Annotated in this window: 43 protein-coding genes, 1 tRNA gene and 1 other RNA gene (1 of these 45 running past the window's edge); 13 read left to right on the forward strand and 32 right to left on the reverse strand. The window is 67.8% G+C overall.

The genetic code is table 11. The annotated features are described in order from the left end of the window. The 7 genes from ABIE24_RS12800 to ABIE24_RS12830 all read right to left on the reverse strand — a co-directional run. Positions 1 to 969 carry the 5' portion of a 4-hydroxythreonine-4-phosphate dehydrogenase PdxA gene (locus ABIE24_RS12800; protein ID WP_354500248.1) on the reverse strand. The gene continues 39 nt to the left of window position 1, outside the view, so only the first 969 of its 1008 coding nucleotides appear in the window; it begins with the start codon at positions 967 to 969; the stop codon falls past the left edge of the window. Next, positions 966 to 1433 carry a ribose-5-phosphate isomerase gene (locus ABIE24_RS12805; protein ID WP_354500250.1) on the reverse strand — a complete coding sequence of 156 codons (468 nt, stop codon included), beginning with the start codon at positions 1431 to 1433 and terminating at the stop codon, positions 966 to 968. The genes ABIE24_RS12800 and ABIE24_RS12805 overlap by 4 nt, the downstream gene beginning before the upstream one ends. After that, complete coding sequence (locus ABIE24_RS12810; RefSeq protein WP_354500252.1) at positions 1430 to 3181, reverse strand: dihydroxyacetone kinase family protein; 1752 nt, start codon at positions 3179 to 3181, stop codon at positions 1430 to 1432. The genes ABIE24_RS12805 and ABIE24_RS12810 overlap by 4 nt, the downstream gene beginning before the upstream one ends. After that, complete coding sequence (locus ABIE24_RS12815; protein WP_354500254.1) at positions 3178 to 4137, reverse strand: sugar phosphate isomerase/epimerase family protein; 960 nt, start codon at positions 4135 to 4137, stop codon at positions 3178 to 3180. The genes ABIE24_RS12810 and ABIE24_RS12815 overlap by 4 nt, the downstream gene beginning before the upstream one ends. Before the next feature lie 211 nt (positions 4138 to 4348). Then, a complete protein-coding gene (locus ABIE24_RS12820; RefSeq protein ID WP_354500256.1) occupies positions 4349 to 5038 on the reverse strand; it encodes a GntR family transcriptional regulator in 690 nt (229 codons plus the stop codon). Between the two features lie 55 nt (positions 5039 to 5093). Further along, on the reverse strand, positions 5094 to 5651 hold the full coding sequence (locus ABIE24_RS12825) for a histidine phosphatase family protein (RefSeq protein WP_354500257.1): 558 nt from the start codon (positions 5649 to 5651) through the stop codon (positions 5094 to 5096). Between the two features lie 247 nt (positions 5652 to 5898). Continuing rightward, the gene (locus ABIE24_RS12830) at positions 5899 to 7260 is read right to left on the reverse strand and encodes a cation:dicarboxylate symporter family transporter (protein WP_354500258.1); all 1362 of its coding nucleotides are present in this window, start codon (positions 7258 to 7260) and stop codon (positions 5899 to 5901) included. Between the two features lie 123 nt (positions 7261 to 7383). Here ABIE24_RS12830 and ABIE24_RS12835 point away from each other — a divergent pair, with 123 nt between their 5' ends. From ABIE24_RS12835 to ABIE24_RS12845, 3 genes are all read left to right on the forward strand, one after another. Then, on the forward strand, positions 7384 to 8997 hold the full coding sequence (locus tag ABIE24_RS12835; RefSeq protein ID WP_354500260.1) for a sensor histidine kinase: 1614 nt from the start codon (positions 7384 to 7386) through the stop codon (positions 8995 to 8997). Continuing rightward, positions 8994 to 9704 carry a response regulator gene (locus ABIE24_RS12840; RefSeq protein WP_354500262.1) on the forward strand — a complete coding sequence of 237 codons (711 nt, stop codon included), beginning with the start codon at positions 8994 to 8996 and terminating at the stop codon, positions 9702 to 9704. Before ABIE24_RS12835 ends, ABIE24_RS12840 begins: the two co-directional genes overlap by 4 nt. Before the next feature lie 106 nt (positions 9705 to 9810). Then, positions 9811 to 10278, forward strand: a complete 468-nt coding sequence (locus tag ABIE24_RS12845; RefSeq protein ID WP_354500263.1) for a VOC family protein — start codon at positions 9811 to 9813, stop codon at positions 10276 to 10278. A gap of 15 nt (positions 10279 to 10293) precedes the next feature. On the opposite strand, the gene ABIE24_RS12850 is transcribed toward ABIE24_RS12845, so the two are convergent. The 6 genes from ABIE24_RS12850 to ABIE24_RS12875 form a co-directional block, all read right to left on the reverse strand. Next, on the reverse strand, positions 10294 to 11205 hold the full coding sequence (locus ABIE24_RS12850; protein WP_354500264.1) for an alpha/beta fold hydrolase: 912 nt from the start codon (positions 11203 to 11205) through the stop codon (positions 10294 to 10296). A 124-nt stretch (positions 11206 to 11329) separates the two neighbouring features. Beyond that, positions 11330 to 12346 carry a diacylglycerol/lipid kinase family protein gene (locus tag ABIE24_RS12855; RefSeq protein ID WP_354500265.1) on the reverse strand — a complete coding sequence of 339 codons (1017 nt, stop codon included), beginning with the start codon at positions 12344 to 12346 and terminating at the stop codon, positions 11330 to 11332. Positions 12347 to 12472: 126 nt separating this feature from the next. Next, the gene (locus tag ABIE24_RS12860) at positions 12473 to 12763 is read right to left on the reverse strand and encodes a hypothetical protein (RefSeq protein ID WP_354500267.1); all 291 of its coding nucleotides are present in this window, start codon (positions 12761 to 12763) and stop codon (positions 12473 to 12475) included. Between the two features lie 236 nt (positions 12764 to 12999). Continuing rightward, entirely contained in the window at positions 13000 to 13614 is a 615-nt protein-coding gene (locus ABIE24_RS12865; protein ID WP_354500269.1) for a thymidine kinase, read from the reverse strand. A gap of 19 nt (positions 13615 to 13633) precedes the next feature. Further along, a complete protein-coding gene (locus ABIE24_RS12870) occupies positions 13634 to 14899 on the reverse strand; it encodes a glycosyltransferase family 4 protein (protein WP_354500270.1) in 1266 nt (421 codons plus the stop codon). Between the two features lie 211 nt (positions 14900 to 15110). Next, positions 15111 to 16589 (reverse strand): malate:quinone oxidoreductase, encoded by a 1479-nt coding sequence (locus ABIE24_RS12875; protein WP_354500272.1) that lies wholly within the window; start codon positions 16587 to 16589, stop codon positions 15111 to 15113. Positions 16590 to 16833: 244 nt separating this feature from the next. On the opposite strand from ABIE24_RS12875, the gene ABIE24_RS12880 reads away from it, so the two are divergent. Further along, positions 16834 to 17685: an endonuclease domain-containing protein gene (locus ABIE24_RS12880; protein WP_354500274.1), complete on the forward strand. Its 852-nt coding sequence runs from the start codon at positions 16834 to 16836 to the stop codon at positions 17683 to 17685. 110 nt (positions 17686 to 17795) lie between these two features. Here ABIE24_RS12880 and ABIE24_RS12885 read toward each other — a convergent pair whose 3' ends face one another. Further along, positions 17796 to 18212: a hypothetical protein gene (locus tag ABIE24_RS12885; protein ID WP_354500275.1), complete on the reverse strand. Its 417-nt coding sequence runs from the start codon at positions 18210 to 18212 to the stop codon at positions 17796 to 17798. A 71-nt stretch (positions 18213 to 18283) separates the two neighbouring features. Between ABIE24_RS12885 and ABIE24_RS12890 the strand changes: the two genes are divergently transcribed. Next, entirely contained in the window at positions 18284 to 18895 is a 612-nt protein-coding gene (locus ABIE24_RS12890; RefSeq protein WP_354500277.1) for a MerR family transcriptional regulator, read from the forward strand. Positions 18896 to 18908: 13 nt separating this feature from the next. On the opposite strand, the gene ABIE24_RS12895 is transcribed toward ABIE24_RS12890, so the two are convergent. The 6 genes from ABIE24_RS12895 to ABIE24_RS12920 all read right to left on the reverse strand — a co-directional run bounded on the left by ABIE24_RS12895 (position 18909) and on the right by ABIE24_RS12920 (position 28164). Further along, positions 18909 to 20096, reverse strand: a complete 1188-nt coding sequence (locus tag ABIE24_RS12895; RefSeq protein ID WP_354500279.1) for a GGDEF domain-containing protein — start codon at positions 20094 to 20096, stop codon at positions 18909 to 18911. Between the two features lie 2 nt (positions 20097 to 20098). Further along, a complete protein-coding gene (locus tag ABIE24_RS12900; RefSeq protein ID WP_354500281.1) occupies positions 20099 to 21739 on the reverse strand; it encodes a sensor histidine kinase in 1641 nt (546 codons plus the stop codon). Positions 21740 to 21809: 70 nt separating this feature from the next. Beyond that, positions 21810 to 22868, reverse strand: a complete 1059-nt coding sequence (locus ABIE24_RS12905) for an aspartate-semialdehyde dehydrogenase (protein WP_354500283.1) — start codon at positions 22866 to 22868, stop codon at positions 21810 to 21812. A gap of 120 nt (positions 22869 to 22988) precedes the next feature. Next, positions 22989 to 24257, reverse strand: coding sequence for an aspartate kinase (locus ABIE24_RS12910; protein ID WP_354500285.1), 1269 nt, complete (start codon positions 24255 to 24257; stop codon positions 22989 to 22991). Between the two features lie 631 nt (positions 24258 to 24888). After that, the gene (recR, locus tag ABIE24_RS12915) at positions 24889 to 25488 is read right to left on the reverse strand and encodes a recombination mediator RecR (RefSeq protein WP_354500287.1); all 600 of its coding nucleotides are present in this window, start codon (positions 25486 to 25488) and stop codon (positions 24889 to 24891) included. 6 nt (positions 25489 to 25494) lie between these two features. Continuing rightward, a complete protein-coding gene (locus tag ABIE24_RS12920) occupies positions 25495 to 28164 on the reverse strand; it encodes a DNA polymerase III subunit gamma and tau (RefSeq protein ID WP_354500321.1) in 2670 nt (889 codons plus the stop codon). Positions 28165 to 28740: 576 nt separating this feature from the next. On the opposite strand from ABIE24_RS12920, the gene ABIE24_RS12925 reads away from it, so the two are divergent. Continuing rightward, entirely contained in the window at positions 28741 to 29709 is a 969-nt protein-coding gene (locus tag ABIE24_RS12925; RefSeq protein ID WP_354500288.1) for a putative endonuclease domain-containing protein, read from the forward strand. A 110-nt stretch (positions 29710 to 29819) separates the two neighbouring features. Here the strand turns inward: ABIE24_RS12925 and ABIE24_RS12930 are convergent, their stop codons facing one another. Further along, the gene (locus ABIE24_RS12930) at positions 29820 to 30254 is read right to left on the reverse strand and encodes a methyltransferase family protein (RefSeq protein WP_354500290.1); all 435 of its coding nucleotides are present in this window, start codon (positions 30252 to 30254) and stop codon (positions 29820 to 29822) included. A 284-nt stretch (positions 30255 to 30538) separates the two neighbouring features. Between ABIE24_RS12930 and ABIE24_RS12935 the strand changes: the two genes are divergently transcribed. Genes ABIE24_RS12935 through ABIE24_RS12945 form a run of 3 tightly spaced genes read left to right on the forward strand, consistent with a single transcriptional unit; the run spans position 30539 to position 33327 of the window. Further along, complete coding sequence (locus ABIE24_RS12935; RefSeq protein ID WP_354500292.1) at positions 30539 to 30907, forward strand: response regulator transcription factor; 369 nt, start codon at positions 30539 to 30541, stop codon at positions 30905 to 30907. Between the two features lies 1 nt (position 30908). Further along, positions 30909 to 31871 carry a HEAT repeat domain-containing protein gene (locus ABIE24_RS12940; protein ID WP_354500293.1) on the forward strand — a complete coding sequence of 321 codons (963 nt, stop codon included), beginning with the start codon at positions 30909 to 30911 and terminating at the stop codon, positions 31869 to 31871. Position 31872: 1 nt separating this feature from the next. Beyond that, on the forward strand, positions 31873 to 33327 hold the full coding sequence (locus ABIE24_RS12945) for a glycosyltransferase family 2 protein (protein ID WP_354500295.1): 1455 nt from the start codon (positions 31873 to 31875) through the stop codon (positions 33325 to 33327). Here ABIE24_RS12945 and ABIE24_RS12950 read toward each other — a convergent pair. From ABIE24_RS12950 to ffs, 5 genes are all read right to left on the reverse strand, one after another. Beyond that, complete coding sequence (locus ABIE24_RS12950) at positions 33302 to 34921, reverse strand: sensor histidine kinase (protein ID WP_354500297.1); 1620 nt, start codon at positions 34919 to 34921, stop codon at positions 33302 to 33304. The genes ABIE24_RS12945 and ABIE24_RS12950 overlap by 26 nt on opposite strands. Continuing rightward, positions 34918 to 36138 (reverse strand): acetate/propionate family kinase, encoded by a 1221-nt coding sequence (locus ABIE24_RS12955; protein WP_354500299.1) that lies wholly within the window; start codon positions 36136 to 36138, stop codon positions 34918 to 34920. The genes ABIE24_RS12950 and ABIE24_RS12955 overlap by 4 nt, the downstream gene beginning before the upstream one ends. Next, positions 36135 to 38249 (reverse strand): phosphate acetyltransferase, encoded by a 2115-nt coding sequence (pta, locus tag ABIE24_RS12960; RefSeq protein WP_354500301.1) that lies wholly within the window; start codon positions 38247 to 38249, stop codon positions 36135 to 36137. The genes ABIE24_RS12955 and pta overlap by 4 nt, the downstream gene beginning before the upstream one ends. 66 nt (positions 38250 to 38315) lie before the next feature. Next, positions 38316 to 40712 (reverse strand): phosphoketolase family protein, encoded by a 2397-nt coding sequence (locus tag ABIE24_RS12965; protein WP_354500303.1) that lies wholly within the window; start codon positions 40710 to 40712, stop codon positions 38316 to 38318. 223 nt (positions 40713 to 40935) lie between these two features. Next, an RNA gene (ffs, locus tag ABIE24_RS12970) (signal recognition particle sRNA small type) lies at positions 40936 to 41032 on the reverse strand. Positions 41033 to 41153: 121 nt separating this feature from the next. Here ffs and ABIE24_RS12975 point away from each other — a divergent pair. Then, positions 41154 to 41241, forward strand: a tRNA-Ser gene (locus ABIE24_RS12975). Between the two features lie 615 nt (positions 41242 to 41856). Next, positions 41857 to 42405 (forward strand): hypothetical protein, encoded by a 549-nt coding sequence (locus ABIE24_RS12980; protein ID WP_354500305.1) that lies wholly within the window; start codon positions 41857 to 41859, stop codon positions 42403 to 42405. On the opposite strand, the gene ABIE24_RS12985 is transcribed toward ABIE24_RS12980, so the two are convergent. After that, positions 42402 to 42986, reverse strand: coding sequence for a GNAT family N-acetyltransferase (locus ABIE24_RS12985; protein ID WP_354500323.1), 585 nt, complete (start codon positions 42984 to 42986; stop codon positions 42402 to 42404). The two genes, ABIE24_RS12980 and ABIE24_RS12985, sit on opposite strands and share 4 nt — an antisense overlap. Positions 42987 to 43055: 69 nt before the next feature. On the opposite strand from ABIE24_RS12985, the gene ABIE24_RS12990 reads away from it, so the two are divergent. After that, a complete protein-coding gene (locus ABIE24_RS12990) occupies positions 43056 to 43871 on the forward strand; it encodes an aminoglycoside phosphotransferase family protein (protein ID WP_354500307.1) in 816 nt (271 codons plus the stop codon). Positions 43872 to 43966: 95 nt separating this feature from the next. Here ABIE24_RS12990 and ABIE24_RS12995 read toward each other — a convergent pair whose 3' ends face one another. The 5 genes from ABIE24_RS12995 to ABIE24_RS13015 all read right to left on the reverse strand — a co-directional run bounded on the left by ABIE24_RS12995 (position 43967) and on the right by ABIE24_RS13015 (position 50494). Continuing rightward, positions 43967 to 46111, reverse strand: a complete 2145-nt coding sequence (locus tag ABIE24_RS12995) for a helicase HerA-like domain-containing protein (protein ID WP_354500309.1) — start codon at positions 46109 to 46111, stop codon at positions 43967 to 43969. Positions 46112 to 46292: 181 nt separating this feature from the next. Continuing rightward, positions 46293 to 47552, reverse strand: coding sequence for an FAD-binding protein (locus tag ABIE24_RS13000; protein ID WP_354500311.1), 1260 nt, complete (start codon positions 47550 to 47552; stop codon positions 46293 to 46295). Positions 47553 to 47733: 181 nt separating this feature from the next. Continuing rightward, positions 47734 to 48846, reverse strand: a complete 1113-nt coding sequence (menC, locus tag ABIE24_RS13005) for an o-succinylbenzoate synthase (protein WP_354500313.1) — start codon at positions 48844 to 48846, stop codon at positions 47734 to 47736. 164 nt (positions 48847 to 49010) lie between these two features. Further along, the gene (locus ABIE24_RS13010; RefSeq protein ID WP_354500315.1) at positions 49011 to 49784 is read right to left on the reverse strand and encodes a hypothetical protein; all 774 of its coding nucleotides are present in this window, start codon (positions 49782 to 49784) and stop codon (positions 49011 to 49013) included. Then, positions 49781 to 50494: a phosphatase PAP2 family protein gene (locus tag ABIE24_RS13015; protein WP_354500317.1), complete on the reverse strand. Its 714-nt coding sequence runs from the start codon at positions 50492 to 50494 to the stop codon at positions 49781 to 49783. The genes ABIE24_RS13010 and ABIE24_RS13015 overlap by 4 nt, the downstream gene beginning before the upstream one ends. Before the next feature lie 237 nt (positions 50495 to 50731). Between ABIE24_RS13015 and ABIE24_RS13020 the strand changes: the two genes are divergently transcribed. After that, positions 50732 to 51538, forward strand: coding sequence for a DUF2382 domain-containing protein (locus ABIE24_RS13020; RefSeq protein ID WP_354500319.1), 807 nt, complete (start codon positions 50732 to 50734; stop codon positions 51536 to 51538). Positions 51539 to 51664: the final 126 nt, after the last annotated feature.

Below are 51664 nucleotides of genomic sequence, written 5' to 3' on the forward strand. Positions count from 1 at the left end.
GAGGTCGAATGCGTGCTCGGTGGCGCCGGTGTTGGCGATGCCCTTGCCGACGATGTCGAAGGCGGTGCCGTGTGCCGGGGTGGCGATCGCGACGGGGAGGCCGCCCTGGATGGTGACGCCGGCGTCGAAGCCGATGAGCTTCATGGCGATCTGGCCCTGGTCGTGGTACATCGTGACGATGCCGTCGAACTCGTGGCGCTTCGCAGCGAAGATCGTGTCGGACGGGAACGGACCCTGCGCGTCGATGCCGAGTTCGGTGGCGCGGACGACGCCCGGGCCGATCTCGTCGATCTCTTCACGGCCGAAGTTGCCGTTCTCTCCGCCGTGCGGGTTGAGGGCGCAGACGCCGATGCGCGGCGTCGGGTTGCCGCCGGCCTTGAGGGTCTCGTCGAGCAGCTGGATCGCCGCGGTGACGGCGGGGGCCTTGATGAAGCCGGCGACCTCGGACAGCGGGATGTGCGAGGTGACGCGCGCGGTGGTGAGGCCTTCGAGCACGTTGAGCTCGCTGGTGACACCGTCGTGGCCAAGCGCCTGGGCGAACCAGCGCAGCTCGTCTTCGTGGTTCATGCCGGCCATCTTGAGGCTCGTCTTGTTCAGCGGGGTGAAGACGATGGCGTCGATCTTGCCGTCGTTCGCGAGGTCGAGGGCACGGGTGAGCTGGTGCATCGCACGGGCGCCGGCCTCGGCGCTGACCTGCTGGGCGGGGATCGCCTCGGCCGGGGCGGAGCTGTCGTCGAGCAGCACGGCGAAGCCGGGGGTCGGCTCGGCGCTCAGCGGCACCTCGACACCGGCGGTGCGGGCGGCGTCGGCGAGTTCTGCGGCGTCGGCGAGCACGTAGACCTCGGCGTCGGCCAGGGTCGACGGGCGGGCGAGGAGCTTGGCGGCGAGTTCGGGTCCGACACCGGCCGGGTCACCCATGACGAGGGCGATGCGGGGGCGGCGGGCTTCGGTCGTGATGCTGTCGTTCATCGGTTGGTTCCTTCGTAGCTGCAGATGGCATCCACTTTTTCAGCGGAAGAGGAGGTGGGGTCGAACGTGTAGCCGAGCCATTCCCGCACAAGGCGGCGGGCGAGCTCGAGGCCGATAACGCGCTGGCCCATCGTAAGCACCTGAGCGTTATTACTGAGAATCGCGCGCTCGACGGAGTAGCTGTCGTGGGCGGTGACCGCACGGATGCCGTCGACCTTGTTCGCGGCGATCGCGACGCCCAGTCCGGTGCCGCAGAAGAGCAGTGCGCGGTCGGCGTCGCCGGCAGCGACCACGCGGGCGGCCTCGACGGCGATGTGCGGGTAGGCGGTGTGCCCGTCGGCGGTGACGCCGACGTCGGTGACGGATGCGACGCGGGGATCCTTCTCAAGATCCGCCTTCAGCGCTTCCTTGTAGTCGTACCCGGCGTCATCGCTGCCGAGAACGATGCGGAGTTGCTCGCTCATTTGTCTTCTTTCTCTGTGGTCGTTGATGCGCCGGTTGCCAGCTGGGCGCCGATCGAGGTGACGATGCGGGCCAGGGAGATGGCACCGGCATCCGGGTGCCCGAGGCTCTTCTCGGCCAGCGGGCGGGCCCGGCCGAGTCGCGGACGGAGGTCGGCTGTTCCGTTCGCCGCTGCGGTCGAGGCGGATGCCGCGTCGGCCCAGGCGGTGCTGAGGTCGGTCCCGGCGCTGACGGCGGTTTCGAGCGTCTCGACGAACGGGACGAACGAGTCGACGAGGGTCTTGTCTCCGACCTGCGCCTTGCCGAGCTTCTGCACAGCGTCGAGCGCTGCGCGGACGGCGCGGGCGACGGCCGGGGCGTCGAGCGCGGGTTCGGCGGCGAGCTGGGTGCCGGCGCCGGTCAGCGCGATGCCCCAGAGCGCCCCGGAGGTGCCGCCGCCGTGCTCGGACCAGCCCTCGCCGGCCTCGGCCAGCAGCCGGATGACGCCGCCGCTGTCGGCGACGACCTGCTCGCCGGCGGCCAGGGCGCCGGTGACACCGCGGGCCATGCCGATGCCGTGGTCGCCGTCGCCGGCGATGGCGTCGATGAGGCCGAACTCTTCTTCACCGTCGAGCACCGTCTGGTGCACGACCCGGAGGAGGTCGAGCGCGGTCTGGGCCGCTGCCTGCTGCTCGGCGCTGGCGGCGTCGGAAACGGTGCGAACGGCATCCGCCACGGTCTCGATCGCGGTGTCGCGCTCGGCCGTGATGGCGCCCTTGCGGTAGGCGGGGCTGTCGGCGGGCGCGTTCCAGAGTTCTTCGAGCTCGTCGTCGACCCAGAACAGGGTGAGCGAGATGCCCGACATGTCGAGGCTCGTGACGAGTTCGCCACACTCGGGGGCGACGATCTCGACGCCGGCCTGCGTGAGCTCGTCGGTGACGGCGGCGAAGACGGTGAAGAGCTCGTCGTACTTGACGGTGCCGAGACCGTTGAGGATCACGACGGCGCGGCTGCCTGCTGCGGCGACTCCGTCGGGGAGCTCGGTGAGGAGGCGGCCGACGAGCAGTGTGGCGAGGTCGACAGCGGTGGGGATGGGCGCTTCGTCGATGCCCGGTTCGCCGTGGATTCCGAGGCCGATGGCCATGACGCCCTCGGGCACGGTGAAGAGCGGTTCGGTCGCGCCGGGGATGACGCATCCGCTGAACGCGACGCCGAACGAACGGGTGCGGGCGTTGGCGTGGCGGGCGAGGCGTTCGACCTCGTCGAGGCTCTTGCCTGCCTCGGCTGCGGCCCCGGCGACCTTGAAGACCGTGAGGTCGCCGGCGATGCCGCGGCGCTTCTCGATCTCGTCGGCGGACGCGCTGGCGATGTCGTCGGTCACGGCGACCGACCGCACGTCGAATCCTTCGCTGCGGAGGCGCTGCTCGGCGAGGCCGAACTGGAGCACGTCACCGGCGTAGTTGCCGAAGCTGAGCAGCACGCCTGCTCCGCGTTCGACCGCTTTGGAGACGCGGTAGACCTGGCCGGATGCCGGTGAGGCGAAGATGTTGCCGCAGACGGCGCCGGCGGCGAGGCCGGGGCCGACCAGTCCGGAGAACGCGGGGTAGTGGCCGGAGCCACCGCCGACGACGACGGCGACGCGGCCGTCGGGGATGACCGTGGAACGGACCACTCCCCCGTCGACACGGCGGACGTAGCGTTCGTTCGCGGCGACGAAACCGGTGATGGCGGCATCCGCGAAGGTGGTGGCATCTGTGATCAGCTGGGTCATGAGAGGGCTCCCATCGGTGTTGCTTCGGTGGGGGTGGGCGTCTGCTGGGCCGCGGGGAGCAGCGTGCGCAGGTACTGCATGTTCATGGCGCTGACGCCAAGCCCGTCTCCGCCGTAGTGCTCACAGGTGAAGACGCCCTGGAAGCCGAGCGCGAGGGCGTCGCGGATGGCATCCCGGTAGTTGATGAAACCGAGTGCCAGCGGCGCGGGGATCGACGTGACGGAGCCGGTGGTGGGGTCTTCGTCGCGGTAGTAGTTCTTGACCTGCCAGTAGTTCGTGTATGGCAAGGTCTTCGCGAGGATCTCGCGCCAGTCCTCGATCGGACGGTGCAGGCGCACGAGGTTTCCGATGTCGGGGTCGAGGCCGACGTTGGGCAGGTCGATGTCTTCGATGAGGCGCACGGCGCTGTCGGCGGTGCCGAGGTAGGTGTCTTCGTAGAGTTCGAGAGAGACGATCATGCTGTTTTCGGCGGCGTGGCGGCCGATCTCGCGGAAGCGCTCGACCGCCAGGTTCCAGGTGTCTTTGTCGTCGACCGGGTCGGCGGGGCTCGGGGCGTTCCAGAACCAGAGCTGCTTCTTCTGCGCTTCGGTGAACGGGCGGTGCAGGCCGAGTGACATGACCTCCACGCCGACGGATGCCGCGGCGTCGATCGTGCGGTGCGTGTACGCGAGGTTCTCGACGCTCGACTCGGGGTCGATGATGCTGCGGCGGGTGATCGAGAGCGCCGGCACGCGGAGGCCCGACTCGAGGACCATGAGCTCGAAGGCGCGGAGGCGATCCTTGTCGAGGTCTCCAATGCGGAGCCAGTTGTCGGTCAGGTCGACGTGCTCGAAGCCGACGGATGCGACTTCCTCGAACGTCTTGAGCCAGACTTCGGGCTCAGCGTCCTGCACGCTCGGATCAGCAAACTGGTGAAGAGCGGCCGCGATGGGCCAGGTCTCTCGGGAGTGGGGCATTCAACACCTCGTCGTGTGGCGCCGGGGATACCGTCGCTGTCATCATCTTTCCTATAGGATTCACGATCCGAGTGAGATTGTCAAGTCAGCGGAGGTCTGCGCCTGTTGCGAGATGGCCATTGCGCACCCAAAAAGCGCCCTTGCTGCGATTTTGGGTGCGTAAGTGAAATCTCGCCGGTGTCGGCGCACGAACCCGGCGGCGTCAGCCCTGCTAGCGGAGCTGGGTCTTGTCCGCGATCGCGCGCTGCTTGACGCCCTCGATGTGCGCGGCCATCTGCTGGCGCGCGCCGGCGGCATCCCCCGCGGTGAAGGCATCCAGGATGGTGGCGTGCTCCGCGATCGCGTGGTCGGCGTCGCTCACGCCCAGCCCGCCGAAGAGGCGGAAGCGCTGCACGTGCCCTCCGAGTGCTGTGTAGGCGGAGAGCAGGAAGCGGTTCTCGGCACCCTCGGCGATGAGGCGGTGGAAGCGTTCGTCTGCTTCCCAGTACGGCTTGATGGTGCCGGTGCCGGGATCGCGCGGGGAGTTCCGGAGGTCGTCGATCGACTGCGCGAGCTCGGTGATGAGTGACTCTGAATGTGCGGCACAGGCCCGGAACGCGTTTTCGGGTTCGAGCAGGGCGCGCGCATCCATGAGCTCGCGCACCTCCTCGATCGAGAACAGGGGTGCAACGCGATAGCCCTTCAGGGCCGCGCGGACGACGAGACCCGTGGACTCCAGCCGCGCGAGCGCCTCGCGGATGGGGGTCTGCGAGATCTCCATGCTCCGGGCGAGGGCGTCGATGTTGAGGGGTTCGTCGGCTTCGAGCCGACCGTCGACGAGCGCAACCATGAGTTCGTCGTAAACGTGGTCGGCGAGCACCTGGCGCGACGCCACGGCACGGATAGAAGATCCTATAGCCATGCACATACCTTAGTTCCCCCGACCGCCGGCGGCGAGCGGCTGGCCGTGGGGTGGCTCAGCCGGCGACCGAAACCGGAGCGGGCAGGATCTGCCAGCCGCCGGCATCCGCTGGGGACAGCTGCACCATGGTGGCGTTGGCGAGTCCGGGAATGTTCTCTCCGGTGAGCGCGAACACGGCCGCCCGGATGAACGCTCCGTGCGAGACGAGGATGAGGTTGCCCGGGTGCTGGGCGTTGAGTTCTTCGACGACGGCGGCGCCGCGGCTGCGGACGTCTTCGACGGGTTCGGCATCGGGGAATTCGCGGTCGGCCCACTTCTCGGCGATGTCTTCGGCGGTGGCGCCGTCGGCCTGTCCGAAGCTGCGCTCGATCAGGGCGTCGACCGTGCCGGCGAAGGGGATGCCCGCGCCTTCACTGATTGCCAGGGCCGTCGCCGTGGCCCGGGACAGTGGCGAACTGAATACGAGCGACCAGTCGTCCGGGGAGAACTGGGCGGCGAGCGCCCGCGCCTGCTCCACACCGGTCTCGTTCAGCGGAATGTCGGCACGGCCCTGCAGGCGTCGACGAAGATTCCACTCAGTCTCACCGTGGCGCACGAGGGCGATTGTCGTCATGCTCCCACCGTAGCCGAGGTACCCCTGAAGGATGCCTGTACTCGCCCGGTCGCCGGCTCATCACAGCCGACAGGAGGAATTGCGCCGAGCATCCGTTCAACAGGAGAAATCCACCACTTTCGTGGTGCGGGTCCTGTTGGGCGTCCGTGAGTTGCTGCACTCCGCGGGCCTGAACGGCCCGAGGCAAGGGCGAGATCAGCAGATCCGTCCTTGCCTCGAGCCGATGCACTTATGCAGGGCCGCTCGATCAGCGGGAGACGAGCTCCCGGGCAGCGGGGGGCGCCTCGACCGCGGGAGTCGCGGCATCCGTCTCGCCGTGGCCGGTGCCCATCGTCGCCTCGTCGAAACGGATGCGACCCTGCAGCACCTCGGCGACCCGGGCCCGGTCGATCTGCTTCGTCCAGGTGCCGATGAGGATCGTGGCCACCGCATTTCCGGTGAAGTTCGTGAGGGCACGGGCTTCCGACATGAAGCGGTCGATGCCGACGATGATGCCGACGCCGTCGAGCAGGTCGGGGCGGTGGGCCTGGAGGCCTCCGGCGAGGGTGGCGAGCCCGGCTCCGGTGACTCCGGCCGCGCCCTTCGACGCGATGATCATGAACACCAGCAGCGAGACCTGCTCACCGAGCTCGAGCGGCGTGCCCATGGCTGACGCGATGAACAGCGACGCCATGGTGAGGTAGATGGCGGTGCCGTCGAGGTTGAACGAGTACCCGGTCGGAACGGTGATGCCGACCACGGACTTGTTCACGCCGAGGTGCTCCATCTTGGCGATGAGGCGCGGAAGAACGGTCTCGGACGACGAGGTGGACACGATGAGCAGGTATTCGCGGGCGAGGTACTTCATCAGCGAGAAGATGTTCACGCCGGTGACGAGCCGCAGCAGAGTGCCAAGCACGAACACGATGAAGATTGCGCAGGTGATGTAGAAGCCGATCATGAGGGTGCCGAGGGCGACGAGTGCGCCGGCTCCGGTGGACCCGATAACCGCGGCGATCGCACCGAACGCGCCGACAGGGGCGAGCCACATGATCATCGCGAGGATGCGGAAGACGAGCACCTGGATCTGCTTCACCGCAGTCAGGATCGGCTCGCCGGTCTTGCCCATCTTCTGCAGCGCGAAGCCGACGAGGAGGGCGACGAAGAGGGTCTGCAGGATGCTTCCGGAGGTGAGGGCCGACAGCATCGATGTCGGGATGATGCCGAGGAGGAAGTCGGTGGTCGTGTGCGCTTCCTCCGTCGGGGCCTCATAGCTGGCGCCTGACATGTCGAGGCCCGCACCCGGGTGCAGGATGTTGCCGACGACGAGGCCGATGGCCAGCGCGAAGGTCGACATGCCGATGAAGTAGGCGAGTGCGAGCCCGCCGACCTTGCCGACGGTCGCGGCCTTGGCGATCGACCCGACTCCGAGCACGATCGTGCAGAAGATGACCGGGGCGATCATCATCGTGATCAGGCTCACGAACGCGGTGCCGATCGGTTTCAGCCCGACCGCGAACTCAGGGGCTACCAGGCCGACGGTGATGCCGGCGAGCACAGCGATGATCACGAAAATGTAGAGGTAGTGCGTGCGGTCCAGCCGCCGGAGGGTCTTGAGCGCCTTTGCCATGATGTTCCCGTCGTTGGGGCCGACACTGCTTCGTGTCGACGCTGGTAAGAGGTGCGTACAATCCTGTGGTGGGCTGACACCACAGTCATCCTTGTGTTCATACTGTTCAGGGCGGAGGTCGCGATGGCCTCCCAACCGCGCCGATGGAGCATTTCTGCGCGGCTGTTCGCCCTCCAGGTGGCGTTCATCCTGCTGATCGGAGCCATCGCCGTCGCCGCACTCGCCCTGGACACCCGCGCCAGGGTCGACGCGGACGCCGCGACCCGCAGCACGCTCGTCGCCTCGTCGATCGCGAAGAACCCGTTCGTCGTGGACGCGGTGCAGGATCCCGACCCGACGGCGGCTCTGCAGCCCTACGCGGCAGACCTGATGGACGCCCTCGGAGTCGACTTCGTCACGATCATGACGACTGACGGCATCCGCCTCACCCACCGCGATCCGGACGAGATCGGCAGACCCTTCATCGGTACGACCGCTCCGGCGCTCGACGGCGAGACGTTCACCGAAACCTTCACCGGCACGCTCGGGCCGTCGGTGCGTGCGGTGGCGCCGATCACGACGGACAGCGGGGAGATCGTCGCGCTCGTGTCGGTTGGCATCACCGTGGAGAACCTCGCCGGCGCGTTCGGCCAGCGGATCCCCGCCGTCATCGGGATCGTGGCTGCGCTGATCGTCGTCGGGGCGCTCGCCTCGTGGTTGCTCTCGCGGTACCTCCGCCGCGTCACGTGGGGGCGCGGCCCCGAAGAGATGAGCCGGATGTTCGCCTACTACGAGTCGGTTCTGCACTCGGTGCGCGAGGGCCTCGTTCTCGTCGACACCGACGGCCGAATCGTGCTCTACAACGACCAGGCGGCCGACCTGCTGTCACTCCCGCCTGGGGCGTCGAATGCGGATGCCGCGCCGCGGCGGGCATCCGAGTACGGCATTCACGGACCGGTGGCTGATTTGCTCGAGAGTGGGCGCACCGCTGTGGATGAGATCTACGTCACCGACGATCGCGTGCTCGTGCTCAATCAGCAACCGGCGGTGCCGCACGACGGACCGCCACGGAGCTTCGGCACCGTCACGACCCTGCGCGACAGAACCGAGATGCAGCAGCTCACCGGCGAACTCGCGTCGACGAAGACGATGGCAGACGCGCTCCGTTCGCAGACCCACGAGTTCTCGAACCGGCTGCACACCATCGTTTCGCTCATCGAACTCGGCCGCGCCACCGAAGCGCTCGAACTTGCCAGCGCCGAGACCGCGATCAGCCAGGAACTCGCCGACCGGGTGCTCGGCTCCATCGATGAACCCGTGCTGGCCGCTCTGCTGCTCGGCAAGTCCGCCCAGGCGAGGGAGCGTGGGGTGAACCTGCTGGTCGACGTGCCCACTGCGCTCGGGCATGTGGACGCCGATCCGTCGCTCCTCGTGACAATCCTCGGCAACCTTCTCGACAACGCGATGGATGCCGCGGCGAGCGCCGAATCGGACGGCGAACCGTGGGTGGAGGTCTACCTCGCCCTTGATGAGGGCCGGTTCGTGATCCAGGTGTCGGACTCGGGGCCCGGGATCCCGCCCGACGAGGTCGACCGTGCCTTCACCCGCGGTTATTCGACCAAGGAGCCCGGCGAGCACGGGCGCGGGCTGGGGCTCGCGCTCGTCAGTCAGGCTGTGCGGAGACTGGGAGGAACGATCGAGGTCGGTGCCGGCTCGGTGTTCACGGTCGAACTGCCACGGAGCGAGGCGATCCGGTGACCAGTGAAACTGACATCCGTGTGCTCGTCGTCGACGATGAGCCGCTCACGGCGAGCGCCCACGCCGACTACGTGCGCCGCGTGCCCGGGTTCACCGTCGCCGGGGTCGCCGGGACCGGGAGCGAGGCATTGCGCCTGATCAAGCAGTCGCTCGGGTCGTCCGACGCGCGGATCGACCTCATCCTCCTCGACATGAACCTCCCCGACACCCACGGCCTGGAGTTGTGCCGCCGCATCCGGGCTGCCGGTGTGGAGGTCGACGTGATCGCGATCACCGCGGTTCGAGAGATGAAGGTGGTGAGGGCATCCATTTCGGTGGGGATCGTGCAATACCTCATCAAGCCGTTCACGTTCGCGCTGTTCGCGGAAAAGCTGGCCACGTACCTCGACTTCCGGCGCGGTTTCGAGGGCTCGGGCACGCTCACGACGCAGACAGACGTCGACCAGACGCTCGCCGCGTTCCGCAACCCGAGCAGCAGTCAGCTGAGCAAAGGGCTCTCGGAGGAGACGCTGCACCACGTCGTCGAACTGCTGACGGATGCCACGGAGGCCCTCTCAGCGAGCGAGGTCGCGAGCGCGCTCAGCATCTCCCGCATCACCGCGCGACGCTACCTCGAGTACCTGGCCGACACGGGTCTCGCCGACCGGCTGTCCCGATACGGCACCCGTGGGCGGCCGGAGCTGGAGTACCGGCTGGGCGGGCGGTAGCGCGGGCGCCCGTACCAGTTCGACGCCCGGTCACCGAGCTGAGGGGGTCGCCGCCGGCGCACCATCCGCGTAACGTAGGCGAACCCAAACGAACGAGGAGGTTCTCATGGCCGAGCTTTCACCGATCCAGCCCTGTCTGTGGTTCGACGACCAGGCGCGCGAGGCGATGGCGTACTACGTCGACGTCTTTCCGAACTCCCGGATCACGTCGATCGACGAGTACCCCGACGAGTCGCTGGACGAGCACTTCACAGGCATGAAGGGCAAGGTGCTGAACGGGCAGTTCACGTTGAACGGCGTGGATTTCGTCTGCCTCGACGGCGGACCGCTCTTCACCTTCAACGAATCGATCTCGTTCGTCGTCGCGTGCGCGGACCAGGAAGAGATCGACCGGTACTGGTCGAAGCTCTCCAAGGTGCCCGAGTCTGAACAGTGCGGCTGGTGCAAAGACCAGTTCGGCGTGAGCTGGCAGATCATCCCGGCGAACATGGGCGACCTGACCCGCCGGCCTGAGCAGATTCAGGTCATGATGCAGCAGAAGAAGATCGTGATCGCCGAACTCGAGAACGCCTGACCCGAAACAGCCCGCTCACGCATCCCCGCTCTTCGCGGGCGGATGCCGCACACCGCGGTGGATCTCGTGCGCCCGCGAGAAACCGGGAGAATCCGGGTCGTCGACGATCGGCCGGTCAGCCATGAAGAGACGGATGATGTGGGCCAGCTCGCCCGGGTGGCTGAAGTTGATCGCGTGTGCCGCGCCCTCGATCACCACAAGGAGTACCTGGCTCTCGGTCTGGGACGCGATCTCCCGAACCCGGTCCGGGCCGGGCATCAGCGGATCGCGGTCTCCGAGCACGACAAGGGTCGGGATGTCGAGCTCGAGCAACCGGTTGAGCGAGGGGTACTGGGTGAGCGCGTGGAACATCTTGAAGGTGCTCGGCACACCGAATCGCAGATAGTCCGGCGCCGCAACGCCCACCATCCGGGGCGGCTCACGCCGTCCGTCGCGGGCAAGCTGTCCGACGGCACGACGCAGCGGCTGATTGTGGACGCCGCCGGCCGGCGACACGAGAACCGCCCGATCGACGCGTTCGGGGAACCGATGGGCGAACTCCAGGATGACCGGGCAGCCCATCGAGTTGCCGACGAGGGTGGCCTTCTCGACCTGGCGGTCGTCGAGAAACCTGACAGCCGCGCGCGCCAGTCCCGGCACATCGAGGGCGCGAGGCGGCTTGCCGCTTCGGCCGAACCCCGGCAGGTCGGGAACGAAGGTGTGGAACTCGGAGCTCAGCCGTTCCGCAGTCGGCAGAAGATAGCGTCCGGAGAGGCCGAAGCCGTGCAGGTGCATCATCACGGGAGCGTCGGGCGGATTCGGCGACTCACGATAGAAGACGTCGACGCCGTCAATGGTTGTCCACCGCTCCGCCAGCGTCGAGGCAGGGCGCTTCGGCGTTAGCCGGGCGCGACGGCGACCCGTGATTGCATCCGCCGCCCCCGCCATGCTGCGCTCCATCCGTGAGGAGTTACCATCCCGGGCCGAGTCTGCTCGAACCGACCCTTAATGGAAGTTTCCAGATCGACGACGTGACGTCAAGCGGTGTCAGCGCGGGCAGGCTCGCGGCGGGTTACGCGTCCTGCGGCACCCGAACCCGGAGTCCTGCCGGCTTGATCTTGATCCGCACGGCACGGGCCGTGCCCATGCCGTCTCCATCGAGTTCGATCTCCTCGGCGCGGCTGAGCCGCATCGTCAGGGACGTGCCCTTGACGTAGTTGAGGGCCTTCACATCCTTGGTCGGCAGCTTGCGGCCGAGTTTCGTGCGGTGGAGCACGCCGTTCTCCCAGAGGATCTTGAAGCTGATCTGCATCCAGTGGAACGGGTTCTCGGGCTTGAGGATCAGGATGTCGAACTGGCCGTCGTCCACGGCGGCATCCGGCAGCAGCAGCACGTTGGCCTGCAGCGAGCCGCAGTTGCCGACGATAATGGTGTGCGCCCGCACCGACTTCGTCTTCTTGCTGTCGAGCTGGTAACGCACCCGCAGCTCATTCTTGTCGGTGAGCGCCTTGAAGATCGCACCGACGTAGGCCAGCCAGCCGACCTTCGCCTTGAGGTCCTCGTCGGTGTTCGCGAGCATCTTCGCGTCGAGGCCCAGCCCCGCCATGACGAGGAAGACGTGTTCGGTGAGCGAGTCGTCACCGTGACGGATGTCGATGAGCCCGAGGTCGACATCCCGATTCTTACCGGTGAACGCGGAGTGGATCGAGTGCTCGAGATCGTCGAGCGTGAGGTCGAGGTTGCGGGCGAGGAGGTTACCGGTGCCGGACGGCAGCAGCGCCAGCGTCGCGTCGCTGTCGTGGATCGCCTCGGCGGCGGCGCGGACCGTGCCGTCGCCTCCGGCCACGATGACCATGTCGGCGCCGGCCTCGATGGCCTTCTTCGTGACGCCCTGGCCCGGGTCCTCGACCGAGGTCTCGAAGTACAGGGTCTCGCCCCACCCGGCGGCCTCCTGCTCGGTAGCGACGACGGCCTTGATGGCGTCGAGGTCCACCTTGATGGGGTTGTAGATCACCGCGGCGACGGAGGTCCGGGATGCATCGGGGTCGGTCGAATCGGTTGAGGCGGTCGGGTTGGTGGTATCGGTCATGAGTTCAGCTTCCTGTACTTTCCGGCGTCTGTGAAGTGAAACGCGTAAACGACTGAAAAGCGGAAAGCCGCCTCGACGGGTCGAGACGGCCTTCCGAGTGGGGCAGCCGTGCGGCCGCCACGCGATCTAGTTGCGGTCGTCGCGGTCGCGGTCGCGTCCGCGGGTGCCAGCCTTGGCGATACCGCGGCTGAGGATGTAGGCGACGGTGACGAAGGCGACGTACTGCCATGCGTGGTCAGCACCGAAACCCTGGCCGTCTTCGCCGTTGTCGACCATGGCCGAGGCGACGAGGATGGCGAGGGACACGATGATCCACGCGTAGAACTCGGTCGTCTTGTAAGCGGGCTTGGTCTCAACAGTCACGCGGCGGGCGGTGGTGGTGTGCTCGTTGCGAGCGGTGCCGGGAACGTTCGACATAGTGATCTCCTTCATAGGGGACGGAAGACTTTCCGACAAATGGCCGGGCGGCTGCCCGGACCTCGATGAGCTTATTGAGGGCCCGATTCAGGACCTAAACCATGCCCGGGTCTTGACTTTCACTGTGAGCAACCTGTATTTCAGCCGACAAAAGGGGTCACTTCCCCCGGTGCGGTCGGAAGCACCCGGCATACCGGGTGTTTCCGGTCCGGAACGGGTGAATCGGCAGCGAGCCCTCAGCGCACCGGACCGAGCGCGCCGGCAGACTCCTGCAGGTAGCAGACACCGCAGAGCGACTCGTAGGTGACCTCGACGCCGTCGATCGCGACCTGGTCGCCGGCGAAGATGAACCGGTCGCCGATCCGGCGCCCGTTGAACAGGGCTTTGCGGCCGCAGCGGCAGATCGTCTTCAGTTCTTCGAGGCTGTGCGCCACCTCGAGCAGACGGCGGCTGCCCGGGAACGCCACCGTCTGGAAGTCGGTCCGGATGCCGTAAGCCAGCACCGGGATTCCCTCGAGCAGCGCGATCCGGAGAAGGTCGTTCACCTGACTGTCGGTGAGGAACTGGGCTTCATCGATCAGGAGGCAGCTGATATCCGCACCGTTTTTCGCGAGGGCGATCGCGCGGTGATGCTGGAAGAGGGCGTAGGTGTCGGCATCCGGTTCGATGACGAAGTCGACGGCGCGAACCACGCCGAGCCGGCTTTCGATGTTCGACTCGCCCTTGGTGTCGACGGCCGGTTTGGCGAGGAGGACGTGGTGGCCGCGTTCCTCATAGTTGAACGCGGCTTGGAGAAGGGCCGTGCTCTTGCCGGAGTTCATCGCGCCGTAGCGGAAATAGAGTTTTGCCACGGCGCCAAGTTTAGTGGGGCTACGAAACGGCGCTGCCGTTCCAGTTCGACCCGATCCGCTCCGATGAGCGGCCCTGAGCGTCGGCCATCGACAGGTCGAGGGCCTCACGATACGCCTCGATGAGGGCGCCGCCGGCGGCCGTCCAGGTCAGCTCCTGCGCACGATAGAGCGCCTGCGTGCGGAGGAGGCGCCGCACCTTCTCCTGGTCGTGGATCAGGTCGATCTGGGAGGCGAGCGTTGCGGTGTCTCCCGCCTCGTGGAGGAGCCCGTTCACCCCGTGGTCGATCATCGCGCCGCTCGCCGTCGAGACGAGTGGGATCACCCCGGCCCCCTGCGCTTCGTAGGTGACGAGGGCACTGCCCTCTTCGACGCTCGGCAGCAGCAGCACGTCGGCTTTGGCGTAGGCAGCGCCGGGTTTCTCGGTCGGACCGCACAGGGTGACGCTCGGGTGCGCCAGTGAAGCGCGCAGGGCTTCGCGGTAGTCCGGGTCGAAGGTCCCGTAGATAAGCAGCCGTCCGGTCTCGCTGGCACGTGAGGCGAGCCACGCCTCCAGCGCGAAGTGGAGCCCTTTACGGGGCACGCACCGCCCGATGAAGACGGCGGTGAACGGGTGAGCCGGGATTTTCACGGGCACACGGATCTCGGCCGGGTCGAAGCCGTACCGGTGCCTGATCAGGCGGGAAGGATCGAAACCGCGCGACAGGAACGAGTCAGCGACGTAATCCGATGGCGCAAGAACGGCGGTGGCCGCCGCGTATTCGCGTTCCTCGATCTCGAGGCGGTCGCCGTCGCCGAACTTCGACCACACCATCGGCACGCCCAGCCCCAGCCGGGAGTATTCACGGCTCACGACGGTGCAGGCCTCCGCGATGTGGGTGCCGGGCGCTTCACGCACGCCGGCGACGCCGAGACGCTGCGCCAACTCCAGGGTGCGTGCCCCTGCCAGCGGCCAGGTGTGCACGACGTCGAACTCGCCGTTGGCGAGCACGCGGCGCGCACGCCAGTCGTGCCAGGCGTACGCCCGCGCGCGACCGATCGTGCGCTCCGGAATGAAACGCCCCACGACATCGAGGGACCGGACGAGCGAACGGATGCCGACAACCGCGCGGGCGACACCCGCCACGACGAGCGTGACATCATGCCCGCTTCGCACGAGCTGGTTCACCTGATGCCAGGCGACGAGGCCCGAAGCCGGACCGCCGATTGCCCCCGGAAAACTGTACAAAACCTTGAGCCGGGCAGACCCCGCTCCGGCACCACCTGCTGCACCCACAGCAACCACCACTCTCTGACACCTCGAGTGGTGTCGCCCCGCCGGTTGCGTTTAGGGACGCAAAGGTCCAGCCCTCAAGCCACCGGACCCCCCGGTCAGGGCTCAATATACCGTTAGCTTTGAGGAATGCTCAAGCTTTGCTGTGCGGGGGTTCCCCAAATGGGGGACCGATGCTATTGGCCAACCACCGTAATGGATGCCTGCAACAGGCGGGGGTGACGGCTCAGCGGGTGATGGCGAGGGCCTCGGCGGTTTTCGACAGCACCGCTTTGGCCTGGGCCGGATTGCTGTTGAGCTGCATTCCGTAGCTGGGGATCAGCCCACCGATCTGGGGTTCCCATCGGGAGAAGTCGCTCGGGAAGCACTTTTTCAGCACGTCGATCATGATCGGAACCGCCGTCGAGGCACCGGGTGACGCGCCGAGGAGACCGGCGATGGTGCCGTCACCGGCCGCGATGACCTCGGTGCCGAACTGCAGCACGCCGCCCTTTTTCTCGTCTTTCTTCATCACCTGGGCGCGCTGGCCGGCGGTGATGAGGTACCAGTCCTCGGGTTTCGCGGTCGGCATGAAAGCCTGGAGCGACCGGAACTTCTTCGACTTGCTGGCAAGGAGCTCGCCGACGAGGTAGGTGATGAGGCTGGGATTGTCCTTGGCGACGGCGAGCATCGGCACGAGGTTCGACGGCCGCACCTGCGTCACGATGTCGAGAATTGAACCGTTCTTGAGGAACTTCGGGCTGAACCCGGCGTAGGGGCCGAACAGGAGGCTGGACTCGCCATTGACGACCCGGGTATCCAGGTGCGGCACCGACATCGGCGGCGCACCGACAGCGGCCTGACTGTAGACCTTGGCCTTGTGCTCGGCGACGATCTTGGGGTTGTCGGTGCGCAGGAACTGCCCCGAGATCGGGAACACGCCGTAGCCCTTGATCTCAGGAATCCCGGACTTCTGCAGGAGTTTCAGCGCCCATCCGCCGGCACCGACGAAGACGAAACGGGCCCGGGTCTGGCCGGGGGTCCTGCCCACGAGGTGAACGTGGCGGATCAGCCACGTGCCGTCTTTCTGCTTCTTCAGTCCACGGACCTCGGTGTTGAGGCGGAGCGTGGCCCCGGCATCCGTCGTCGCGTCGAAGAGCTGGTGGGTCAGCGCGCCGAAGTCGACGTCGGTGCCCGAGGCGACCCGGGTGGCCGCGAACGGCTCGCCCTTGAGACGCTTCTTCATGAGCAGCGGGGCCCACTTGTGGATGACGCGGGAGTCCTCGGAGTACTCCATGTCGTCGAACAGGGGCTGCTTCTTGAGCACGTTGTACCGCTCGCGCAGGTACGCCACGTTCTTCTCGCCCTGCACGAAGGTCATGTGCGGCGTCGGGTTGATGAACGTCGACGGATCACGAAGGATGCCACGGGCGACGAGCGACGACCAGAACTGGCGGCTGAGCTGGAACTGTTCGTTGATGCTGATGGCCTTGGACGGGTCGAGCGAGCCATCCTTGCCCTCGGGCATGTAGTTGAGTTCGCAGAGCGCGGCGTGGCCGGTGCCGGCGTTGTTCCAGGGGTTCGAGCTCTCTTCGGCGACGTCGCCGAGGCGTTCGAAGATTTCGATGGTCCAGTCCGGCTGGAGCTGCTTGATCAGGGACGCGAGAGTTGCGCTCATGATGCCGCCACCGATCAGGGCGACATCCACCGGGCTCGAAGAGGTCATGGCTCTAGTTTAGGCGGCGGCGCGGCGGGGTGTTGCGCGCGCAGGGCGGGGTGCCCGCCTGCTGCTCGACAGGAGGTTCGCGGGGCGCTTCACGCTCAACCGGAGGATTGGGCCATTTTGCCGATGCTTCCCCTGTTGAGCGTCAACCGCCCGCGACTCCCCCACACCAGACAGGGCGGGCAGAAGTACTCGCAGCTTCGCGGGTTGAGCCCCGTCGGCGGCGAGAAGGGCCAACAGTTGAGGCATGACCCGCGACATCGTCGACGACATGGCCCGATTCGGGCATCTCGCCCAGCGTAGCCAACTGCTTGAGCTGGGCCATCCAGCCCACCGCGTTCGGTCCGCTTTGGCCGAGGGGTCGATTGCGACGCTCCGCCGCCCGTGGGTCGCCACACGGTTGGCGCACCCCGACGCCGTCCGGGCAATCAACCGCGGTGGCAAGCTGGCCGCGTCGTCCGCTCTCCTCAGCTACGGAGTCTGGGTCGGCCGCCGTTCCGGCTTGTGGGTATGCTCTCCACCTCATGCGAGTCGCCTGCCGCGCCTGCTTCCGGGCGAGCACCGCATGATGGTGACCGAACAGTTTCCGAACTCGAGTGATATCCGGTGGCGCGTGTCGGTCCCGGATGCCCTCGCCCAAACGTTCGTGCGCGGCGACACGACGGATGCCATCGCCTCGCTCGAGAGCGCGCGGTATCAGGGATTGATCGACGATGCGCTGGTGCGTGACATCCAGAATGTGCTGCCGCGGCGACTCCGACGCGAGGTTTCGCGAAGCAGGCGCAACGCGATGTCTGGGATCGAAACACTGTTCCGCCTCGCCGCGGAGGCAGAGGGCTGGAACGTCGAGATCCAGATATTTGTGCGAGGCGTCGGCCACGTCGACGTACTCATCGACGGCTGGCTGGTCATCGAACTCGATGGCGGCTCGCATGCGGACCTCGAACAAATGCACGTCGACCGCAGACGGGATGCTGAGTTGATCCTCCTCGGCTACCGCTATCACCGTTTCGATCATCCACAGTTGATGAACTCCATGGACCGGTGCATCGAGGTGGTTCGACGGATCCTGGCCCAGGGGCGTCCGTTCCTCCGCTGAGGCGCATGTTCTCCAGCAGGAGCAACCACCGTCGGGGAACGTTCAGCAGGAGAAAGTGACCGTTTTGGGTAACCGCGACCTGTTGAGCGTGCACCACGCCGTCAGCGCCGCTAGCCGAGCTGCGCCACCCCCGCACCGATGAGACCGATTCCGCCGAGCACGAGACCCACCGTGAGCGCAGCGGCCCCGGCGTAGAGCAACGCCACAAAGCCGTTCGGCTTCTGCGGGTCGGTGCCGGTCACCGAGAGGAAGAACCCGGCCGGCATGAGGATCGCGGCCGACAGGACGAGGGTCGGTGCGGCCACCACCGCACCCGCGGCACCGCTGCCGTCGACGAGGAGCAGCGTCACCAGCCCGAGGATGACCAGGACCCCCGCGTGCGCATGCCCGGCCCTGAAGAAGCTGGTCTGCAGCGCATTGGCCGGCTGCTTGCCGCGCACGACCTTGAGGAGAAAAAGGCCTCCGGACTCGATGGCGACCACGGTCAGGAGGACGATTCCGGCGGTGATGAGATTGGGTGCGTTCATTCGGGCTCCTGTGGTTGGATAGTGTTGGTATCCAGTATTGGATACCAACACTATCCAATACAAGGGGTCTCGTGAGAATCTCCGCTCTGGCCGAGCGAACCGGCGTACCGCTGGCCACGGTCAAGTACTACCTCCGTGAAGGGTTGCTGCAACCCGGCATCCTCACCGGGGCGACGCAGGCGCGTTACACCGAAGACCACGTGCACCGCCTGCAGGTGATCAAGGCCCTGACCTCCGCGGCGGGCCTGCCCCTCCAGAAGGTCAAGGTGATCCTCGGGCTCATCGACGACCCCGGGGGCGACCTGTTCTCCGCCCTTGGGCAGGCGGTCGCCAGCCTGCCGCCCTATCGAAGCGACTCAGAGCCGGAATACCCGCGGGCGCGCGCGCTGCTCGAGCGCATCGGCCAGATCTACGACCCGGGTTACGCAGCCACCGCCCAGTTGGAACACGCCCTTGAGGCGACGGAGGAAGCGGGCATGGGGATGACCGACGAGCGACTTCAGGTCTACGCGCAGCAAATCCGTGGCATCGCGGAGTTCGACCTCCAACGCATGGAGGGCAGCGAGCTCAGCCCGATCGAATACGCCGTCCTCGGCACGGCCCTCTATGAGCCAGTGATCCTCGCGATGCGCCGGCTGGCACACCAGGACATCGCCGCCAAACGCCTCGGCCCACCCGGCTGAGTGCGGATGCCGGCTACCGAGCGGTGGCCGAACGCCCCTCGATGCGGTTGCCGCCGGCCTCTTGAGCCGACTTCACCAGGTGGCGCACCTCGGCTGTCAGGGCAGCGATGTCCGGCTCGTCCTGCTCGACCAGCACGACACCCCAGCTGACGCTGAGCCGAATCCCGGTCGAGGTGTCGACCGGCTCGTCCACGAGCGCGATGCGCACCCGCTCCACGATGTCGTGCGCCTGCTCCAGGTCATCGGCCATCACGAGGCAGGCGAACTGGGCGCCTGCCCGGCGCCCGATGATCGCTGTCGTCGGCAGGTGGTCCTGCAGGATGGAACTGAACGCCTCGATAGCGTCGTCGCCGAATGCTCGGCCGAACGCGATGTTGATGTCTGCCATGTTGTCGATCTCGGCGCCCAGGAAGGCGACGCGCTCCCCGTGCCGATTGGCGCGGCGAATGCGGTCCGCGGCAGGCGACGAGAACAGAGCATCCGGGAGGGTACCGTGCCAGTTTCCGTACTCCAGCGGCCGGGAACCACGGTTGCCCGAACGTTCCACTCTGAGGATCGACATCGACGACGACGCCACGATCACGAAGAGGATCGTGAAGAAGGTCGTCACCTCGGTGCCGAATGCCTCCTGGAAGATACTGCTGTCTGGGGTCGCAACGAGGAAGACGACCGCTCGAGCCCCGTAGTAGGCGCCGACTGTCAGCATGAGCATCGCGAGGATGCGCCCGTTGAGGTTGCGTCGCATCCGACCCCGGAGCGCCTCGGCGCCGGCGAGGACGGAGAACACAGCGACACCCGAGAGGAAGACGAATCCGCCGGCCCAGTCACCACCACCGGGACCCTCGATGACGACAGCCAGGGCAGCCAGAGCGGAGCCGCCGAGAACGAACGCGAATCGCGATGTACGGCCGTTGAAGAGCCGCGCGCCGGCCCAGACGCATCCCATCGCGAGCACCAGCGAGGCGTTGCCGACCGCGATGGCCCACCATGCCGACGACTCAGCGCCCCAGATCGCGAAAGAGATCGTGGTGAGTATGCCGGCGATGAAGGCAGCGCTCCAGAGGCGTCCGGACGGGTCGTTGCGTCCGAACACGGTGTTGATCACGAAGGAGACCCCACAGATCGCCACCACCATCCCGCTCGCAATGAGCAGGGTCTGAAGGTCGAGCAGGGATGCCCCGTTGCCTGCGGCTGTGATCATGCTTAGTCCTCGTTTTCGCGCGGAATGGTGACGACCATGGTCGTCCCGCTGGGGCTGCTGGCGGACATCCGGACGTCGCCACCGTGGGCGCGGGCGATCTCTCGGCTGATGCTGAGGCCCAGTCCGGTGCCGTGAATGGTGGTGTTGCGCACCGACTCGGCGCGGTAGAACCGTTCGAACAGGTTCTTCTGTTCCTCTTCGGTCATTCCGCGGCCCGTGTCAGAGACGAAGATCTCGACCTCGTGGAAATCACCGATGACCGCGATGCTGACCCGTCCGCCGGTGTTGTTGTACTTGACGGCGTTGGAGAGCAGATTGTCGATGACCTGTCGCACGCGGAACTCGTCTGCGTAGACCACCGGGTCGCCGATCGTCGTCAGGAGCAGCGAGATCTTGCGCTCCTCCGCGACCGGTTTGAGCGCCTGGATGGACTGCTTCGCGATCACGGCCAGATCGGTCGGGGCGAAGTTCAGCAGGAAGCCGACCTGGTCATCGTGGGACGCCACCAGCAAGTCGGAGACCAGGGAGAGCAGGCGGTCCGCATTCTTGAGGGCCACCTCAATGTGCGTGCGACTCTCTTCGCCGAGGTCGTCGCCGTCGAGCACGAGTTCGAGGTAGCCGAGAATGGAGGTCAGCGGCGTGCGCAACTCGTGCGACACCGAAACGACGAGGTCGTCGCGGGCGCCGATCGCCTCGAGCTCCGCTGTGATGTCGCGGGACACCCAGACCGAGCCGTCCTGCTGCCCGGCCGCGTTCGACAGTGGCCGCCCCGTGACGGCGAGCGCCATCCGGTACCCGCCCGGGTCGCCGTACCACATGACCACATCGTCGAAGGATTCACCGCGGGCAAGTCGCTTGTGGGGGCGTTCGTCTTCAAGGAAGGGCGTCACGCGGTCTTCGCGATAGACCACTTCCGGAACAATCTCGCTCTCATCGAAGCCGAACTGGCGCAGCCGCTCCCGATGTGCCCGGTTGACCATGGTCGGCCGGGCCGACCGGTCGTACGCGACGACACCGAACGTGACGGCGTTGATCACCTCGTCCAGGGTGCGTTCCTGGCGGCGGGTGCGGTCGAAGGCTTCCTCGAGCAGCATGGCCTGCTGGCGAAGCAGGCGACGCTGGGCGAGGTTTTTCTGCGTGCCGAGGTAGCTGGCCGTCGACACGAACGCGAACACGATCCCGAGAACCAGCAGCGTGGGGGTATCGACGGCGTTCGTTGTGTTGATCAGCCAATTCAGCCCGACGACGAGGGAGGAAAACGTCGGTCCGAGGATGGCGCCGAACAGTCCGTAATAGGTCGCCAGCCAGATCACCGGGAAGACGAGGAAGAGCGCCGCGCCGAGAGATGGCTCACCGGCTTCGATCAGCCCGATACCGATGATGTCCAGCACCGGGAGGATCATCGTCGCCCGCCGGGGGAACTTGCGCCAGGGCACCGCGGATGCCGCCATCGTCGCCAGGAAGATGACGGCGACGCCGACGAGCAGCAGAGGCTCGCTGGACAAGTCGATGTCGATGACGAGCAGGATGCAGATGAGGATGAGCACCCCGACGGCGAGCAGCAGCTGCCACAGGAAGACCGAACGCTCCAGGCGTTCCCGCCGCCCGTGCGATTTCACCGGCGAGGCCGAGGAACTGCTCATGTGCTGACACTAGCAATGCTCGTCAGCGATTCTCGCCACACCGGCGTCTCGGCTCGCACGTGGCGGAGCGCTAGACCGTGGCGGTGAGTCGTGCAGCCACGAGTTCAGCGATCTGCACCGCGTTGAGGGCAGCTCCCTTGCGCAGGTTGTCATTCGAGATGAAAAGCGCGAGTCCCTTGCCGGCGGGGGCGCTCTGGTCGGCGCGGATCCGTCCGACGAAGGAGGGATCATTGCCCGCTGCTTCCAGCGGCGTCGGGATGTCGGCGAGCGCGACGCCGGGGGCATCCGCCAGCAGTTCGGTGGCCCGCTCCGGCGTGATCTGGCGGGCGAACTCGACGTTGATCGACAGCGAGTGGCCGGTGAACACCGGGACGCGCACGCAGGTGCCCGAGACCAGCAGGTCGGGGAGCTCGAGGATCTTGCGGCTCTCGTTGCGGAGCTTCTTCTCTTCGTCGGTCTCGTTCAGGCCGTCGTCGACGATCGAACCGGCGAGCGGGACCACGTCGAACGCGATCGGGCGCTTGTAGATAACCGGCTCGGGCATGCGGACAGCCTGGCCGTCGTGGACGAGCTGGAGGAGATTTCCGTCTTCGACGGCTACCCGAACCTGGGTGGCGAGCTCACGCGCCCCGGCGAGCCCGGAACCCGAGACGGCCTGGTAGGTGCTGACGATGAGGCGTTCGAGGCCCGCCTCTGCGTGCAGCACCTTGAGCACCGGCATCGCTGCCATCGTGGTGCAGTTCGGGTTGGCGATGATGCCCTTCTTCGCCTCGTCGATGGCGTGCGGGTTGACCTCGGACACGACGAGGGGAACGTCGGGGTCCATCCGCCAGGCGCTGGAGTTGTCGATGACGGTGGCGCCCGCCGCGGCAAACCGCTCGGCCTGCTCGCGGCTGCTGGTGGCCCCGGCCGAGAACAGGGCGATGTCGAGCCCGGTCGGGTCGGCCGTCGCGGCATCCTCGACGACGATCTCTTCGCCGCGGAAGGTCAGGGTGCTGCCGGCCGAACGCGCGGACGCGAAGAAACGGATGCTCGCAACCGGGAACTCGCGCTGCTCCAGCAGGGTGCGCATGACCGCGCCGACCTGGCCGGTGGCTCCGACGATGCCGAGGTGGACTCCGTTGCTCATGTTGTTTCTCCTGTGCCGCGCGGGGGATCCGCGCCTAAGTTCGGATAATTCTCCCAAACCGCGGCGTGAACGGCGATTCGGGGTGGTACTGCGGAGAATCTCCGCGGTTGCGTACGGGGCTCAGCGGCCGGTGCCGCCGTGGACCACAGCTTCTTCGTCGGCGTCGAGGCCGAACGCGGCGTGGACGACGCGAGCGGCTTCCTTCACGTTGTCGGCGCGGGTGATGACCGAGATGCGGATCTCACTGGTGGAGATCATCTCGATGTTGATGCCCGCCAGGTGCAGCGCTTCGAACAGCCGGGCCGAAACGCCGGTGTTCGCCTTCATCCCGGCGCCGACGAGAACGAGCTTGCCGATCTGGTCGTCGTGCTGGAGCGACTCGTACCCGACCTCTTCGCGCTGGTCGAGCAGTGCCGTCAGGACCTTGTGGGCCTCGTCCTGCGGCAAGGTGAAGGAGATGTCGGTGCGGCCGGTGGCGGCTGCGGAGACGTTCTGCACGATGATGTCGACGTTGGCGTCGGTGGACGCGATGATCTTGAAGATCTGGGCGGCCTTGCCCGGGACGTCGGGCACGCCGACGACGGTGATCTTGGCCTCGGTGAGGTCGGTTGCGACACCGGTGACGATGGGGTGTTCCATCTGTTCGCCCTCTTTCGGGTTGTAGACGAGGGTTCCCTCGTTGTTGTTGAACGATGAGCGCACGTGTAGTGTTACGCCGTGTCGGCGAGCGTATTCCACTGCGCGAATATAGAGGACCTTGGCGCCGTTCGCCGCGAGTTCGAGCATCTCTTCACTCGTGATCGTGTCGATCTTTCGTGCGCGGGGAACGATGCGAGGGTCAGACGTGTAGATACCGTCGACATCCGTGTAGATCTCGCATACGTCGGCGTTGAGGGCAGCCGCGAGGGCGACGGCCGTCGTGTCTGACCCGCCGCGGCCGAGCGTCGTGATGTCTTCGGTCTCGTCGTTGAAGCCCTGGAAACCGGCGACGATGACGATCGCGCCGACGTCGAGGGCTTTGCGCACGCGCACCGGGTTGACGTCGATGATGCGCGCGGACCCGTAGTGCTTGTCGGTGCGCATGCCCGCCTGCAGGCCCGTGTACGAGCGGGAGTCGACCCCGAGGTTCTTGATCGCCATCGCGAGGAGCGACATCGAGATGCGTTCGCCGCTCGAGAGCAGCAGGTCCATTTCGCGCGGCTCGGGCGGAAGCGGCGACACGGCCGCCGCGAGGTCGAGCAGCTCGTCGGTGGTGTCGCCCATGGCGGACACGACGACGACGACCTCATTCCCGGCCTTGTGCGATTCGACGACGCGCTTGGCGACACGCTTGATGCTTTCGGCGTCTGCGACGGATGAACCGCCGAACTTCTGCACGATAAGGCTCACGAATAACTCCTGGGTGGGGGGTCGGTCGGGTCCGACCCGACTCTCCATTCTAAACGCGCCAGCATGCCGGGGCAGATATGTGACGGATGCCGTCGCTCGGGGGCTCGTTGGGGCCACGCGATGCGCGGTCACCCGTTCCGGACGAAGGCACCCGGTGCGCCGGATGACCAGGCCCGAAGTGGATGACAACGCGGGGGTCAACGGACGGATGCCGTCGCATGGGGCGTGCGTCGCGGCATCCGTCGGCAGACCGGCGGGTCGGGGTACGGCGGTTATCGCGGCCGGTCCACTCGCTTAGGACGAAAACACCCGGTGCGCCGAGTGAACGCGACCGAAGTGCGTGAATCGGCGCACGTCGCGACCGGATGCCGTCGCTCGCGGCGCACGGCACGGCATCCGCGGGGTGGGCGTGCGGCACGGCATCCGCGGGGTGGGCGTGCGTCGCGGCATCCGCGGGGTGGGCGTGCGGGCGGCGTGCGGGCGGCGGTTATCGCGGCCTGGTCACCCGTTCCGGACGAAAACAACCGGCGCGCCGGATGACCAGGCCCGAAGTGGATGACTACGCGGGGGTCAACGGACGGATGCCGTCGCTCGAGGTGCGCGTGGCGGCATCCGTTCGGGCCGCGTCAGATCAGCGCTTGACGACCGTGCGGCCCTCGAAGGCGCGGCCGAGGGTGACCTCGTCGGCGTATTCGAGGTCGCCGCCGACCGGGAGGCCCGAGGCGAGACGGGTGACCTTGATCTCGAGAGCCGTGAGCAACCGGCTGAGGTAGGTCGCGGTCGCCTCACCCTCGAGGTTGGGGTCGGTGGCGATGATGACTTCCTGAACGGTGCCGTCCGCGAGCCGCTGCATCAGCTGGCGGATGCGGAGGTCGTCGGGTCCGATGCCGTCGATCGGGCTGATCGCGCCGCCGAGCACGTGGTAGAGCCCGCGGAACTCGCGCGTGCGCTCGATGGCGACGACGTCCTTGGCTTCTTCGACGACGCAGATGCTCGTCGGGCTGCGGCGCGGGTCGCGGCAGATGGAGCAGGTCGGCTGTTCGGCGACGTTGCCGCAGATCTCGCAGAAGTGCACCTTCTCGCGCACCTCGGTGAGCAGTTCGGCGAGGCGGGTCACGTCGAACGTTTCGGTCTGCAGAATGTGGAACGCGATCCGCTGCGCCGACTTCGGACCGATGCCGGGCAGGCGACCGAACTCGTCGATCAGTTCCTGAACAATGCCTTCGTACATACGGTTCTAGTCTCTGTTGAATCGGGTCGGCGGGGTGTGCGGCTGCTCCTCGATGAAGCTCGCCCCGAGAAGTTCGCGCACGACGGACTCGCCGTACCGCGAGTTCGCCGCGGGATGCACGGGCTGGCGCTGGGCGGGACGGTCCCCAGCGGCGGATGCTGCGACGGATGCCGCGGCGCCGGTTGGTCGCGACGCGGGTGCGGGGGCTGAGGGTGCGGTGCTGCTGGAGGCACCGGAGACGGCCTGCCGGGCGAGGCTGATCGCATCCGGTGCTTCAGGGACAGAGTTGCGTGACGCGGCAGCGCCCGCGGAGCCGTTCGCGGGTGCGGACGGCGCCCAGCCGGCATCCGGCGCCATGGTGGGCGGGGGCGCGAAACGTCCGGGGGGAATGACAGTGGGGACGTCGCCGATCGCGACCGGCTCACGGTAACCCGGGTCGCCCTGCGGGTCAGGGTATGGCGCGTCGGGGTACGGCGGCTCGTCGTCGGGCGGGGGCGCGTCGAAGTCGTCGGGCGGCGTCGCGTCGGACAGTGGTCGGGCCGGCGATGCTGCAGCACCGCTCGGCGTCGCGGGAGAGCCTGCGGCTGCCGGAGCCTGTGGTGCCGAATCGATGGCTGGCGCCGTCGGGTCCGATGTCGGGATCGCGACGACGTGCCAGCCACCTGCGGCTGGAGCTTCTGCGGTCGCTGTTGTCGCGCGCGGCGAGGTGGACGCACTCGCGAGCGACGCGGTTGTCGCGCCGCGTGACCCGTCCCTAACCGGAGCTGCAGGCGCCTGCGTCGCAGCCGGTGCTCGTGCGGGCGAGGCAGCGGCCTGCGGCGTGCTGTTCCCTCTCGAAGCGCTGGGGCCCGAGGGCACTGATTTGGCGGCACCGCCCGAAACTCCGGACGACGCAGTGGGGTGCCCCGCCCCGCCACCGGCCGGACCGACGGCAGACGAATTCGCGGCCACAGGCGAGGACGATCGGGCTGACGGCGCTCCCCCACCCGGCGGGGGCGCAGCGGGCGTGGTGTCGCGGCTGACGGCATCCGCTTCGCCGGGCACGTCGACGTGCGCGATGAACTTGACGGTGACGCCGAGCACATCGAGGATCGCCTGGCGCACGATCGTGCTGACGCCGTCGCCGGCGTTGAGGTGCTTGAAGTCTTCGACGTCTTTCGCGCTCGGGAAGCTCAGGCGCAGCACGGCGTCATCGCTGAACCCGCGAACGGATGCCGTCTGCGCCACCAGCCAGGCGGACCGCTTGGTCGCCGCCACCCGGTCGAGAATCTCGGTCCAGGAGTCGCGGAGTTGCTGCAGGGTGACCGGTCCGACGGGCTTCACGGTGACCGGGGGGCGGGCGGCCGGCGCAGGCGGCGCAGGCGGCGCAGGCGGTGCGGCAGGCGCCGGGGCGGGTGCAGGCGGCGCGGCAGGCTGAGCGGGCGGAGCCGTCCGGGCCACGGCGGCAACAGGTTCATCGAACGATCGCTGGGCGGACGCCACCGGGGCGGCATCCGTCGTGGACGCGGTGTCGGACATGCCGACCCGGCGCTCGAGCCGCTCGACCCGGGCGAGCGCGCCGCGGGCGGTGTCGTCCATGGACGGCACGAGAACGCGCGCCACCATGAGCTCGAGGTGCAGGCGGGGAGAGGTCGCGCCGGTCATCTCGCTGAGGGCGGTGTTGACGATGTCGGCGGTACGGCTGAGCTCGGCCTGACCGAAGGCCGTCGCCTGCACGGCCATGTGGTCGAGTTCGTCTTGCGGGATGCCGCGCAGAACGGATGCCGCGTCTCCCCCGGTTGCTCCGACGACGATGAGGTCGCGGAGCCGTTCGAGGAGATCGTCGACGAAGCGGCGAGGATCCTGGCCGGTCTGGATGACGCGATCGACCGCGGAGAAGGCGGCGCCGGCATCCCGTGACGAGAGCGCGTCGACGACCTCGTCGAGAAGCGCCGAGTGGGTGTAGCCGAGCAGGGCGACGGCGCGTTCGTAGTCGACGGTGTCGCCTTCGGAACCGGCCATGAGCTGGTCGAGGAGCGACAGGGTGTCGCGGGCGGACCCGCCGCCGGCGCGGACGACGAGCGGCAGCACGCCGGGCTCGACCTGGACCTTCTCGGACTCGCACAGGGTCTGCACGTAGTCGAGCATCTGGGCGGGCGGGATCAGCCGGAACGGGTAGTGATGCGTGCGCGACCGGATGGTGCCGATGACCTTGTCGGGTTCGGTGGTCGCGAAGATGAACTTGATGTGCTCCGGCGGCTCTTCGACGATCTTGAGCAGCGCGTTGAAGCCCTGCGGCGTGACCATGTGGGCCTCGTCGAGGATGAAGATCTTGTAGCGGTCACGTGCCGGGGCGAAGATTGCCCGTTCGCGGAGGTCGCGGGCATCGTCGACACCGTTGTGGCTGGCGGCGTCGATCTCGACGACGTCGAGGGATCCTCCGCCGTCACGGCTGAGTTCGACGCAGCTGGGGCAGACACCGCAGGGGGTGTCGGTAGGGCCCTCGACGCAGTTGAGGCAGCGGGCGAGGATGCGGGCCGAGGTGGTCTTTCCGCAGCCGCGGGGTCCGCTGAACAGGTAGGCGTGGTTGACGCGGTTGGTGCGCAGGGCCGTCATCAGCGGATCGGTCACCTGAGACTGACCGATCAGCTCGGCAAAGGACTCTGGCCGGTAACGGCGATACAGGGCGGTAACCACTCCCTCATCGTAGTCGCCGCCGCTGACACTGAGGCTGGTCCCCGGCACCCTGTTGATGTCGCCCAGAGTCCGGGCGTCGGGCAGGGCAGCCGCCGTGGCACCCGGCGCCCCCTCCCGCCGCTGCCACACGGACGGAACCGGCGACACGCGGGCACCCGCCGCAGCAGAGCGGCGCGCCGGGCAATCCATCCGCCCGAACCCCGCCGCCGTGGCACCCAGTCCCATACGTCGCCCTCCGTGGCACCCGGCGCCCCCTCCCGCCGCTGCCACACGGACGGAACCGGCGACACGCGGGCACCCGCCGCAGCAGAGCGGCGCGCCGGGCAATTCATCCGCCCGAACCCCGCCGCCGTGGCATCCAGTCCCATACGTCGCCCTCCGTGGCACCGACGCCCCCTCCCGCCGCTGCCACACGGACGGAACCGGCGACGCGCGGGCACCCGCCGCAGCAGAGCGGCGCGCCGGGCAATCCATCCGCCCGAGCCCCGCCCTGCACAGGGCGACCGCGCGAGCATCCGTATCCACAGAAAAACGGATGCCACCCCGCGAGACCGCGGTTCGGCAAACGATGGCACGATGACTGATTCACGACTGGTCTCACGGGTCATGAACGACGTCGGCCAGGTCGCGAGGCGCCGCACTCTGGTCGAACGTGGGCTGACAACGACGCAGATTCGCAGCGCGGTGGCATCCGGCTTGCTGACGGAACTCAAACGCGGCTGGATCGTGAGTTCACTCGCCGACGCTGATCAGCGGCGGGCGGTGGAGGCCGGCGCGAAGATCGGCTGTGTCAGTGCGCTCCGGCGCTGGGGCGTGTGGTCCGGAGACGGCAACGCCCTCCACTTGCACGCGCGTCCGAGCTCTCACCCCGACCTCGCAGCAACGCGGCCGGTCGCCAACGTCCGCGTCGTCGCCCACCCGGGTGTTCCCGCCGCGAAAGCGAGCAAGCTCGAAATCCGGCCCTGCGAACCCGGTATGCCGACGCTTCGTTGGAGAAGGCAGGACTTCCCGGAGCGCAGTCTGGATTGGATCGTCTCCCCCCACGACGCCCTCGCGCAGGCCATCCTTTGCCAGAGCGAAGAGCAAGCACTGGCGTGCATTGACTCGGCGTTGCACGAGCATGCCATTTCGCATGCCGACTGGCCACGCATCCTGAGCACCCTGCCGGAACGCATCCGCTATCTCGACCGCTGGAAGGATGCTCGCGCCGGCTCGGGCAACGAATCGCGCGTTCGGTTCCGGTTGCAGCGCCTGGGCCTGGATGTTGAGTTGCAGGTATACATTCCCGGCGTGGGCTGGGTCGACATGCTGGTCGAGGACCTCGTCGCGGTCGAAGCTGACGGGGACCAGTTCCACTCGACCCGGGCACAACGAGCGACCGACCGGGCACGGACCCTCACCGCCATGGCTCTGGGGGTTCCCACGGTTCGGCTCGGGAGCGAACACCTCGGCGACGACTGGCCATTGGTTGTGGCCGCGCTTCTGCAGCAACTAGCCGATGCCCGCATCCTTCGCGAACACCGAGGCCCGCTGGGGGGCGGGTGACGCGCCCCCCGCTCCTCCCACATCGAACGCATTCGCCGACACGCCGCGCGGTTTCCACGCCACGCGGCGTGCCGCGCAATCCATCTTCCTGACACGTGCGGGGACGAAGCTCAGCGCGGCACCTCCTCCGCATACCGGTCGTATGCCGCGAATCGCCGGCGCAATGCGGCCTCCTCCGCCTCGACCTCACGGCGCACGGCCAGGACGGCCGGCAGCCACCCCGCGAGCGCCCAGCCTGAACGGGCGAACAGCGCCAGGCCGAGGTGCCCGAGCGCCCACGCCCGGTACATCGGATGCCGCCACCTCGCGTACGGGCCCGTTGTGACCAGCCGGTCCGGGTCGGCGAGCAGCACATGCCGCGCCTCGCGCCACGCCCACCCCGCCAGAACAGCGCCAACGATCAGAAGCAGAGCACCCACAACGCGCAGCCGAGGCAGCCGGAGCCTCACGACCTGCTCGGCCACCGCCGCGACAACGAGCGGCACGACATGCTGCTCCGGGATGGGCACATTGCTCAGCCACCGCCTTCCCGAGCCATCACCCATCGCACGCCTCCCGACGCTCCACTCCCACGGTACGCCGCACCCGGAAAACGCGCGATCACCCCAGCGACTCCGTTTCCAACAGCGGAGATCCGTTCGTTCCCTGGTTCGGCGACGAACCGCCGATTCCGGCCCGAATCTCCGCGATTACAGACGGCACCCGTCCGCTTGATCAGACGCGGGAACGTGCCCGGGCCGCCAACACCGAAAGGCGGCGCCCCCTCCCCTAGGATGAGGGAGGGGGCGCCGGAGCGGCAGGAATCCCCGCAACATTGCACCGGGGGACCATGCCAGCGAAGCGCATTCTCGTCGTCGACGACGAAGCAGACATCCGCGATCTCATTGCTCTCAAACTGGGTTCCGCCGGTTTCGACGTTTCTGTGGCGATGGACGGCAACAGCGGCCTCCGCGAAGCCCTCGCCGGCAACTTCGACGGCATCGTTCTCGACGTCATGATGCCGGGCATGTCCGGCATCGACGTGCTCCATGCCCTGCGGCAGGCCGAGATCAGCACGCCCGTGCTCCTCCTCACCGCCAAGGCGCAGGAGCGGGACATCGAGGCCGGGTTCGCTGTCGGCGCCGACGACTACGTGACCAAGCCGTTCAGCCCCCGTGCCCTCCTCGCGCGAGTCAATGCGCTGCTGATGCGAAACTGACATGCTCGCGCTGTACTCGTATTCCGGGGTATTCGCTGTGGTCCTGGTGTTCACGTTCGCGAGCTTGGCCGCCATCGTCCTCGTCGTGGCGATCAAGCTCAGCCGGCGGATACACGGGGCTCGGATGCTCCGCCTCACCGAGCGAATCCGCCCCGCCATTCTCCAAACAGCAGTCTCCGAACAGGACGAGGTGGACGACAACCTCGTCCTCTTCCGCTCGCTGCGCGGCCGCGCGCGCCGCAGCGCCGAGTCGATGGCCACCCGGATGCTCTACGACGTCACCGGCGAGACCCGCACCAACCTCACCCACATCCTCATCGCCTGCGGGACCATCGAGAGAGCCGTCGCCCGGACGACGAGCTCCGTGCCGGTTCGGCGCGCCCGTGCAGCCGAGATCCTCGGGCTGATCGATTCTCCGGATGCCGTCGGTCACCTCATCCGGCTGGCCCAGGACGACAGCGCCGAGGTCCGCTCGGTGGCGACCCGGGCGCTGGGGCGCACCGGCCGTCCGGAGGCGATCACAGCGCTGCTCGCCGCATTGCCGTCATCGAGCGGCGTCCCCGCCGTGATCGTCGGCTCCGCGCTCCTCGAGGTGGCGCACCACTCCGCCGCTGCGATCGGCGCGGGTTTCACCGACAAGGACCCGGCCGTCCGGCGCACGACGGCGATCCTCGCCAGCCACGTGATGAGCCCGGGAGCCACCCCGAGGCTCATTCACGCCCTCTCGACGGATGACGAGCCTCTCGTGCGCATCGCCGCGGCACGCTCCCTGATGAGGCTGCAGCCGCGTGACGCCGTGCAGCCGCTCTACGACGCGGCCTCGTCCGAGCATTCGGGGGTCCGCGTCGCGGCAACCACAGCCCTCGCCACCTTCCCGCCCGCCTGGACGCTCGCGGTGCTCAAGGACCTCAGGCATCACCCGGACGTCGATATCCGGCGCGCGGCATCCGCGGTCGGGGGCTGACGTGGACGTGGCACACGACGTTCTGAGCGCCATCTTCGCCGCCCTGGCGATCCCGATGCTGATCTACTTCGTCGCCATCAACACGTCGTACCTGGCCCTGATCGCGCTGGCGAGCAGGCATTTCGCCAAGGTCATTCGCCGGTCGTCGTTCACCGGTGAGAGGTCCATGGCTGCCTCACCGCTGACGCCCGGGATCTCTGTGCTGATGTCGGCGTACAACGAAGAGAACGTGATCGCCGGGTCTGTGCGGTCCGTGATCGACCTGCGGTATCCCGACCACGAGGTCATCGTCGTCAACGACGGCAGCAGCGACGCGACGCTGCAGATCCTCATCGACACCTTCGGGCTCGTTCCCGACGATCGAGAGCATCCGGTGCGCATCCACGTCCGCGGTCACATCCGACAGGTATGGGTGGCCCCCGGCGATATCAACCTGACCGTCGTCGATAAAGAGAACTCGGGCCGTTCCGACAGTCTCAACGCCGCGCTGCGGTTCGCCGAGCGGGACCTCGTCGTCATGGTCGACGCCGACTCGCTCATCGACCCGGACGCCCTGCTCAAGGTGTCGAAGCCGTTCGCCGACGACCCGGAGAACACGGTCGCGACCGGCGGCATGGTGCGCGCGGTGAACGGATGCCGCGTCAACCGCGGCCGCGTCGTCGAGGTGGGCATGCCCCGCCAGCTTCTGGCCAAGATCCAGGTCGTCGAGTACCTTCGGGCGTTCCTGCTCGGACGCACCGGCTGGTCGCAGCTCAACGGCCTCATCATCATTTCCGGGGCGTTCGGGATGTTCCGCCGCGACATCCTGCTGGAGGTCGGCGGGCTGGACGCCGACAGCATCGGCGAGGACTTCGAACTCGTGATGCGGATCCACCGGCTGATGCGCCAGTCGAAACGCCCGTACCGGGTGACGTTCGTCGCCGAGCCGGTCAGCTGGACCGAGGTACCCTCCACGCTGCCCGTGCTGGCGCGGCAGCGTCGCCGGTGGCACCGCGGGCTCTGGGAGGTCCTCTGGAAATACCGGGGCATGACCTTCAACCCGCGCTACGGCGTCGTGGGTATGGTGGCGCTGCCGTTCTACTGGCTGTTCGAACTCCTCGTTCCGCTGTTCGAGTTGAGCAGTGTCATCCTTGTGCCGCTCGGCTTCGCGTTCGGGCTGCTCGACTACCGGTACAGCCTGCTATTGCTGCTCGTCTGCTATGCCTACGGCTTCTTCGTGAGCCTCGCGGCGCTGGTCGTCGAAGAGGCGTCTTTCCACCGCTACGACAGCTGGCGGGACCTCGGCAGCTGCATCTGGGCGGCGCTGGCTGAGAACCTCGGCTACCGCCAGCTGACCGCCTTCTGGCGACTGCAGGGCTGGTGGGCTGGTCTGCGCGGCACCAAGCAGGAGTGGGGCGTGATGACCCGCAGCGGGTTCCTCGAGGAGACCGTCACCGTGCGGGAAGGGTCACCGTAACCGTCGTTCCCTGGCGTTCCGTGCTGGCGACCGCGACGGTTCCTCCGTGCGCGTCGACGATCGACGCGCTCACCGACAGCCCGAGCCCGAGGCCCGGGAAGTGCTGGCGCACCGTCGTCGCCCGGTAGAAGCGGGCAGTCACCGCTGAAAGCTCGTCGGCCGGGATGCCGATCCCGGTGTCGGCTACCTCGACGGTCACGGTGCCGTCGCCGGAGCGGACGGTGACGTCGACGTCGCCCGCCGGGCCGAACTTGACGGCGTTCGCCACCAGGTTGTCGATCGCGAGGCGCACCCGTTCCCGGTCCACCATCGCGACCACCGGTTCCGGGGCGTGCAGGCGCAGACGCACCTGCTTGGCCGCCGCCGACTTTGCAAGGTTGGCGACGACCGCGCCGCAGAGGTCGCTGATGTCGGTGGACTGCCGGTGCAGCGGCGGTGCGCTCGGGTTCGTCGCCGTCGCGAGGAGGTCGGTGATGAGCCGCTGGAGCCTTCGGCTGTTGCGGTCGATGACCGCCAACGACGGCCGAACGCTCTCCGGGACGTCGTCATCGTCTTCGAGAAGTTCCAGGTAGCCGACGATCGACGCGAGGGGCGTGCGGAGCTCATGCGACACCGACGCGACGAAGTCGTCTTTCGCGGCGATCGTTTCCAGGTACGTGGTGACGTCGTTCATGGCGACGACGGTGCCGCCGAACCGGCCCTGCGCGTCGAGCAGCGTGCGAGCCGACGCCGAGACCGCGTACTGGCGGGTGCCGGGTTCGCCGACCCAGACGATCCGGTCGGCGAACTCCTGCCCCCGAAGCGCTCGCGCGATGAACCCGTCGTCGGCCGGCACGGGAGTCACCCGGTCGGGCTCGAACAGGGAACCGGCCTCGAGCGCGGTCGGATCGGCGTCGAGGATGGACGGATGCTGCAGCGCCTTCTGGTTCGCCAGGATGCGGTTTCCGTCGGCGTCGAATGCGAGCACCGCCGTGTCGACCGCATCGACGATGGCGTCGAGCATCTGCGACGTGTGCTGTTCCCGTCGCAGCGCATCGGCGGTGGCCTTCTCCTGTGTGATGAGGGAGCAGATGATCGACGTCGTGCGGCGGGAGGCGATGCACGTGCTGGCCGCGGCGACGGCGACCACGGCGGGGGTGAGGAAGTTGCGCAGGGCGTGTTCGAGATCGACGTGGCCGCCCGCGCTCAGTCCGGGAACCTCGACCATTCCCAGCGAGAGCAGCACCGCCAGCGCGGCGAACCACGGGCGGCCCGACCACCCCAGCCAGAGCGCCGGGAAGACGGCCATGTAGCCGAGGGCATGGATGTGGTCCTCCGGCACCTGCCGCATGATGATCAGCGCGATCATGCCGAGCACCGGGACCACGAGCAGCCAGCTCGACCCGGTGCGCCCGAGAATGAGCGAGAGCACGGTCGCCACGGCGAAGATCACGATCGCGATCGCGAAGGCGGTCGTGCGCAGGGGGGCCGGGTCGATCAGAGCGGCGATGAGAATGGCGACGAGGACGACCAGAACGTTCGCGAGCTGGAACGCAACCTCTGGCCGGAACCCGAACCACCGCGATCCGAGCCCCTCCGAGCGGGCGCCTGTCATACGACCGACATCGTCTGCCGGGCGATCTCGAGTTCTTCGTTGGTGGGGATCACCAGCACAGCAACGTCTGAATCGTCGGTGGAGATGCGTCGCGCCTCGCGCGACTTCTCCTCGTTCCGTTCGGGATCCAGACGGATGCCGAATGCCTCGAGTCCCGACAGTGCGGCCGCGCGAACCGGGGCTGAGTTCTCCCCCACCCCGGCGGTGAAGGTGATGACGTCGACCCGGCCGAGCTGGGCCAGGTAGTTGCCGACGTACCCCTTGAGCCGGTGCACGTAGACGTCGAACGCCACCGTGGCCTTCTCGTCGCCGGCGGCGGAACGGCTGAGCACATCGCGCATGTCGTTGGCGCCCGCCATCCCCAGCAGCCCGCTCTTGCGGTTGAGCAGGGTGTCGATGTCGTCGAAGCTCATCCCGGTGCGCCGGTGCAGGTGGATGAGGACCGCCGGATCGATGTCGCCGGACCGGGTGCCCATGACGAGGCCTTCGAGCGGAGTCAGTCCCATCGACGTCTCGACCGAGCGGCCACCGGAGACGGCGGTGGCCGACGCCCCGTTGCCGAGGTGGAGGACGATCTGGTTGAGGTCGGCGAGCGGGCGCCCGAGGAACGCGGCGGCCTCCTCAGACACGAACTTGTGGGAGGTGCCGTGGAAGCCGTACTTGCGCACCCGGTGCTTCTCGGCGAGCGCCGCATCGATGGCGTAGCTGTATGCGGCCGGCGCGAGCGTCTGGTGGAACGCCGTGTCGAAGACGGCGACGTGCGGAACATCCGGGAAGGCCTTCTGCGCCGCCTCGATGCCCTGCAGGTTCGCCGGGTTGTGAAGGGGCGCGAGTTCGGCGAGTTCTTCGATGTTGATCTTCACGAGATTGGTGATCGGCGTCGGTTCGAAGAATCGCTTGCCGCCGTGGACGACGCGGTGACCGATGGCGCGAAGCGGATGCCGCGTGAGCGACGGCCCGTTCGCTTCGAAGGCGTCGAGCATGACCCGGAACCCGGCGGTGTGGTCGGGGATCGGAAGGTCCCGCTCCGACGTCTGCGGGGCATCCGTTCGGTCGGCCGACGGCACGTCGTCTTCGGGGATGGTGTGGACGGCGTGCCCGGCGCTCTCACCGATGCGCTCGACCAGGCCGGTGGCGAGCATCTGCTCGGTGTCCATGTCGATGAGCTGGTATTTGAACGACGACGATCCGGAGTTGACCACGAGAACGGTGCTCATGCGGGTGCGTCTCCCTGCGCCTGGATCGCGGTGATGGCGACGGTGTTGACGATGTCCTGCACGAGGGCGCCGCGGGAGAGGTCGTTGATCGGTTTGTTGAGGCCCTGGAGCACCGGGCCGATCGCGACCGCGCCGGCGGAGCGCTGCACCGCCTTGTACGTGTTGTTGCCGGTGTTGAGGTCGGGGAAGATGAACACGGTGGCACGGCCGGCCACCTCGGAACCGGGCATCTTCGAGGCGCCCACCGCGGCATCCGCTGCGGCGTCGTACTGGATCGGGCCTTCGACGAGGAGGTCGGGGCGGCGCGACCGCACGAGGGCGGTGGCCTCACGGACCTTCTCGACGTCGACGCCCGAGCCGGATTCGCCGGTGGAGTACGACAGCATGGCGACCCGGGGGTCGATGCCGAACTGCACGGCGGTCTCGGTCGACGAGATCGCGATGTCGGCGAGCTGGGAGGCATCCGGGTCGGGGATGACCGCGCAGTCGCCGTAGACGAGGACCCGGTCCTCGAGGGCCATGAGGAACACCGACGAGACGACGTTGACGCCGGGTTTCGTCTTGATGATCTCGAAGCCGGGGCGGATCGTGTGGGCTGTGGTGTGGGTGGCGCCGGAGACCATGCCGTCGGCGAGGCCCATGTGCACCATCATCGTCCCGAAGTAGGAGACGTCGCTGACCTGGTCGCGCGCCTGGTCGAGCGTCACTCCCTTGTGGGCGCGGATCCGCGCGTATTCCTCGGCGAATTTCAGGCCGAGGACCGGGTCGTGCGGTGACAGGACCTCGGCAGCCGAGATGTCGAGGCCCAGTTCGATGGCGCGGGAGCGCACCTCGAACGTCTCGCCCAGGATCGTGAGCTGGGCGACGCCGCGGGCGAGCAGGGTGTGCGCTGCGCGCAGGATGCGGTCGTCGTCACCCTCGGGCAGCACGATGTGCTTGCGGTTCGCCCGGGCTCGTTCGAGCAGGCCGTATTCGAACATGAGCGGCGTGACGACGTCGGTGCGGCTCAGCTGGAGCAGCGTCAGCAGGCCCTCGGCGTCGACGTTTTTCTCGAAGAGAGCAAGCGCGGCATCGTACTTGCGCTGCGAGTCGGCGGCGAGGCGTCCGCGCGTGCGGGTGATCGCGACGATCGTGTCGTAGGTGCCGAGGTCGGTCCGGATGATCGGCAGCGTCTGAGGCAGACCGTCGAGGAGTCGTTCGACGGGCTCGGGCAGGTCGAACCCGCCGTTGAGCACGATGCCCGCGATCGACGGGAAGGTGCCTGAGCTCTGCGCCATCATCGCGGCGAGGAGGACCTCGGTGCGGTCGCCGGCGACGACGAGCACGGCACCCTCGATGAGCCGCGGAAGCACGTTGACCATGCCCATGCCCGCGACCACGACACCGAGCGCTTCGCGGCCGAGGAGGCCCGGGTCGCCCTTGAGGAGCACGCCGTTCGTGGCGCGCATGATCGATTCCATGCTCGGGGCGATGAGGTACGGGTCCTCGGGGATGGCCCAGACCGGCACGCCCGGTTCGGCTTTCTCGATCGCCGCGGTGACCTCGGCAAGGTGGTCGGCGTCGACCCGGTTGGCGATGACGGCGAGGAGGGTGGCGTGCGCGTTCTTCAGTTCGAGGAGGGCGAGTTCGGCGATGTCACCCATCTGATCGGCGCTGCGCGGGTCGGCCTGGCCGAGGCGTTCGCCGGAGCCCTGGTTCGATCGGCCGCCGAGCACGAGCAGAACGGGCGCGCCGAGGTTCGTGGCGATCCGCGCGTTGTACCCCAGTTCGGTGGGGCTGCCGACGTCGGTGAAGTCGGAACCGAGAATGACGACGGCGTCACACTGGGCTTCGACGGCCTTGTACCGCTCGACCATGTGCGAGAGGGCTGCGTCGGCATCCGCGTGCACGTCGTCGTAGGTGACGCCGATGCACTCGTCGTAGTCGAGGTCGACGCTGTCGTGGCTGAGCAGGAGTTCGACGACGTAGTCACGCTCCGAAGTCGACCGGGCGATCGGCCGGAACACCCCCACGCGCTGGACCTGGTGCGAGAGGGTGTCGAGCGTGCCGAGCGCGATCGTCGACTTGCCTGTCTGTCCTTCAGCGGATGTGATGTAGATGCTTTTGGCCACGGGTTACAGCCTAAGGCCCGCGGCCGTGTCCGCTGATTGAGTAGGCCGCCCGCGGCCGTACCGAAATCAGCTCTCCGGCGTTGGCCACGTCCAGTCGGCGACCTCGGGGATGTCCTCGCCGTGATCCCGGGTGTACTGGCGGGCGGTCAGGCGGGCATCCTGCATCTCCTGCCGAAGTCCGGCACAGGTCGCGGCGAGCTGCGGCACCCGGTCGATCACGTCGATGACGAGCCGGTACCGGTCGAGGTCGTTGAGCATGACCATGTCGAACGGCGTCGTGGTCGTGCCTTCCTCCTTGTAGCCGCGCACGTGCAGGTTGTCGTGTCCGGTGCGACGGTACGTCAGCCGGTGGATGAGCCACGGGTAGCCGTGGTAGGCGAAGACGACCGGCTTCTCCGTGGTGAAAATGGTGTCGTATTCGGTGTCGGAGAGCCCGTGCGGATGCTCCTCCTCCCCCTGCAGACGCATGAGGTCCACCACGTTGACGACACGGACCGACAACTCAGGAAGGCGTTCCCGCAGAATGGATGCCGCCGCGAGCGTCTCGACGGTCGGCACGTCGCCGGCACAGGCGAGAACGACGTCCGGCTCGGTGTTGTCCGTCTCGGTGCCTGCCCAGTCCCAGATGCCGAGACCCCGGCTGCAGTGGGCGATCGCCTCGTCCATGGTCAGCCAGTTGGCCTGCGGCTGTTTGCCGGCCACGACGACGTTGACGTAGTCGACCGACCGCAGGCAGTGGTCGTACGTGGAGAGCAGCGTGTTGGCATCCGGTGGCAGGTAAACCCGCACGACATCCGCTTTCTTGTTGACGACGTGGTCGATGAAGCCGGGGTCCTGGTGGCTGAAGCCGTTGTGGTCCTGCCGCCAGACGTGGCTGGACAGCAGGTAGTTGAGGCTCGACACGGGCAGGCGCCACGGGATCTCGCGGGAGGTCTTCAGCCATTTGGCGTGCTGGTTGAACATCGAGTCGACGATGTGGATGAACGCTTCGTAACAGTTGAACAGGCCGTGCCGCCCGGTCAGCAGGTAGCCCTCGAGCCAGCCCTGGCACTGGTGTTCGCTGAGCACCTCCATCACCCGGCCGGCGCGGGCGAGGTGCGTGTCGACGGGCAGAACCTCGGCGTTCCACTGCTTGTCGGTGTGCTCGTAGACGGCAGGGGCAAGCCGGTTCGATGCCGTCTCGTCCGGGCCGAAGATGCGGAAGTTGGTCGGGTTCTCGGCGATGACATCGGCCAGCCAGGTGCCGAGGACCTTCGTCGCTTCCCCCGTCGTCGCGCCGGGCGACGGAACGTCGACGGCGTAGTCGCGGAAGTCGGGCAGGTCGAGGTCGCGGCGCAGCACTCCCCCGTTGGCGTGCGGGGTGGCGCTCATCCTCAGGGGGCCTGCTGGGGCCAGGTCCGCGATCTCTCGGTTCAGCCGGCCGTCGGCGTCGAAGAGTTCGTCGGGGCGGTACGACTGCAGCCAGTCCTCGAGGACGCGCGTGTGGGCATCCGTGTCCCGCGCGTTTGCGAGGGGGACCTGGTGCGCCCGCCACGTGTTCTCGACCGGTTCACCGTCGATCTCGGTCGGGCAGGTCCAGCCCTTGGGGGTGCGGAGGATGATCATCGGCCAGCGCGGGCGCTCGAACTCCTCGCCCGCCTCGTGCCGTTCGGCGGCTGTTCTCTTGATCGCGGCGATCTCGTCCATCACCGCGTCGAGGGCCTCGGCCATGCGGGTGTGCACGAGCATCGGGTCTTCGCCGTCGAACCCTCCGGAGACGAGGTACGGGTTGTGGCCGTACCCCCGCATGAGGTCGAGCAGTTCGCTCTCGGGGATGCGGGCGAGGATGGTCGGGTTCGCGATCTTGTACCCGTTGAGGTGCAGGATCGGCAGCACGACCCCGTCCTGCACCGGGTCGACGAACTTGTTCGAGTGCCAGCTCGTGGCGAGCGGACCGGTCTCCGCCTCCCCGTCGCCGACCACGGCGGCGACGACCAGGTCGGGATTGTCGAAGGCCGCTCCGTAGGCGTGGCTCAGCGCGTAGCCGAGCTCGCCGCCCTCATGGATCGACCCCGGGGTCTCCGGTGCGACATGGCTCGGGATGCCGCCGGGGAACGAGAACTGGCGGAACAACCGCTGCATCCCCTCCTCGTCCTGGCTGACCCGCGCGTAGACCTCGGAGTACGTGCCTTCGAGGTAGGCGTTGGCGACCATGCCGGGTCCGCCGTGGCCGGGGCCGGCGATGTAGAGCATCGACTGGCTGCGCTCGCGGATCACCCGGTTGAGGTGCGCGTAGACGAAGTTGAGGCCCGGCGTGGTTCCCCAGTGCCCGAGCAGCCGGGGCTTGATGTGCTCTTTGGTGAGTGTCTCGCGCAGCAGCGGGTTGTCGAGCAGGTAGATCTGCCCGATCGACAGGTAGTTCGCGGCCCTCCACCAGGCGTCGATTCCGGCGAGCGATTCGGTGTCTACGGTTGTGGGGGGCATGGGCTCATCTTAGGAAGCGGGGCTTCGGCAACGAAAGGCCTTGAGATCACTCGCCCGCGTACCCACTTCACGCGTTGCGGTCAGGAACACGCGTTACGCCGGGTGTTCTCGTCCGGAAAGGGTGAATCGGGCCCGTGGTCACCCGTTCCGGCCCTGGTCGCCCGGTACGCCGGATGCCTGCGTCCGGAACGGATGACCTGGCGCATTTGAACGGCGGTTAAACGTAAAAGACTCCTCGCGCACCCGCCAGAGCCCGGTTACCCTTGCTACGTTTCCGTCCTGGGGGAGTTGGCCTGGATGGCGCCACGCGAGGAGCCAGTATCCATTCTACAGACTCCGGAAGGCTTCGTGAGCGCACCCCGATTCGTCGCGTTCGGATGTCCCCGCGAAGCACGGTAGGATAGCTGAGGTTGAAATCGCGCGAGCGAATCAGCCGGGTCAGGAGGATTCGCCTAGTGGCCTATGGCGCACGCTTGGAAAGCGTGTTGGGTTAACGCCCTCGGGGGTTCGAATCCCCCATTCTCCGCCAGAACACCAGAAACGCCCACCGGAAACGGTGGGCGTTTCTGCGTGCCGGGGCCGTGAAGCGTGTTGGGTTAACGCCCTCGGGGGTTCGAATCCCCCATTCTCCGCCACAAACCAGAAACGCCCACCGGAAACGGTGGGCGTTTCTGCGTGCCGGGGCCGTGAAGCGTGTTGGGTCAACGCACACCGCCCACCCGGAGTTCGAATCCCCCATTCCCCGCCAGAACACCAGAAACGCCCACCGGAAACGGTGGGCGTTCCTGCGTGCCGGGGCCGTGAAGCGTGTTGGGTTAACGCACACCGCCCACCCGGAGTTCGAATCCCCCATTCTCCGCCAGAACACCAGAAACGCCCACCGGAAACGGTGGGCGTTCCTGCGTGCCGGGGCCGTAAAGCGTGTTGGGTTAACGCACACCGCCCACCCGGAGTTCGAATCCCCCATTCTCCGCCAGAACACCAGAAACGCAGTCGGCCCATTCGAATCAACGGGAAACGCCGTCATCCGTGGCATCCGCTCGTCGTTTTTCGTCATTCGGAGCCGTCCCCCAAAGGGTGGCTACCTGTTTTTGGCGTTCATGCACCAGAATGAATTCCGAGGCGGGGGCGCATTTTGACGAGTATGACTGAAAACGACGAGATAGTGGTGGCCGTTCGCGTTCGCCAGGGGCTTCTCGCTCAGGGGATCGCGGCATTGCTCGCGTTGAGCGTGCCGGTGTTGCTGGTGCTCTACTGGCTGACGATACCGACGGGGGCGTGGGTGTGGGTCGCCATCGGCCAGGCGCTGATCTTCGCCGCTGTTGTCGTCGCGATTGTGCGGTACCGGCGCGTGTGTGTCATGGTCACGCCGACGCACCTGATCGAACGCCGTTTCTTCATCGGTACCACTCGTGTGCCGTTCGAGTCGATCGGTCGTGTGGTCCTGCTCGAGATGCATCGCACGATGGCGTCGCAGTCGCGGCTGCAGATGTTCGTGCTCGACAAGGCCGGACTCCCGCTGTTGCGGATGCGCGGCGAATACTGGTCCCGCAACGGCATCAACCGCATCGCCTCCCACCTGACGATGGCTCCGATCGAGCACATCGACCACCCGGTCACCCTCGACGAGCTGCAGTCCACGCGACCCGAGATGCTGTACTGGTTCGAACGGCGCCCCAGCCGGATGCCCTAAGCGGTCTTCCGTCCCATCACGACACCACCCGCGTCGGAGGCCAGTTCGGCGAACCCGACACGGCGGTAGAACGCCTGCGCCTTCGTGTTGGCGGCGCCGACAACGAGGTGCACGCCCGGCACGCCGCGTTCGGCGAGGGCGCCGGTCAGGGTATCGATCAGCCGGCGGCCAAGGCCCTGGCCCTGCGCCTCGGGCAGCAGATCGATGTGCAGGTGAGCCGGGTATTCGTCGACGGCGGCGATCAGCATCCGCTTCGGGTTGGCTGCCGAGGCGACGATGGAGCGTTCGAGTTCCCCGGTGCCCGGGTGCTTCTCGGCGACGGTCGGCCACCACCCGGAACTGAACCACTCAGCGAAGGCCCGCGTGTCTGCCGCTCCGAGGATGTACCCGACCGCCCGTTCCCCGTTGTCGATGACAAAGGCGAGCTCGGGCTCATGCGTCACATAGGGCAGGGCGTAGATGTCGGGGAGGAGGTCGTCCGAGGAGTGCAGCCCCGTGGCATCCTGCCCGTTGTCGCCGGTTCGGACGCAGATGTCGACGACATCGGCACGGTCGCGGGGCTCATAGGGTCGGATGCGCATCACGTGCCCGAGCTTACGCAGGTCCGGCGCACATTCGGCACCGGGCCTCCCCCTCGTAGGCTGAACCGCATGACCTGGCAGCCCGCAACGCTCGGCGATTACGCCCGCCGCTGGCGGCTCACCCCGGCCGGTCCGGCGTTCTCGACGCCCTCGTCGCACCTGCAGCCGGTCCTCCGGCGCGGCGAGCGGGCGATGCTCAAAGTCGCCCGCATCGAGGAGGAGGCGAACGGATGCCGCCTGCTGGCCTGGTGGGACGGCTCCGGCGCCGCCCGGGTCCACGAACTCGACGACCACGCCGCCGTTCTGGAGTGGGGCGGCGAGTCGCTGGCCGGCGAGTCGGACGACGACCGGGCGACGCGGATACTCTGCGGTGTGGCGCGAACGTTGCACGCGGCATCCGCTCGGCGTTTCGGGTCGCGTCCGGACGGGCTGATCGAGTTGGCTGACTGGTTCGGGTCGCTCTTTGCCCGCGCCGACCATGCCGGGTACGCCCCGGCCGCGGCGACGGCGCGCCGGCTCCTCGACGAACCGGTCACCCCGGCCGACCGGGTCGTGTTGCACGGTGACCTGCACCACGGCAACGTCCTCGACTTCGGCGAGCGTTGGCTGGCGATCGACCCGAAGTTCCTCGTCGGGCATCGGGTCTTCGACTACACGAACATCCTGTGCAACCCGACCCAGGCCCTCGCCGAGCGGCACTTCGACCGGCGCGTCGACCTCATCTGCGAGCTGGCGGGTATCGCGCCCGTCTCGCTCCTGGAGTGGACCGTCGCCTGGACCGGCCTCAGCGCGAGCTGGCTCGCCGAGGACGGCGACGCCGGCGAGGAGCGCCGCGCGCTCCGGATCGGCGCCCTCGCCGAGGCACGGCTCAACGTTATGCGGTAACCGCGACAGCAACTTCGGAGAACAGCCGCCTGACACCCCTATCGGTGGCCGACCGCGGCGATGCCCCCGGATCTCCGAAGTTGCAAACGAGCCGTCTACCGCCGGCGGCGCGTGCCGAAGATGCCCTCGACGACGCCGGTGAGGATGGTCTTCGTGGCGCGCGAGGTGAGCACTTCTTCGAGCACGGTCTTCTGCGGCTTCGATGTCGTGCGCGTCCTTCCCCGCGTCTTGCGGAGCAACCGCTCGTATTCAGCGTCGGCCTTCTTCTGCGCGGCCGCCTGCGCCTTGTCCATCGCCGCCTTCTGCTTCGCGTACTCGGCCTCGGCCTTCGCGCGCGCGAGCGCCTCCTCCTCGGCGGCGGCGGCCCGGTTCGCCGCTTCCATCTTCGCGGCGAGCATCTCGCGGGCCGACTCCCGGTCGACCGCGGCACCGTATTTCGGCAGCAGAGCGGATGCCTCGACGGCCGCGTCGATCGCGGCATCCGTGCTCGGCGACATCAGTCCCTGGGGTGCGCGGAGCCGGGTCCAGGCCACGGGCGACGGGGCGCCCTTCTCGTTCATCACCGTGACGATCGCCTCGCCGGTGCCGAGCACGGTGAGGGTCTCCTCGAGGTCGTAGCCGGAGTTCGGGTAGGTGGACACCGTGGCCCGGAGTGCCTTCGCGTCGTCGGGGGTGAAGGCTCGCAGCTGGTGCTGCACGCGGGAGCCGAGCTGCGCGAGGACGTCACCCGGAACATCCTTCGGCGTCTGCGTCACGAAGAAGATGCCGACACCCTTCGAGCGGATCAGCCGCACGGTCTGGGTGATCTGGGCGAGGAAGTCCTTGGAGGCGTCCTGGAACAGCAGGTGCGCTTCGTCGAAGAAGAACACGAGTTTGGGCTGGTCGAGATCGCCGACCTCCGGCAGGTCGTTGAACAGGTCGGCGAGCAGCCACATCAGGAAGGTCGAGTACAGGGCGGGCTTGTCCTGCACGCCGGGCACCTCGAGCAGGCTGATGATGCCCTTGCCGTCGGTGGTGCGGAGGAACTCCGCCGTGTCGATCTCCGGTTCGCCGAAGAAGACGTCGGCGCCCTGGTCGGCGAAGGTGATGAGCTCGCGCAGGATCACCCCGACGGTGGCGCCGGAGAGCCCGCCGAGTTCCTTCAGCTCGGGCTTGCCCTCGTCGCTCGCGAGGAAGCTGAGGACGGCGCGCAGGTCGGTGAGGTCGAGCAGCGGCAGCCCGGCCTTGTCCGCGTAGTGGAACACGAGGCCGAGGCTCGACTCCTGGGTGTCATTGAGACCGAGGACCTTGCTCAGCAGGATCGGCCCGAACCCGGCGATGGTCGCGCGGATCGGTACTCCCCGCCCGACACCGCCGAGCGAGAAGTATTCGAGCGGGAACGCCTCAGGGGTCCAGTCCTGCCCGATACCGCTTGTGCGCGCCAGGAGTTTCTCGCTGCCCTCCCCAGGAACAGCCATCCCCGACAGGTCGCCTTTGATATCGGCGGCGAACACCGAGACGCCGTGGGCGCTGAGCTGCTCGGCGAGACCCTGCAGGGTGCGGGTCTTGCCGGTGCCCGTGGCGCCCGCGACGAGGCCGTGCCGGTTCATCATCGCGAGCGGGATGCGCACCTGAACGTCGGGCAGGGGGTCGCCGTTGACGAGCGCGCCCATCTCGAGGGCAGGCCCCGCGAAGGCATAGCCGGCGCGGATCTTCTCCACGTCGGCCGAGTTGAGCGGGCCCGGCGTTGCGGATGCCGGTTCGACGGGTGGGGTGGGCGGAGTGGACGCCAGGTCGGCCGGTCCGCTCGGCGCGATCCCGAGTTGGGAGGCCAGGGCGCCGGATGCCCCGGCGACCGGCCCCGCTGTGGGCTCGGGCGCCGTCTGCCGGGCAGCAGCGGTCGTGGCCGCAGCGGCCTCAGCGGCATCCCGGGCAGCGATGGTGGTCTGATCCGCCGCAGCCTGCGCAGTCGCGGTCGCCTCGGCTGCGGCTGTTGCGGCGGCTTCGGTCGTCCGGTCTTTGGCCGCGGTGGCTGCGTCGGCTGCGGCGTGGGCGGCTTCCGTCGCCGCGGTGCCGTCTGCCTCAGCGTGGGCGACCGTCGCCTGCGATTGGGCCTCCGCGTCCGCTTTCGCGGCAGCGGCTGCGTCTTCGAGCCGTTTCAGCGCTGCGGCTGCCGCCGCCTGTGCCTGTTCGGCAGCAGCAGCGAGCGCGGTCGCTTCAGCGCGGGCTGCGGCGAGTGGGTCGGGCCGGTCGTCGTTCATGGCTTGAGCCTAGCCAGCGGTGGGGTCCCATGCACCGGTTGGGCGGGAGCCTTGCGCTGGCGCCGTTTGCTCCTGCGGAGATTTCGCCCCGCAGCCCGCGAGCCGGCCCGAAACGGCCGTTTCCGGCGAAAAACACCGCCGTTGCGCACGGGCCGCCGGGCACCGTCGCGCATTCGGGAGGTCAGGCGGGCAGCACCGTCCGCTCGAGGAACTCGTTCACGAACACCCGCGAAGGGTCCAGACGCGCAGCGAGCTCGCGGAAGTCCGGGAGCCGTGGATAGACCCGCTCCAGGGCAGCCGCATCCGCGGTGAAGACCTTGCCCCAGTGCGGCCGCACGGCGAACGGCACTAGCGCCGCCTCGAGGGTCGGCAGCAGCGCCTCCACCTCGGGCTGCTTCTTGAGCCAGGTGAAATGCAGCCCCACCGCGTCGGTGTCATACGCCCCACTCAGCCACAGGGTGTCGGCGGCGAACGTCCGCACCTCGCACACCTGCAGCAGCGGCGCGATCCGCCCGGCCAGGGCCCTCACGGCCCGCAGCGCGTCGACCGCGTGCCGCCGCGGCACGAGGTACTCGGACTGCAGTTCCTCCCCGTTCGACGGAGTGAAGTCCAGCCGGAAATGCGGCAGCCGATCCAGCCACGGCCCCGGCACTCCCATCTGCGCGGTGCAGTTCTCGGCAGAGATCCCGGGCAGCGGATGCCGGTCGGCGGTCGCCGGGGTCGCACCGAACAGGTCGGACGGGGCTGCGACATCCGCCTTCCGGCGCTTCAGCCAGACCTGGTCGAGAACATCCGGATCCCGCCACGTCGTGAAGAGCGACACGCTGTACGCGGAACCCGTGATCGCATCGAAGTTCTCCTCGACGGCGGAGAACGCGAGCCGCTCGAACACGGACTGCTCGATGTCGAAGGTGGGCTCGATGTCGAGGGTGACCCGCGTCACGATCCCGAGCGCGCCGAGGCTCACAACGGCACCGTCGAAGTCAGCGTCGCCGCGGCGCAGCTGCAGCACCTCCCCCGAAGCAAGCACGAGCTCGACACCGGCAACCGAGGCAGCGAGCGACGGAACCCGGTTGCCCGAGCCATGCGTCCCGGTCGCGATCGCACCGCCGATGGAGATGTGCGGCAGCGACGCCAGGTTCGGCAGCGCCCACCCGGCCGCCTGCAGCTCACCCGCAAGATCCCCGTAACGGATGCCGGCCCCCACCGTCACGGTTCGATCCTCGACGCTGATGACCGGGTCGAAGCGCAGCAGCTCGGTCGAGATCAGCAGGTCCGCCGAGTCGGCGATGGTGTTGAAGGAGTGGCGGGTTCCCAGCGCACGAACCGAGGTCGCGTCCCGCAGCAGGTGCTGCACGTCCTCCACGCTCGCCGGTGCTTCGATGCGCCGAGCGCGGTAGGCGTGGTTGCCGGACCAGTTCGTGCCGAGGACGTCTGTCACGTCTGCCTTTCGTGCGCCGCAAGGCGCTGTACGGGAAACGCCGGCGGACACCGGAGCCACGTCCATTGTGACGGTCTTCGAGGAGTTTGCACTGCGCATGTCAGAACGGCGCCATGTCACTCGCTCCGGTCGAGAACACGCGGCGCACCGGGTGGATCCGTCCGAAGGACGTTTTTCGGGCTCAGTGCGGCCGCAACAGCACCGGCGGCCGGAGCGCCCAGTCGCGTACGAGTTCGGTGCGCACGGTCACGCCGGAGCCCGGCCCGCTCGGCACGGCGAGCCGGCCGTCGTTCAGCACGAACGGTTCGGTGAGATCCTCGGCGTAATAGCGGTCCGATGCGCTCGTATCCCCCGGCAGCGTGAAACCCGGCAGCGCGGCGAGCGCCACGTTCATCGCCCGGCCGATGCCGGTCTCGAGCATGCCGCCGCACCAGACCGGGATGCCGCGGGCGAGACACGCATCATGGATCGCGACCGCGGGCAGGTACCCGCCGACCCGCCCCGGCTTGATGTTGATGATGGAGGTCGCGCCACGCTCGATCGCGTCGATCGCGACCCCGACCGACACGATCGACTCGTCCAGGCAGACCGGGGTTTCGATCGCCTGGGCGAGGGCGACGTGGGAGGCGATGTCCTCCTCGTCGAACGGCTGCTCGACGAGCAGCAGCCGGGAGGAGTCGAGCTGCCGAAGATGCGCGATGTCGTCCCTCGTGTACGCGGTGTTCGCGTCGACCTGCAGCGCGGCATCCGGCCCGAGAAGCTCACGCACCCGGCGAACCGGCTCGAGGTCCCAGCCCGGTTTGATCTTCAGTTTGATGCGGCGGTACCCGGCGTCGACGTAGCCTTGCACTTCGGCGAGCAGGTCGTCGATCGAGGGGCTGATGCCGACCGAGACCCCGCAGTCGACCTCGGTGCGGACGGCGCCGAGATACCGGGCGACGCTGGTTCCGGATGCCCTCAGTTCGGCATCGAGGACCGCTGCCTCGAGCGCTGCCTTCGCCATGCGGTGCCCGACGACCGGAGCAAACAGGCGCTCGAGGTCCGCGGCCTGGGGATCGACGGCGCCGAACAAGAGCGGTGCGAGGTGGTGCTCGATGACGTGGGCGCAGCCCTCGACGTACTCCGAGCTGTAAGCCGGAGTCGACCCGGCGACGCATTCACCCCAGCCCTCGCCGGTCTCGGTGACGAGGTGGACGAGCAGGACGACCCGGGCCGTCTCACGCCCGAAGCTCGTCTCGAATGGGCGCACGAGGGGCATCCGGATCCGGTGGAGGGTGATCGATTCGACCGTCATGGCCCGACCCTAGCGTGCCGTGCCCAGGCCCCGCTGGCTGGAGAGACGGGCAGTGCGGGCATCCGCGACGCGGGTGTTCCTGCCGCGCGCCGGTGCAGATGCACTCGCGCCCGGCAAAGAGACCCGCGGCCGCGTCGAAGGGCGCTGCCCGGCTCGATCGGGGGTCACACGAACACGTAGCCGCCGTTCACGAACTCGACCGCCAGGCCCTCGGCGAAAGCCGGCACGAAGACCGCGCGGGATGCCTCACGGAACTCCGTCGCGGCATCCGGATCGTCCTGCCGCAGCGCCTCGAAATCCGGGTGAAGTTCGAAGCGGATGCCATGGTCGTGCGCGGGTACAACCGGCGGGGTGTACTCCCGTATCGGACCGGCTCGGGTGAGCGACCGTGCGATGGCGTCGGACACCTCCGGTGAGTCCAGCTGCCAGCTGACCTCGAACCGGTCGCTGCGGTCGGCGCCGGAGATGGCGTCGTCGAGCCGGCCGTAGAAATCCGGGTGAAACGCGCGCACCTTCGCGCCCAGCTTCTCGAGGTTGAGATGGGCGTTGCGTCGGATGAGCGGGTCGTACGTCCACCGCGCCTCGGTCACGCCGTTGTCGAGGGCAAGAGCGCGCTGCGCAAGCTTGAGGGCGAATCCCACTCCGCCGCGGGCCGACGGCGTGACGGCGGCTACGTGCGAGTGGACGTGCAGCCCCTCGTTCCAGCCGAGGATCCCGACGACGGCGCCGATCACGCGGCCATCGCGCTCGGCGAGCAGGACGGTGTTGCCGGCGTGGGCGATGGCCTGGATGAACGACGGGTCTGAACCCGAGCCGCGCCCCCAGGTGTCGTCGAGCAGGCGGCAGATGGCGGCGTAGTCGTTCAGGCTCGCGGCAGGACGGATGTCAGCAGCGCAGTCTCGCGCGGCCGCATCCGCCTGCTCGCGGGCCGGAATCATGCCACCGACTCCTTGCGGTCGGGGACGGCCGAGGATTTCTTGCGCACCGGCTCACCCGAGATCTTCGCGGCGAACGGCGCCCAGAGGATGAGCACGACGCCCGCACCGAGGAGCGCCCCACCGATGGTGTCGGTGAGCCAGTGCACGCCGAGATAGGTGCGGGAGAACATCATCAGGGCGACCCAGATCGCGCCCGCGATCCAGACCCAGACCCTCGGGAAGATGATGCCCAGCGCGACCGCCATGGTCGCGGCGTTCGCGGCGTGACCGGACGGGAACGAGCCGTGGTCGCTCAGGACGAGCATCTCTTCGGGCCGAGCCCGGTCGACCAGGTTCTTGAGCAGTTGCACGACGGCGACGCTGGCGAGCGACGCCAGCGCGAAGAACAGCGCAGACCAGGGGCGCTTCAGAACCAGCAGGAGGACCACGATGAGGATCGGCAGGATGAAGGTCGCGAAGGCGCCTCCGCCGAGCCAGTTCATGCCGTACGACATCCACTCCAGGAACGGCAGCCGGTTCTCGTCGAAGACTTCTTCGCTCCACTCGGAGTCGAGCATGAACGGCAGCTCGTTGCCTCGTTGCACGATGAGGAAGGCGAGGACCAGACCGAGCGCGAGCGCGACGCCTCCCGAAATCCACGGCCAGTGGCTCGCGACGCGTTTCGCGGACGGATCGGCCTGTGTCGACGGATCGATGCGTTGTTCTGACATGGCTTAATAATGCCCTCTGCCGGGCCGAAACGGTCATCCCCGGCGCGCATTGACAACGTCGAACGCGATGTGCTGCACCCCGGGGCGCATCCTCGGTCACGGTTCTCTAAGAGTCAAGCCCCGCGAAATTTCCGACCTCCGGACGCATACTTGCTGTCGCGGCAGCACCGACTCCGGGCTGCTGATTCTCGCCTGATGCCCCCTGTGCGAACCACAAGTAAGCAAAGGAAATATCTGATGATCGAGACCAGCTCCATTGACGCCGTCATCGGCTCACACGCGTACGACAACGACGGACACAAGATCGGCACCATCGGCCAGGTGTACGTCGACCCGGACGACGGCCACGCAATCTGGGCCAGCGTCAACACCGGGTTCTTCGGGACCAGCGAATCCTTCGTGCCCCTCGAGAACGCCACGATGGATGCGGACGGGGTGCGGGTACAGTACGACAAGGCCTTCGTGAAGGATGCTCCGCGGGTCGACGTGGACGGCGACCTCAGCACGGAAGACCAGGAGACGCTTTACGAGTATTACGGCATGAGCGTCGGCAACACCGGGACCGAGTACGACACGGCGGACTACACGGACGCTGACCTTCGCGACACCGTGGGAGGCCCTGGACGCGACACCTCCGGGCCCAACACCGACTCCGCGATGACGCGCTCCGAGGAACAGCTCAACGTGGGCACGCAGAAAGTGCAGACGGGCAAGGCGCGCCTGCGCAAGTACGTCGTCACCGAGCAGCAGAACGTCACGGTTCCGGTGCAGCGCGAAGAGGTCCGGCTCGAGCGTGAGCCGATCACGGATGCCAACATCGACGACGCCCTGTCGGGTCCCGGCCTGAGCGACGAAGAGCACGAAGTCACGCTCACCGAAGAACGGGTCGTCGTCGACAAGGAGACCGTGCCCGTGGAACGTGTCCGGCTCGACAAGGACACCGTCACTGAGCAGCAGACGGTCACCGAGGACGTCAGCCGTGAGGAGATCGAACTCGAGGGCGACGACGCCTCACTGCGCGGAAAGAACCGCGACCGGATCTGACCGAGGGGGCGGGGGGGGGGGGGCGCGGGGGGGGGCGCCCCCCCCCCCCCCCCCCCCCCCCCCCCCGGGGGGCCCCGGCGCGTTGCTTCCGCACGCGCTCGAGCGCATGGCGGCCATCCCGATGGG

It is taken from the genome of Mycetocola sp. 2940, from assembly GCF_040548835.1.
Classification (GTDB): Bacteria; Actinomycetota; Actinomycetes; order Actinomycetales; family Microbacteriaceae; genus Mycetocola_A.

What these genes read in the sequence shown, in the direction of transcription:
- ABIE24_RS12925 (WP_354500288.1), top strand. Translation starts at nt 28,741, where the DNA reads ATGACTGATTCACGACTGGTCTCACGGGTCATGAACGACGTCGGCCAG.
- ABIE24_RS12900 (WP_354500281.1), bottom strand. Translation starts at nt 21,739, where the DNA reads ATGAGCAGTTCCTCGGCCTCGCCGGTGAAATCGCACGGGCGGCGGGAA.
- ABIE24_RS12815 (WP_354500254.1), bottom strand. Translation starts at nt 4,137, where the DNA reads ATGCCCCACTCCCGAGAGACCTGGCCCATCGCGGCCGCTCTTCACCAG.
- ABIE24_RS12810 (WP_354500252.1), bottom strand. Translation starts at nt 3,181, where the DNA reads ATGACCCAGCTGATCACAGATGCCACCACCTTCGCGGATGCCGCCATC.
- ABIE24_RS13015 (WP_354500317.1), bottom strand. Translation starts at nt 50,494, where the DNA reads ATGTCAGAACAACGCATCGATCCGTCGACACAGGCCGATCCGTCCGCG.
- ABIE24_RS12955 (WP_354500299.1), bottom strand. Translation starts at nt 36,138, where the DNA reads ATGAGCACCGTTCTCGTGGTCAACTCCGGATCGTCGTCGTTCAAATAC.
- ABIE24_RS12950 (WP_354500297.1), bottom strand. Translation starts at nt 34,921, where the DNA reads ATGACAGGCGCCCGCTCGGAGGGGCTCGGATCGCGGTGGTTCGGGTTC.
- ABIE24_RS12940 (WP_354500293.1), top strand. Translation starts at nt 30,909, where the DNA reads ATGCTCGCGCTGTACTCGTATTCCGGGGTATTCGCTGTGGTCCTGGTG.
- ABIE24_RS12820 (WP_354500256.1), bottom strand. Translation starts at nt 5,038, where the DNA reads ATGGCTATAGGATCTTCTATCCGTGCCGTGGCGTCGCGCCAGGTGCTC.
- ABIE24_RS12980 (WP_354500305.1), top strand. Translation starts at nt 41,857, where the DNA reads ATGACTGAAAACGACGAGATAGTGGTGGCCGTTCGCGTTCGCCAGGGG.
- ABIE24_RS13020 (WP_354500319.1), top strand. Translation starts at nt 50,732, where the DNA reads ATGATCGAGACCAGCTCCATTGACGCCGTCATCGGCTCACACGCGTAC.
- ABIE24_RS12895 (WP_354500279.1), bottom strand. Translation starts at nt 20,096, where the DNA reads ATGATCACAGCCGCAGGCAACGGGGCATCCCTGCTCGACCTTCAGACC.
- ABIE24_RS12875 (WP_354500272.1), bottom strand. Translation starts at nt 16,589, where the DNA reads ATGACCTCTTCGAGCCCGGTGGATGTCGCCCTGATCGGTGGCGGCATC.
- ABIE24_RS12825 (WP_354500257.1), bottom strand. Translation starts at nt 5,651, where the DNA reads ATGACGACAATCGCCCTCGTGCGCCACGGTGAGACTGAGTGGAATCTT.
- ABIE24_RS12850 (WP_354500264.1), bottom strand. Translation starts at nt 11,205, where the DNA reads ATGGCGGGGGCGGCGGATGCAATCACGGGTCGCCGTCGCGCCCGGCTA.
- ABIE24_RS12990 (WP_354500307.1), top strand. Translation starts at nt 43,056, where the DNA reads ATGACCTGGCAGCCCGCAACGCTCGGCGATTACGCCCGCCGCTGGCGG.
- ABIE24_RS12930 (WP_354500290.1), bottom strand. Translation starts at nt 30,254, where the DNA reads ATGGGTGATGGCTCGGGAAGGCGGTGGCTGAGCAATGTGCCCATCCCG.
- ABIE24_RS13010 (WP_354500315.1), bottom strand. Translation starts at nt 49,784, where the DNA reads ATGATTCCGGCCCGCGAGCAGGCGGATGCGGCCGCGCGAGACTGCGCT.
- ABIE24_RS12965 (WP_354500303.1), bottom strand. Translation starts at nt 40,712, where the DNA reads ATGCCCCCCACAACCGTAGACACCGAATCGCTCGCCGGAATCGACGCC.
- ABIE24_RS12830 (WP_354500258.1), bottom strand. Translation starts at nt 7,260, where the DNA reads ATGGCAAAGGCGCTCAAGACCCTCCGGCGGCTGGACCGCACGCACTAC.
- ABIE24_RS12860 (WP_354500267.1), bottom strand. Translation starts at nt 12,763, where the DNA reads ATGTCGAACGTTCCCGGCACCGCTCGCAACGAGCACACCACCACCGCC.
- ABIE24_RS12855 (WP_354500265.1), bottom strand. Translation starts at nt 12,346, where the DNA reads ATGACCGATACCACCAACCCGACCGCCTCAACCGATTCGACCGACCCC.
- ABIE24_RS12905 (WP_354500283.1), bottom strand. Translation starts at nt 22,868, where the DNA reads ATGAGCAACGGAGTCCACCTCGGCATCGTCGGAGCCACCGGCCAGGTC.
- recR (WP_354500287.1), bottom strand. Translation starts at nt 25,488, where the DNA reads ATGTACGAAGGCATTGTTCAGGAACTGATCGACGAGTTCGGTCGCCTG.
- ABIE24_RS12835 (WP_354500260.1), top strand. Translation starts at nt 7,384, where the DNA reads ATGGCCTCCCAACCGCGCCGATGGAGCATTTCTGCGCGGCTGTTCGCC.
- ABIE24_RS12845 (WP_354500263.1), top strand. Translation starts at nt 9,811, where the DNA reads ATGGCCGAGCTTTCACCGATCCAGCCCTGTCTGTGGTTCGACGACCAG.
- ABIE24_RS12985 (WP_354500323.1), bottom strand. Translation starts at nt 42,986, where the DNA reads ATGCGCATCCGACCCTATGAGCCCCGCGACCGTGCCGATGTCGTCGAC.
- ABIE24_RS12880 (WP_354500274.1), top strand. Translation starts at nt 16,834, where the DNA reads ATGACCCGCGACATCGTCGACGACATGGCCCGATTCGGGCATCTCGCC.
- ABIE24_RS12935 (WP_354500292.1), top strand. Translation starts at nt 30,539, where the DNA reads ATGCCAGCGAAGCGCATTCTCGTCGTCGACGACGAAGCAGACATCCGC.
- ABIE24_RS12995 (WP_354500309.1), bottom strand. Translation starts at nt 46,111, where the DNA reads ATGAACGACGACCGGCCCGACCCACTCGCCGCAGCCCGCGCTGAAGCG.
- ABIE24_RS12805 (WP_354500250.1), bottom strand. Translation starts at nt 1,433, where the DNA reads ATGAGCGAGCAACTCCGCATCGTTCTCGGCAGCGATGACGCCGGGTAC.
- ABIE24_RS12885 (WP_354500275.1), bottom strand. Translation starts at nt 18,212, where the DNA reads ATGAACGCACCCAATCTCATCACCGCCGGAATCGTCCTCCTGACCGTG.
- menC (WP_354500313.1), bottom strand. Translation starts at nt 48,846, where the DNA reads ATGACGGTCGAATCGATCACCCTCCACCGGATCCGGATGCCCCTCGTG.